This is a genomic window from Wenzhouxiangella sp. XN79A, from assembly GCF_012272825.1.
GTDB lineage: Bacteria > Pseudomonadota > Gammaproteobacteria > Xanthomonadales > Wenzhouxiangellaceae.
In genome coordinates, this window is the sequence record NZ_JAAWWS010000147.1 from 1 (window position 1) to 57,671 (window position 57,671).

Consider the following 57,671-nt stretch of genomic DNA (forward strand, 5'->3'; position numbering starts at 1 on the left):
TGACAAAAGTAGGTCGCCAGAAAGCGCGAAGCGCGTGGCGAAACGCTTGTAGCCAGAACCCCGGCACAGCCGCCGGACACGGCTCCGGCAAGACGTGAAGAAAGCAAACCACCTCTCAGCCGCTTGTGGCCGACCAGCGACACACCGGCCCGGCTCTGGCTTCGAGGATGCATCCGGGGCCAATGTAACCCGCAGCCGGAGCGAGCCAGGGCGCGGTCCGACCACCGGCCCACCGACGCAGTCCGAAAGCCACTGCGCGTTCCGCCGCCTTTGAAGAGCGCTTTTGCCTACTTTTGTCGCGATTGACAAAAGTAGGTCGCCAGAAAGCGGACGAAGTCCGCGTGGCGAAACGCTTGTAGCCAGAACCCCGGCACAGCCGCCGGACAGGGCTCCGGCAAGACGCGAAGAAAGCAAACCACCTCTCAGCCGCTTGTGGCCGACCAGCGACACACCGGCCCGGCCCTGGCTTCGAGGATGCATCCGGGGCCAATGTAACCCGCAGCCGGAGCGAGCCAGGGCGCGGTCCGACCACCGGCCCAACGCCCGCCGCAAAGCAAGCGGCATCTCCCGCCCGGCTTTAACCCGTTTTAACCTTTCCCCACACGGGATCGCGTTACAGTCGATGCATGTCACGTTCTCACAGGCTTGTGCTGCTCGCGACCGCTGCCCTCGGGCTGGCCGGTCCTGTGCACGCAGCGACGGTGACGACCGAGATCCGCGGGCTGAGCGATGAGCTGCAGGCCAACGTGCGTGCATCGCTGAGCCTGGTCCGGGCCGAGTCGCTGGAGACCGTTTCGGTCTGGCGGTTGCGCCAGTGGGCCGATGCGGCCGAGGAAGAGGCCGAGCTCGCGCTGCAGCCGTTCGGGTACTACACGCCGAGCATCGCGGTGCGGCTGAAGCCGCCGGCGTCCTCCGACAACGGCGCGCCGTGGCAGGCGGTGGTCGAGATCGAGCCCGGCGAGCCGGTGCGGATCGAGAACGCCCGGCTGGCCATCGAGGGGCCGGCCGGTGACTTGCCGGCGTTCCGCGACTGGCGGGAGAACTGGCCGCTGACCGAAGGCACGGTTCTGCACCACCCGACCTGGACGCAGCAGTTGCGCCGCCTGGACGGACTGGCCGATGCCCACGGCTTCTTCGAGGCGCGCTATGTCGATCGGCGGATCGAGGTCCGGCCGGTGCGCAACGAGGCCTCGATCGATCTGCGCTACGACGGCGGGCCGCGCTACGTCATCGGCGACATCGCGGCCGAGAACGAGACCTTCACCGAGAAGCTGATGCGCCGGCTGACCGTGCTCGAGCCGGGGGCGCCCTACGCCAGCGGCGACCTCGACCGCCAGCGCGAGGTGCTGGTGCGCAGCGGCTATTTCGAAAGCGTGATCGTCGAGACCCGACGCGACGCCGAGCGCGATGCCGTCGATGTCCGCTTGAGCACCGAGCCCCGGCCGCCCAACACCTACCGGATCCAGGCCGGCTTCGGCACCGACACCGGGGTGCGCGCGCAGCTCGGCTGGCAGCGGCACTACCTGGGCGCCGGCGGCGATCGACTGAACATGCAGCTCGGCGCCCAGCAGACCGACCAGGAGTTCGTGTTCCGGACCGACTATCAGCGACCGTTCGGCGGCCAGCCGGGCAATTTCCTGACCGCCGGCGTTCGCCTGCAGCAGGAACGCGACCGCTTCCGCTTCGAGGACGAGGACCGGATCGAGCCGGTGTTCGACCCGTTCGGCGGCACCCGGCGCCAGGCCAGCCTGACCTTCGGCCGGCTGCGCGAACGGCTGCTGTTCGACGACTTCAGCCCGCTGCAGGAGCACCTGTTCGTGACCGTGCTGCGCGAGCAGTTCGATGCCTTTTCGGCCGACTCGCTGAGCCTCGAGCAATCGGCCCTGCTCGGGGTCGCGCCGGGCCTGCGCCGGTTTCTCGACACCGACACCCAGACCCTGGCCGCCGGTGCGGAGTGGACGCTGTTCCGGCTGTCCGGCGAGGGCTTCGCCCAGCAGGGCCAGTACGCCCGGCTTCGCCTGCTCGGTGCCTCCGAAGGGCTGGGCTCGGACGTCAGTTTCGCCCAGGGCTATGCAACGGCGCGCTGGCACTGGCGCTTCCTGCCGCGTCACAAGCTGCTGCTGCGCGGTGAGCTTGGCTATACCGCGGCCGATACCACGCAGTTCGACCTGGCCCTGCCCGACGATCCGCGCCGGCTGGACCTGAACATCACCTCGCTGCCCGATCCGTTCCGCTTCCGCACCGGCGGCGACCGCACCGTGCGCGGCTACGCCTTCGAAGACCTGAGCACCAACCGCAACGGCGCCAATCACCTGGTGGTCGGCTCGGCCGAGTACGAGTTCAAGCTGTTCGGCGACGTCTCGGTGGCCGCGTTCTACGACATCGGCAATGCGTTCAACGACTGGGAGAGCCCGGAGTTGAAGGCCGGCACTGGCGTTGGCGTACGCTGGTACACGGTCATCGGGCCGGTGCAGCTGGATTTCGCCCGCGCGCTGGCCAATGACGACCTGCGCATCCATTTCACGATCGGGACCAAACTGCTGTGAAGCGCTTCCTGCTCATCCTTGCCGCCCTTCTGGTCGTGCTGCTGCTGGTCGCGGCGGTGACCTGGGGCTGGCTGACCGGAACCCGCTCCGGCGCCAGCTTCGTGCTCGGCCAGGTCCAGTCGCGGGTCGAGCGGCTGGACTGGTCGGCGCTGGACGGCAACCTCGGCGACGGCGTGGTGCTGGAGAACCCGGTGTTCGAGCAGGCCGGACTGCGCGTGGCCACCGAGCGCCTGGAACTGGCCGTGGCGATCCGCCCGCTGCCGCCGTTTCCGGTCACCGTGGACCGACTGGCGCTGCGCGAGGTCGAGATCCGGACGCCGCCGCCCGCGCCGGACGCGCCGTCGGAACCGTTCCGGCCCGGCGACTACCGGCTACCGGTGCCGATCACGGTCGGCGAGGCGCGCGTCGACGGCTTGACGATCCGGCCCGCCGGCGACGGCGAACCGATCCGGATCGACCGGATCGCACTGGCCGGGTCGGCGCACGAGGCGCTCGAACTCGACCGGTTCGAGATCGAGGCCCCGGCCGGCCGCGCCACGCTGTCGGGCCGGCTCGGACTCGACGCGCCGTGGACGATGGACCTGGCATCTCGGCTGCGCCCGGCGCTCGATGAGGTCGACCAGGCGGCCGAACTGACCCTGACCGGCCCGCTCGATGCGCTCGACCTGGGCCTGACGCTGAGCGGCGGCGTGCGCGGGACGCTCGAAGCCGAGCTTCGCGGCCTGCCGGACGTCGACGCGCTGAGCGGACGCGTCGAGGGCCGCGCTTCGATCGAGCGCTGGCCGGGCCTGGACGGCCGGATCGACCAGATCACCGTGGACGTCGAGGGCGCGCTGGCCGACTGGCAGGGCCGCATCGCGGCCGAGCCTGCGCTGCGCGGCGTGCCGGTGCAGCGTGTGACGGTCGAGGCCGAAGGCGGTGACCGGGTAATCGGCCAGGCCACGCTCCGGGCCGATGCCCTGGACGGCGAGCTCACGGCCACCGGCCGCCTCGACCTGGCCGGGCGTCCGACCGGCAGCGCGTCGGTGAACTTCAGCGGGCTGGACTTCAGCGCGTTGTACCCCGAGTGGCCCGAACAGGGCCGGGTCGCGGGCCGGCTGGACGCCGAACTGAACGACACCGAGGTGCTCGTCCGCGACCTGGCCCTGCGCGCCGAGCCGACCTCGCTGCAGGTGACCGGCGAGGGTCGCTACCGGCTCGACGACCGCCACGCCAGCGTTGCGCTGGACTGGACCGACCTGAGCTGGCCGCCGGTGACCGACGGCAGCGAGCCGCTGTTCAGAAGCGCGTCCGGACAATTCCAGGGGCGCGGCACGCTCGAGGAATGGAGCGCCGAGCTCGGCGCCTGGCTGCAGTTGCCCGAACAGCCGCGCACCCGGATCGAGCTGGACGCGACCGGCGATACCGAACAGGCCCGCATCGAGCGGGGGCTGATCCGGCCCGACGATGCCGGGCAGCTTCGCTTTACCGGCCGCGCCGGCCTCGGCGAGCCGCGATCGGCCGAACTGGACCTGGCGCTGGAGCAATTCGATCCCGGCGCGCTGGTGCCCCAGCTGCCGGGCCGCGTCGACGGTACCGCCCGGCTGCGGGTCGCCTCGGCCACGGCCGATCTCGTGATCGAATCGCTGTCGGGCCAACTGCGCGGCCAGCCGCTGAGCGGCGGCGGCGAAATCACCGTCAACGAGTTCGAGGTCACCGCGGCCGACCTGCAACTGGCGCTGGGCGAGAATCGCGCGCTGGTGGAGCGCCCGGATCCGACCGCCTGGACGATCGCGATCGAAGCACCGCGGCTGAGCCAGCTATGGCCCGGCCTGGCCGGCACGCTGAACGTCGAGGCGACGGTCCGGCCGCCCGAGCGCGCACTGGACTGGACGCTGACCGGCCGCGAAGTGATGTATGGCGGCCGCCGCGCAGCCGCGCTGAACTCGCGCGGTGCACTGAACTGGGGCGAACGGCCGGCCGCAACCGCCCGGGTCACCGCCGAGAACGTCGATCTGAACCCATGGGAGCGACTCGCCCGGCTCGAGCTGACGCTGACCGGCGACTGCGAGCAGCACCGGTTCAACGCCTTCACCACCGGCACCCGCGCCACGCTGGACCTGGCCGCCGGCGGCGGATTCGCCGACTGCGGCGCGCTGGCGGCCGGCTGGTCCGGTCAACTCGACCGCCTCGACATTCGCGATACCGTGATCGAACCATGGCAGCTCAGCCAGCCGCTGACGATCGTCCAGGAAGACGACCGCGTGCAGATCGGCGCCGGGTGCCTGTGGTCGCCGAGCCACCCCGGGCGGCTGTGCCTGAACGGCCTCGACGCCGGCACCCAGGGCGAGGCCCGGGTCGCGTTCAACGCCGTGCCGATGAACCTGCTGCTGCTGCCGCTGGATCCGGCATTCTCGGTCGGTGCCGACCTGCGCGGCCTGGCCGGCCTGAGCTGGGACGCCGAGGGCCTGCGCTCGGTGGACGGGCGGCTGCTGATGAGCCGCGGCGACATCGAACTGCTCGGCGTCGAAGGCCCGCTGCTGACCGTCGATGCGCTCGACCTGGCCGTCCGCTCGCCGGCACCGCGCACCGCCGCCGCCGACCTCGAGCTTCGGATCGAAGGCCTCAGCGAAATCACCGGCGAGGTGCGGATTCCCGACATCCACCGCCCGACCGACGCGACCGTCGACGGCCGGCTGCAGCTGGCGCTCCCGCGGCTGGCCGCGTTCAACCGACTGGTCCCGCAACTCGACGCGCTGGAAGGCCGGCTCGATGCCGAGCTGCGCGTCCAGGGCGCGCTGCTCGGCCCCGATATCGACGGCCAAGCGCGGCTGACCGACGGCCGGATCCGGCACGCCCCGCTGGGCCTCCATCTCGAAGCCATCGAACTGACGCTGGTCGGCGACGAGCGCGGCGGCAACCTCGATGGCTCGTTTCGGGCCGGCGAGGGTCGCGGGCAGATCGACGGCGAGCTGGCCCCCGGGGAAGGCGGCTGGCGCGGCCAGTTCGGCATCGACGGCCAGGACCTGGCGCTGTTCAACGCCGACTGGCTGACGCTGCAGGTCACGCCCGAACTCAGCGCCAGTTTCGACCCCGAGCGACTGATGCTGAACGGCACGATCACCGTGGACCGGGCCCGGCTCGGGCTGCCGCCCGGCACGGCCGAACGGGTCGATCCATCGCCGGACGTGGTCGTGGTCGGCGCCGAGGCCGAGCAAGTGGCCGAACCGCCGGCCGCGCCGCGACCGATCGAAGGGCGGATCGCGCTGCGGCTGGGCGACGACGTGCGGCTGGAAGCGGCCGGCATGCGCACCCGCCTGACCGGCGGCCTGGACATGCGCTGGGCCGGCGAACGGGCGATTCCGACCGCGGAGGGACAGATCAATCTCGTCGAAGGCGCCTACCGGGCCTACGGCCAGAACCTCGACGTCCAGCGCGGCGAGGTGCTGTTCACCGGCAACCCGATCGACAACCCGATGCTCAACATCGCCGCGGCCCGCGAGATCTTCGGCGACCCGATCGTCGAGCTCGCCGGCGTGGAAATCCGCGGCCCGGCGCAGAACCCGGAGATCGAGCTCTACACCACGCCGCCGACCAGTCGCGAAAAGGCCCTGGCCTACGTCCTGACCGGCGCGGAATTCGACCACGCCGCCGGCCAGGGCGCGTTCAACGTCGGCTTCTTCGTGCTACCCGAAGTGTTCGTCAGCTACGGCGTCGGCCTGTTCGACACCGGCAACGTGCTGGCCGCGCGCTGGGACTTCGCCGAGCGCTGGGGCCTGAAGGCCACGTCAGGGGAAAGCGACACCGGCGCCGACCTGAGCTTTATCATAGACCGCTGAACCCACTCATCCGGCTCACCGCCGAGGAGTCCGACCATGCGCATCGCACGGAATCTCCGCATCGCCCTGCCCGCCCTGCTGGCGCTGCTGCTCGCCGCACCGCTGATGGCTCAGGACGCATCCGACGACGGCCCGAACATCTACCCGCAGCTGGCCGCCCGGCTGGTCGAACTGGACGTGCCGACGCTCGACGTGCGGACCGACGAGGAAGTCGCCGAGACCGGCATGGCGCCGAACGCCACGCACATCCCGCACGGGCAGATCGACGCCATCGCCGAGTTTCTCGGCGACGATCCGAACCGGGCCGTGGTGGTGTACTGCCGTTCCGGCCGAAGGGCCGAACTGGTCGTCGAGGCCATGCGCGAGCGCGGCTACGGCGGGCTGGTCAACGCCGGCGGCTACAGCGACCTGACCGAAGCCCTGGACAACGCGGACTGACGCCGCCCGGGCCGGGCCGGAGCGCGTTCGACCGCGTGCTATCCTGCCCGGCTCGCACCGAACCGAACCGGAATCATGACCGAACTGAACGAAGACCAGAAGAAGCAGCTCGAGGCGCACAACCAGGCCACGGCGGCCTTCATCGACCTGGCCAACAAGCTGTCGAAGGAAAGCGGCCAGGACGTCAAGATCGTCTCGGCGGCGCTGATGGCCGCCTCGGGCATCTACGCCACCTTCATCGCCGCCGGCAACGAGGGCTACCTCGGCCCGGGCGGCGTCGACAAGGTCGCGCAGCTGTACAAGAACAACCTGGGCTACATCCAGGAACGCAAGAAGACCGAGCTGAAGATGCAGGGCAAGGAAGCACGCCAGCTGGGCGAATCCGACACCATGATCACCGCGCCGAATGCCGAAGCACTGGCCAGGGAAACCGGCGACGGCGCAAAGTCCGATTGATGACTGTTCCGCCGGGCCCGCAACGGGCGCGGCGCATTCCGACCGGGTACCGGGCCCTTAGCTCAGTTGGTTAGAGCAGCCGACTCATAATCGGTAGGTCGCAGGTTCAAGTCCTGCAGGGCCCACCATCTTTCTGAAATTGATGGGTTTTCTGTCAGGCGACTCATTGAGTGGGGGTCGGGTGGTCGTGGGGGCGCAGTGGGGCCAAGAGGGGCACGTTCGAGCTGTTGCGTGGGGCGCTCCAACATCTCTGCTTTATCCTCGCCACAGGAGAAATCGCTTTGGGCGGTTAGCCCTCGTTGCTAGACTGCAAGCATGGATGACGATCTAGAGCAACTATTTGACCCAACCACTATCCAGGCTTTCGAAGCCGCACGCCGCACACCCGAAGGTTGGTTCTTGCGTGCAGACTCCTTTTACGAGACACATTTAGCGCTCCACGATTACCGACGGAGAGTCCTTCCCGAAAAAGACACCGTTCAGGGTGTGCTTATCGAACCGACATCGCTGCAAAGGGGCGAAATGCTGGCAGTGTGTTGCGCAATTGAATGCTACATGAAGGGTCTTGCGATGAATGTCTCACGCACTGAGCAAGAGAGACTCAAAGTCATAAACTCGAAACATAACCTCTCAAAACTCGCAGATACAATGACCGCGAGAGGGCTAGACGTACTCTTGGACCGGCACAAAGAAAGGCTTGCCGAACTAACCGTTCTTCGAATTTCAGCTCTGATCTATCCCGCACCCACGAACCAGAAGTACAACGCAGAGCATGCGGAAGCGCAGTATCAGGTTACGCTTACAGGACTAGATCTAGAAATCCTGTCCGAGTTAAGGCGTAGAGTCGACAGAGTGCGCGGTCTCGAAGGACAGGAGCGTAAGGCAGATTCTTAATTGATCCAGCCCTAACACGATCAACAGCCAAGACACCCATGTGGCTCCGCTAAAGAATTCTCGGATCCACTACTGCCACGAGTTCCATTGCTTCATCGCTTATTCTGAAGAAACCTACTAAGAAACCTACTGGACACCCACGTTGTAGGAAATAGCCTACGCGATTTCGGGGTGGATTCCCGATGGCGGTGTCTGGATCGGCCGAATAGGCTGAGATCAGACTCCAAGGTCCGGACAAGCGCATGCCACTTCCTCGAACACGCCTGGTGTCACTCGAAGCCACGCCACACTATCACGTCATCAGCCGCTGCGTTCGCCGTCAGTTTGTGTGTGGATTGGACCGACTCACCGTGAAGGCTGTTTCTCATCGGCGGAACCGGTGTGTGACGAATGCACCGGCCTGGTGCTCCTTCAGGATCGAAATGATCTTCTCTTCGCTGTAGCGCTTGCGCTTCATCGTGGGTCCTCCTCTCAGGTCAAACTAGCAGAGAATTCCCACATTGGACATGGCCCGGATTACAGGGGTACGGTCAAATAGGAAAACGACTGGAAGAAATGCTATTGGCATCATTACAACGTACTTGCTCGAACAGTCTCAGACCAGTCTAGCAATCTTCCATCTGTTCTTTCAGGTCGAGTTTCAGGTTGCGCAGCAGCATGACCTGCTCTTGTTCAAGGCTCTGCACATACAGTCGATCCAAGATGTCAGAAATAGTTTCACCTAGGGAGTTAGTTCCGCACACATCGACGCCCAAAGAAAGATAATACTCAACGATGTCAAGATCTCCAAGACTAGCGGCCTCGTATATTGGTGATTGATCGTAAACTGGATACAGGGAGTCTTGAAACAGCTGAGTTAGCTTCATATCAGGGTTAGCTCCAGCTTGAACAAGAACTCTAACGTGCTCAAGACCTACAGCGCGCGCCACAAATAGTGGAGTCTTACCTTGTGGCCCTGACCTCACATTCGGCTCAGCGCCAGAGTCCAGAAGTGTTTCTAAGAAGCGAATGTCCTGTCTGATGGCCGCATGATGTATCAACGGCACACTAGCTACTCTCTGATCAGGGTCGGCTCCAAGGCTCAAGAGGCACTGCCAGCTTTTCAATCGGCCTTGCCTTAACGCTAGAAATATCGGCGTGACGCTCGCTGCTCCAATAATATCAATTGGGGTCCCTGAATTGATGACCTCGGCTATTCCACTGCAGTCGTTCCTTTCAATTGCATCAACTAGTCGTCGCCCACCAGGCCCACTGTAAATCTCGCGCTTGTCAATCATCAACGCCTCCCGGACAGTCGGGGGACGATCTGAAATTATGGGACGTTCCGATGCGCTTGCGCAGCCTTGGAGAACCAGCCCACAGAAACTTAGCAAAGCAAAAGTGCGGATAGAATTCATGATCAGCATCCTATTCCTCTGCACATATCCGGCATGGGATGCCAGCCAGCAGCGCCTACGCGGACTTGTTCGCCATAGATTCTCCCCGGAGTCAGGATGTTCACGGGTTGCAGCACATCGTAAGAGCTATAGATATGAGTGATGCTTGCTTTACTTGGATCATGGCCACGCACCGTACGAGGATTGACCCCCGCAGAATTAAAGACTGTTGCGCTTCCTCCGGCGGCGATGGCAGCCGCTTGCGCCAAGCCCCCGCCTAGACTCTGCCCGACATAGTGAACAGAATCTTTGAATCGAGACCCCAAAGCCATAGCTTGCTCATATTGCTGTGAAACCATCCCAAGTCCTTGACGGAAATTATGTAACCAGTCAATTCCCTGATTCGTTCCTGTGAATACTAGCGCCGACTCTCCTAGCTCCTCATTAATTACCAGCATCGCTTGAAAGCCGGATTCTTCATTCAAAAACCATTCGCGCATTTCCCACCCCTTAGGCAGATCTCTTCCATAAGCTGCATTGGCCAGAGCTCCGCGTGTCCGTTCAGCGTCCGTAAGGCCTCTATCAAACGTTAAAGCCTGTTTTACAGAAAATTGCATCGCAGCAGTTAACGCTCCGTTCGCAAATTTTCCTCCCGTCATTTCCGAGACTGCAACCACTTAGACACCCACCACGTAGGGAATAACCTACAACAATTCGAGCCGTTTTCCCAATTTGGCTCTTCGCGATTTTGTGTGGGTTGAGCGATTCGGATAGCCTACGGGCTTGTCCCAGCAGAACAACTCGGACACCCACCCAGAACAACTCGGACACCCACCCAGTAGCAGAACAACTCGGACACCCACCCAGAACAACTCGGACACCCACCCAGTAGGAAATAACCTACACGAATTCGAGCAATTCTTCCGATGCCAGGCCGCTGTCGCCTGACCTAGAGTGACCGTCCACTCGCTCAGGAAGGCCCCGATGCCCGAACCTCGCTGCCGCCTCGTCTCGCTCGATGCCACGCCGCACTATCACGTCGTCAGCCGCTGCGTGCGGCGGCAGTTCCTGTGCGGCTTCGATCGCGACACCGGCCGGGACTTTTCGCATCGGCGGGACTGGATCCGGGCGCGGATCTTCAAGTTGGCCGACATCTTCGCGGTCGATATCTGCGCCTACGCGGTGATGAGCAATCACGTCCACCTGGTGCTGACGATCCGGCAGGACGTGGCGATCGCCTGGGACGAGCGCGAGGTCGCCAGGCGCTGGCTGCGGCTGTTCGGCGGGCGGAAGGAGGTCAAGCACTGGCTGGCCGGGCAGCGCCAGTCCGAGGCGCAGGCGGCCGCGGCACTGGAGTGGATCAAGACTTACCGAGAGCGGCTGTTCGATCTTTCCTGGTTCATGCGCTGCCTGAACGAGCCGATCGCCCGGATGGCGAACGAGGAAGACAACGTCACCGGGCGGTTCTGGGAGGGGCGATTCAAGAGCCAGGCGCTGCTGGACGAGGCCGCGCTGTTGTCGCTGATGGCTTACGTCGACCTGAACCCCATCCGGGCCGGCATCGCCGCCACGTCGGAAGAATCCGACTACACGTCGCTCCAGCAGCGGGTGATCGAGACGCGGATCCAGGATGCCCCGGAACAGAAGAACGATCTACCGAAAGACCTGAAGGCCGCTCTCGGCAAGCTGGCCCCGTTCGCGCCGGAGTCGGGCCTGCGGGAAGACAATGCCCTGCCCGTCACCCTCGCCGACTACCTGGAACTGGTCGACTGGACGGGCCGCGCGATCGCCCACGGCACGAAGGGCATGATCGACGACCGGCTGCCGCCGATCCTCGAGCGGCTGAAGGCTCGTCCCGAGGGCGTGGTCGAGTTCCTGTCGAAGCCACAGAAGCGCCGGGCGCCGAACGTGATCGGGCCGGTGCAGGCGCTCAAGGACTGCGCGCAGGCGTTCGGGCGGACGTTTCTGAAAGGTCGAGCGACCGCTACATTGTTGTTCGGTTAAGCCGAGCCCAAAAAAACACCCTGCCCGCCTCGCCGGGCGCTTTGTCGTGCTCGGAAATCGGTGAAATCGCCATTTTTCGGCCCGGAATTGTCTGCGCGCACCCAACGTGCGGATATTTGGTCGATCCAGATCAAATTACCGCGCCAATTTTCCGTGAGCTCCAGAAGATCAACGACTCTTGTTGGGTCAGTGTCGTGTGGGTGTCCAGCCTCGAAGGGCTCTTGTTGGGTCAGTATTGTGTGGGTGTCCGGCCTCGAGAACGAGAAGATCAACGACTCTTGTTGGGTCAGTGTTGTGTGGGTGTCCGGCCTCGAAGGGCTTCGAAGTGGTGGAAGTGGTGTGGGTGTCCGAGTTCGAAGGAGCGCGAACGGCTTTGAAGTGGCAAGTGTTGTGCGGATTCGAAGTGGGGTTCGAAGCAGCGGTCCGGCCTGCGGGTCAGCGGGTACCATGGCACCTCTCCGATCGCTGGTTTCGAGACCCGCCATGAGCCCCACGCTGTTCGCCACGGCCCCGCAGGGCCTCGAAGACCTCCTCGCCTCGGAGCTCGACGCGCTCGGCGCGGTCGAGGCCCGGCCCGGACGGGGCGGCGTGGCGGTTCGCGGCGGCCTGGCCAACGCCTACCGGATCTGCCTGTGGTCGCGAGTCGCCGGCCGGGTGCTGCTGCCGATCGCCGAGTTCGACGCCGATGACGCCGACGCGCTGTATGCCGGCGCGCGGACCGTGGACTGGTCCGATCACCTGGCCGCCGACGGCTCGCTGGCGGTGGACTTCACCGGCATCAAGCCGGCGATCACCCACGCCCGGTTCGCCCAGCAGCGGGTCAAGGACGCGGTCGTGGATCGATTCCGGGAGACGGCCGGCGTTCGACCGGACGTCGACCCGAAGGCGCCCGACCTGCGCATCCACGTCCACCAGGACCGCGCACGGACCACGGTGTCGATCGACCTGTCCGGCGACAGCCTGCACAAGCGCGGCTACCGTGAGGACACGGTCGAGGCGCCATTGAAGGAACACCTGGCCGCGGCCATGCTGCTGCGCGCGGAATGGCCCCGGATCGCGGCCGAGGGCGGCGGGCTGGTCGACCCGATGTGCGGCTCCGGCACGCTTCCGATCGAGGCGGCCTGGATGGCCGGCGACGTCGCGCCCGGCCTGCTGCGCACCCGCTTCGGGTTCCAGCGCTGGCGCGGCCACGACGACGCGCTGTGGAAGGACCTGATCGACGAGGCGCTCGACCGCCAGGAGGCGGGCGTTCCGGGCATTCCGCCGATCGTCGGATACGACCGCGACGGCCGCGCGATCAAGGCCGCGATCGGCAACCTCGAGCGCGCCGGGCTGCGCGGCCGGGTGCACGTCGAGAAACGCGAACTGGGCCAGGCCACGCCGCCGAAGGGCGTGACGACCGGGCTGGTGGCCACCAACCCGCCGTACGGCGAGCGGATCGGCGACGCACACGAGTTGATGCCGCTCTATGTCCGCTTGGGCGACACCCTGAAGCGCCGCTTCGCCGGCTGGGAGGCGGTGGTGCTGAACGGCGCGGGCTGCGAGATCGGCCTGAAGCCGACCCGGACCTGGGCGATGCGCAACGGGGCGATCGAGTGCCGGCTGGAGCGCTTCGAGCTCGGTGCCGCACCCGGCGGCGACGGGCCGGCGGCCGAGGACCTGCACAACCGGCTGACGAAGAACCGCAAGAACCTCGGCAAATGGCTGCGCCGCGAGGACATCACCTGCTACCGGGTCTACGACGCCGACCTGCCGGAGTACGCGCTGGCCGTCGACGTCTACGGCAGCGACGACGGCGACTGGCTGCACGTACAGGAATACGAGGCCCCGGCCAGCGTCGATGCCGGCAAGGCGCGGTCCCGGCTGCGCGCGGCGCTGGCGACGATTCCGGAGGCGCTGGAGGTTCCCCCCGAGCGCATGGTGTTCAAGGTCCGGCGCCGGCAGAAGGGCCACGAACAGTACCAACGCCACGGCGAGCGCGGGCGCTTCCTGACCGTTCGCGAGGGCCCGGCGCGGCTTGCCGTGAACCTGACCGACTACCTCGACACGGGCCTGTTTCTCGACCATCGCCCGGTGCGCCGCTGGATCGGCGAGCAGGCTCGCGACCAGCGCTTCCTGAACCTGTTCGGCTACACCGGTGCGGCGACCGTCCACGCTGCCGTCGGCGGCGCGGCCGAGACCACCACCGTCGATCTGTCGAAGACCTACCTCGACTGGCTGCGACGCAACCTCGACCTCAACGGCCTCGATCGGCTTTCGAACCGCATCGTCCATGCCGATGTGATCGGCTGGCTTCAACGCGCAGCCGGCCCGTACGACCTGGTCTTCCTCGACCCGCCGAGCTTCTCGAACTCCAAGCGCATGGACGACACGCTGGACGTCCAGCGCGACCACCCGACCCTGATCCGCGCCGCCATGCGCCTGCTCGCACCCGGCGGAACCCTGATCTTCTCGAACAACCTGCGGTCGTTCTCGATGGATGGATCACTGACCGAGGAATTCGCCGTCGAGGACCGGACGGGGTGGTCGATTCCGAAGGACTTCGAACGGAATCGACGGATTCACGGGTGTTGGTTTGTGCGACATCGGGGGTGATGGTCTTGTTGTTGCCTCGGCATGGATGAGGGGCGCGCCTCAACAGCATCTTCAACGGCGTTTCACAGGCTGATGCGGTCGGCTGTTGCCCGAGGGATCGAATTCGACTTCCAGGGTCAACGTCAAAAGCGTTTCGCCCGCCCGCTGCGCGGGCTGATGGCGAGGTACTCTTGTGGCGACAAAAGTACCCGAACGCGCTGCGCGAACACCGCCGCCCGGCCTGCGGCCGGGTTCCCTCCGGTGCTCCCGGCCGGCGAGGTCTCCCGGATCAAGTCCGGGACAGGCTCTGAACTCGCTGCAGTCGCTTGCCCTCCTTCCGCTCAGACATTGCGACGGCCCCGATTGTCATCACAAGCGCCGCCATCCGGTCCGCGCCTCCGGCGGCGATGACGGCCGAGCAAGTCAACGGCCAACCCGCGCTCGCTCCCACCTGTTGGAGGGCGCTTGCGCGCGAACGGTTTCTTCCGGGATCACCCTTCGCCCGCAAGCGGTCTCCAACAGGCCAGCGATGGCGACTGCTCTTCCGCGGCAATGGGTTCAAGCCCCCTCAAGGGCGCCGAGAAGCGCAGGGGCGGGCGGGACGATTGTCATCACGATCCGCCGCTGCATGTCCGAGCGCAGAGAGCGCAAGCGAACGAAGCGAGTTCAGCGGACCCCGCCCGCACCGAGCATTGCAGGGAACCCGAGCGAAGCTCGGGCGCCATTGCGGGAAAAGCGCTTTTGCCTACTTTAGTCGCCACAAAAGCAGGTCGCATCGGCCCGCGCAGCGGGCGGCGAGACGCTTCTGACTTTTCGAAAACGGCGCGAGAACCCCGGGTGCGCTCCGCCTACCCGGGCTACAACGTCCAAAACAAAGACACCGGGGCGCGGGGCAGCGCCCCGAAAACCCTACCGCAACCACATCGCCCCCATCACCCCCATCCACACCGTGAACCCGACCCAGTGGTTCGACAGGAACGCATCGAAGCACGCCTTCGGGTCCCGGTTCCGGAGCCGGAACAGCTGGACCTGCAGCAGGCCGAACACGATGACGACTGCGGCGAACCAGGCCGGGTGCGGCAGGAAGCGGAGACCGAACAGGCCCAGTCCGGCGACGATCAGGCCCATCAGGCCGGCCAGGATGGGCAGGTCGTAGCGGCCGAACAGGATGGCGGTGGACTTCACACCCACCTTCAGGTCGTCCTCGCGGTCGGCCATGGCGTACTCGGTGTCGTAGACGACCACCCAGAGCAGGTTGATGAGGTACAGCCACCAGGCCGCTTCGGGCACGCGCCCGAGTTCGGCGGCGAAGGCCATCGGAATGGCCCAGCTGAAGGCCGCGCCGAGCACGATCTGCGGCAGGTGGGTAAAGCGCTTGAAGAACGGGTAGGTCCCGGCCAGCAGCGCGCCGAAGAAGGCCAGCAGCACGGTCAGCGGGGTGGTCAGCAGGACCAGGCCGAAGGCTGCGGCCATCAGCGCGAAGAACAGGTTCAGGGCCTGCCGGGCGGTCAGTTCGCCGGCCGCCAGCGGCCGCGCGCGGGTCCGTCCGACGTGCGGGTCGAGGTCGCGGTCGGCGTAGTCGTTGATCACGCAGCCGGCCGCGCGCATGACGATGACGCCGAGGGTGAACACGACCAGGTTCTTGACGCTCGGACGACCGCCGCCGGCGAGAAACAGCGCCCACCAGGTCGGCCACAGCAGCAGCGCGATGCCGATCGGGCGGTCGAAGCGCATCAGGCGCAGCCAGGGACCGGCCGGCCCTTCGAAGATTCTGGCCGTCAGGCGGAATTCCATCGGCATAGTATGCCCCGTCCCTCCGTGACGGCGGAACGACCTGATAGGATGGCGCCCGCGACCTTCTCCGCTCCCCGCGAGGCCCCGATGCACGCGATTACCGCTGTTTTCACGCTGCTGCTGGGCGTGGCCGTGATCCTGGCCGGCAGCGGGCTCCTGGGTACGCTGCTGGGCGTGCGCGGTCCGCTCGAGGGCATGAGCGCCGGCACGCTCGGCCTGATCATGTCGGGCTACTTCGTCGGCTACGTGGGCGGCACCCTGCTGGTCCCGAAGCTGATCCGCCAGGTCGGCCACATCCGCACCTTCGCCGCGCTGGCCTCGCTGGTCTCGATCGTCTCGCTGCTGCACGGCCTGTTCGTCAGTCCGGCGCTGTGGTTCCTGCTGCGTTTCGTCGCCGGGGTCTGCGTGGTCGGTCTGTACATTGCCATCGAGAGCTGGTTGAACGAGCGCACCGGCAACGAAGAGCGCGGGAACGTCTTCTCGGCCTACATGACGACCACGCTGATCGGCCTGGCCGTCGGCCAGCTGCTGCTGCTGACCGGTGATGTGAGCCAGCTCGAGCTGTTCGCACTGGCCTCGGTGCTGTTGTCGCTGGGGCTGGTGCCGGTGGCGCTGACCCAGGTCCGCGAACCGCCGGTGGTCGACGCCGATCGACTGGGCCTGCGCAAGCTGTTCGAGATCTCACCGGTCGGCGTGGTGGCCTGCGTGTTTTCCGGGCTCGGAATCAGCGCCTTCTGGGGCCTGGGGCCGGTCTTTGCCGGCGGCCTGGGCTTCGATCCGGACGGCATCTCGCTGTACATGTCGTTGACCATTCTCGGCGGCATCGTGATGATGTGGCCGGTCGGCCGCCTGTCGGACCGGATCGAACGCCGACGCGTGCTGATGATGGTCTGTGCGATGACGGCCGTCGGCGCGATCGCCACGCTGCTGCTGATTCCTTACGGGGCGTGGGCGGTGAAAGTCGGCGGCTTCGTCTACGGCTGCTTCGCGTTCAGCATCTTCTCGCTGGCCGCGGCGCACACCAACGATCACGTGGCGCCGGACCAGATCCTGGAAGTGACCTCCAGCCTGCAGCTGCTCTGGGGCAGCGGCGCGATCGTCGGGCCGATCGTGGCCGGACTGCTGATCCAGCAGTTCGGGCCCGAGGCGCTGATGGCCTGGTTCGCGGTCGCGGCGCTGATTCCGGCGGTGTTCATCCGCTACCGGATGACGGTGACCCGACCGATTCCGATGGACGAGCAGGCCGACTTCGTGCCCCAGTTCGCAACCTCGCCGGCCGCACTCGAGATGCACCCGGAGGTCGAGGAAAGCGATCAGACGGTCGAACCGACCGCACCCGCGCCCTGAGCGCTGGCGCGGTTTCGGTTCAATCGACGACCGGCCCGTTCAGCTCGATCCGGAACCGCGCCTCGTCGGCATCGACCCGGCAGCGCCCCTCGTCGCCGAAGGCCAGCGCAAGCCGCTTGCGGACGTTTTCCAGCGCCATCCGGTGCCCCTGATCGGCGCGCACCGGGCGTTCGGACGCCACCGGGTTCTCGATGATCACGCGCCAGTGCCGGCGGCGCGGTGCGTCGACGATCACGGTCAGGCGCCCGCCGTCCGGCAGCCGGGAGATGCCATGAACCACGGCGTTCTCGACCAGCGGCTGGATCAGCAGCGCCGGCAGCCGGGCCTGCAGCGGCGCATCGTCGGCAATCCGCCAGTCCACGGTCAGCCGCTCGCCGAGCCGCAGCGCTTCGATGCGCAAGTAGCCGCGGACCAGTTCCAGCTCGCGTTCCAGGCGATGCTCGGACGATTCGGTCAGCCCGGAGCGCAGCAGGTCGGACAGGTCCAGCACCGCCTCTTCGGCCTGCTGCGGCCGCGTGCCGATCAGGCTGGCGATGGTGTTCAGCGCGTTGAACAGGAAATGCGGCCGGATCCGGGCCTGCAGCGCGGCGAGCCGGGCGCTGGCCTCGGCCTGCACCTGCCGCTGCCACTGGCGATGCAGGATCAGGAAGCGAAGGAAGACCAGCGAGGCGATCGAGGCGATCAGAACATTGCGCAGAACCAGCAGGCCCGGTGACTCGTCGGAAATCACGATCATGGTGGGCGACAGCGCGATGCCGAGCAGGCTTGCGGCGACCACGATCAACTGGATGACGACGAAGATCGCCAGATAGGCGACCGCGTCGGGAAGCGTGGACAACACGCTCCGTGCGGTGCACAACAGCAGGCAGGCGAACAGGGCGACGCCCTCGATGAAGACCGCGTGGATGCCGAGTCGCAGCCAGAAGGTGGAGAATCCGGTGCCGGCCAGGGTCAGCAACAGCGCCAGCAGCAGGCCGAGCAGCACCACCAGGAGCACCGCCTGGGGCTGGCAGAAGTCGGGCAACGGCGGCGCGCGCTCGGCGCGTTCGTTCATCGGCAGGCATCCGGGAGTCAGGTCGGCCCGAGACTACGCGGACGAAGGCCCGGACTGCAAGCCACTGTCTCGTTTCCCCGTCACGCTCCAGACCGACAGAAAAGGCTCCGTGCCGCGAGACGGCACGAAGCCCGCATCGTGCGAACGCAACCCAGGGCTGCCTTCGCGGTCGCGTACGCCGGACTTACCAGCAGTCGTCGATGGTGCCGGTCGCACCCCCGTCCAGGCCACGCTGGCCGGTATGCGTCAGCGTAAGCGACTGACACTCGTCGTCATTGGCCTGGCCACCCTGCGGAGCCGCCGTCAGGGTGAAGGTGGTGGCAGTGGTGTCGACGGCGACGATGTACTTGCCCTTGTCCGAGGCAACGGACGCGCCGTCCTGGATACCGCAGGCGGCATCGTCGTAGCTGCTGTATCGAGTAAAACAGCGCTCGAGCTGCTGGGCCACCTGGAACAGCTGGGCCTTGCCGTCGGCACGCCCGGACTCGATGACCCATTGGTTGTAGCTCGGAATGGCGATGCCCATGACGATGGCCAGGATCGCCACGGCGATCATCAGCTCGATCAGGGTGAAGCCGGACTGGCGCTGGATCGGTGTACTCACGATGCTCTCCTACGGGGCGGACCAGAGGCCGCGGATCAGCGGCACATTGCGCGAGGACGGTAGCGTGCCGTCGGTCGAGACCATCACTTCCATGCCGACGCTGAGCTGCTCGGGCGTCAGCGGCGTTCCCGGACCGCGAATCACGGCTCGCTTGTCTTCCGACGCGATCCGGTAACGCTGACCGTCGAGAACCATGATGCCGGCCTTCAGGTCGATCGACTCGACAACCATCTTCTGCGGCAGGCCGAGGGCCATGTCGACGTCATCGCTCTGGGCCACCGCGACCTGAACGCCGAGCAACAGGCCCAGCAGCACCGCGTACATCATCTTGTAGTGAATCGAATTCATGGTGCGTTCTCCGAGGTGGGAATCAGCGGGCCTGGCGCCAGACCTGGCGTCCGTCGCAGATCGTACCGATCAACAACGGCTGGCCGGTGGCCGGATTCAGGGTTCCGAATTCCGAACACCAGCCGTCGCGCGAACCGACCGAGCCCGGATCCGGCATGTCGCCGTCGGGATCGAACGGGTTGTTCGGGTCGTCCGGGTCGGTGTTGCCGGTGCCCAGCGACGGCGGCTTGATGATGATCGGCGGATCGATCGGCGCACCGATCCCGACTTCGACCACGCCGCAGTTCGGGCAGATGTTGTCCAGCGCGCCGCCGCCGGTGAGCGCATCGACAACGTACAGGCGCTGGAAACCACCCGGGGCGCAGGGGTCGTCTTCCGGCTCGAAGGTCGAGAAGATGACCTGGCCGAAGATGATCCGCGGCCGCGACAGCACGCGCTCGCCGGTCGCGCTCCCGGTCGGCGTCAACTCCAGGACCCAGCCGTCTTCACCGGCCTCGCCGTCGATGATCCGATCACCGCCGGACTGCGTGATGGTCGGCTCGCCGAAGCCGGGATTGTTGCCGATTCTCGAATCCTGGTCGCGCAGCGCGTAGAGCTTCTCGATCCCGGTGCCGCCGACCAGGCGGTCGGCCGGCTCGATCAGCTTGCCGGTGCCGACATAGACGACCAGACCGCCGGCCGGGCTGGCGGCCAGACCCGGCGTTGCAGTGATCGCGCGACCGTCCGGATCGTCGAACAGCCCCTGGGAGTACTTGACCGTGGGTGCGCCGGACTCATTGAAGTCGACGCGCCACACGGTGCCGTTCAGGTCGCCGGCGTAGGCCCGGGAAATCGACTGCCGGGTCAGCGGATTGAGCAGCGGCGCCACACCGGACAGGCCGTTGCTGTCGCTGCCGGTCTCGAGCTCGATCTCGTGCAGCACGTTTCCGCTGAACAGGTCGACGACGAACAGCACGGCGTTGTTGTCGTCGCTGTTGTAGCCGTTGCCGAACAGCGCGACCCACTGGCCGTTGCCGAGACGTGTGATGACCGGGTCGCCGAAGGTATAGCCGAGGTTGGGTTCATCGTCACCGGTGATTTCCCAGAGCACGCTCGGCGAGTCGGGATCGGTGACGTCGAGCGCGAAGATGCCCCGGCCGCCGGCACCCAGGCCGCCGACCAGGACACGCTTCCAGCCGCCGGCGTAGGCGTCCCGAACGACCATCTGGCCGTCGACGAAGAACTTGTGGCCATAGTTCGGGTTGGCCAGGTCCTTCAGGTTCGGCAGCACCGCGCGCGGCACGAAGGCAAACAACTCGCGGCCGCTCTCGGCGTCGAAGGCATGCAGCATGCCGCCGTTGCCGCCGACATAGACCGCCTTGGTCTCGTCGGCCTTGTCATCGACGAAATCGGGATACGAGCTGCCGGCGGCGCCGGGCAGACGCGCCCAGCCCTCGTTGCCGGCACCGGCATAGACCGGGCGCGAATTCACGATATCGGCCAGTACGGTGCTGCGCTCACGGAACGGACCACCGTTCTGCTGTTCCTTCGATCGATCGCCGCGAACGTAGTTGATCACGTCGTTGGCCAGAGCGGCATCGGTGGAAATCGCGTTGCGCAGCTGCGGCTGCATCGAGATGTCGAAGTCCTGGCCACCGCTGCCGCTGTTGCGCGAGGTCAGGATCCTGCGACCACCCGGCGAGCGGGCGTCGAGCTGCGGCCCGGCTTCCCAGGCGGTCGACCCCGAGAACACGTCGATGGCCTTGACGTTGCCGCTCCAGTCCTCGCTGTCGAACTCGGCGGCATAGATGATCGAGCCTTCGGTCAGGCGGGTGGTCGACACCGACAGCCCGGTGGTGGCCGAAGTCCGGGCGACGATCTCGGTCAGGATGGCGGCGAGTTCATCGGCGAAGGTCTGCGGGTCGGCGGCCGAAAAGAAGCCGCCGCGACCGTTCAGACCGAAATGAAGCAGGTCGTCGATCTTGGCCGCGTTGCTGTTGTAGGGGTCACCCCAGTTGACCGGCGTCTGGGTGTCGATGGCCGCGAACGCGTCGTCCGGGTTCACGTTGCCCTCGACGCCGAGCCCGATCCCGAAGCTGGCCAGGTGCTGCCAGAATGCCGGATCTTCCGGCGTGGTGGACACGCGGTTGGTGATGTCCGGACGCAGGTCGCGCTTCCAGTAATGCATGGCCACGTCGGCCAGCGTGTTGGTGCGCGAGGCGTCGGCGAACGGCGCGACCGGCTGGTACTGGTAGCTCTGCGCGCCCTGGCCGAGGTCCGGCCCGGTGATCGTGGCGCCTGCGGTGCCGTCGGCATCGCCGACGCTCGGGTTGCCGCCGTTCCAGAAGCCATCGGACATCATGATATGGAAACTCTGGCGGCAGGCCAGGTCCTCGCCGCCGGACGAACCCGGCGACGTCGACCACGGGCCGAGCGCATCGGTGCGCTCGAAGTAGCCGCCGACGGCTTCGGCCGCCTGCCGAAGCGGGGTGCCGAAGTTGTTGATGACGCGGCCGTACAGCTCGTCGTAGAAGGCCTCGCGGCCGGCGATGCTGAACGGCCGAACCGGGCGCAGGATCGCGCGGTGGTTGACACCGTCGATCGACGACGAGCCCTGGTTGATCGCGGCGAAGCCGACCCGGGCCTGGTCCGGCATCTCGGTGAACGCGTTGCCGATCGCCCCGCGAGAAGTGAGCACCCGCGAGCGGTGGTACTGGAACCAGTTGGCGAAATTCTGGATTTCCTCGTCGCGGGTCCGAGTCACGCCGCCCGGGCTGGTGAAGGTGGCACTGGCCGGCGTGGTATCGACCCGGATCTCGACTTTGTCGTAGCTCGACAGCAGGCCGCGCGGACCGCCGAGGTAGTTGAAATAGGTGATCGGCGTGAAGGTACGGCTCGAGCCGCATGCGCCATCACAGAAGCCTTGGTCCAATGCGTTTCCGCGGAACCAGACGGCTTCCTGGGTCTGCGGCACCGTGAGGTTCAGGCCGCCGAGGCCCGGGATGTCGGGGTTGTACAGCGCGTTTTCGGGATCGGCCGGCGGCATGTCGCTGCCGTCGGGTCGCGACCAGGGCCGGTAGGTGATGTCCGGGTTGTAGAACACCCCGTTGTTGGCCGCCGAGCGAGCGTACAGGTGATGGATGTTGTCATCGCGGAACGACGGCACCTGGTTGGCGTAGTTGGTGCCGCCGTACAGCCCTGCCGGCCTCGGGAACATGAAGATCGTGAAGCGGAACTCCGGACCGTCGGGCATGTACTCCCACTGCATCGAGCCGGAATCGTCGAGCGTGAACATGACGTTCGGCTCGACGTTGGTGGCCACGAACAGCGGCGACTGCGAGATGTTCAGGTCCTGGGCCTGGGCCGCCGTCGGTGCACCGGCCAGCATGCCGGCGGTGCCGACGATCAGCGCCAGGACGATCTTGTCGAGAATCGTGCTTGATTTCATGGGGTTCTCCGCCGTGCCAACCGGCTCATTCGGGCCAGAAGAAAATGCTCTGCACCACGACCTCGCCGACGCCCTGGGGCCCGGTCGCGCGTGCTGCGACGAGGAAGTATTCCTCGATCGCCGTATCGTTCAGTTCGTTCATCGGTCGGCAGGCCGATCCGAAGATGGTGCCGCCGGCACCGGCGTCGGTCAGCGCGATGACGACATACTCGTTGCCGGTCGCCGGGGCCGTCAGCCAGGGCCAGTCATCGGGCGAAACCGTCGGGCCTTCCAGCGTGCAGGCGTTGCGCGAAAGTCCGAGATCGCTCTGCGCCTCGGACCAGATCGGGATCCCGCCCAGCGGGCAGCCGGCGGCGCCGGCCACGCAGTTGCCGAGGGTCTGCTCGATCTCGCGCAGGGTCGCTTCGGCTTCCTGGAAGGCCTCGTTGGTCTCGCGCACGTTGCCGGCCATGCGCTCCTGCAGCACACCCACATTGGCCGCCGACAGGCCGATCACGGTCAGGATGATCAGGAACATCAGCGACACGAACAGGGCCGCGCCGCGCTGGAGGCGGGGGGCCGAAGCCTGGATTGCGGTTCGATTCACGGTCATCGCCTCAGATCACGATCAGACGGTTGCGCAGCGCAACCGTGGTGGAAAAGGACTGACGCAGCCGGCCGTCGCCGGGCGTCTGGATGTTCGCGCCGGAAAGCTCGAAGGTCATCGGCGTCACGTCCCCATCGGCGTTTTCCGGCGAGCGCACGCTGACCGACAGCCGCAGCGCGATGACCTGGCCCCAGCCGTCGGCCGGCACCTGGTCGGCGCGCAGCCACTGACTGATGCTCTGGCCGTCGCCGGCCGGCGCAGCGGCACTGAATCCGTACAGGACCTGCATCGACTCCACGCCCTGGACGAGCTCCTCGGCGCCGGCGGCCGACCCTCCGGTGCCCGTGGTCAGGTTGAACCGGTACAGCCCGGGGTCGCCGGTGTCGGGGTTGAGCCCGACGTAATAGGCCATCGCGTTGATCTCGAAGACCTGCATCGAGTCGTCGTAGCAGGTCGCCCAGTCGATGCCGTTGACGTTGCCCGGACCCGGGTTCGAGCACGAACCGGAGCCGGCTGCGAAGGTCGAGGCGTTGGCGTTGCTGCGGTTCTGGAACAGGTCGGCGCCGGTTGCACAGTTGGTCACCAGCACGATCGCATCGTCCGGCAGGCCGTGCGAACCCTGCAGGCCGATCGAACTGTTGCCGGTGCAGTTCGGACTGTTCAGGTTGTTCGGATCGCCCTGGATGCCGGTGTTGACCTGCATCGTGCGGACGACCAGCACGTCCGACCCGGGCACGACCCGCCCGTCGAGAACCCCCGGCAGCGAGCCCTGGTCGGCGGTCGATGTCCATTCACTCGGCGAGGTTCCGGCCGGATCGAGATCATCGGGCAGCGTGAAAGCGTCATTGATTCCGGTGCCGTCGTACTCCCAGCCCAGCACGGCCCGATTCGGATCGAAGAAGTCCGACACCCCGCCGCCGCAGGCCGGATCCAGATGGTTGTTGATCTCGAGTCGCGCGGCGCAGAAGCCGTGCGTGCCGGCCATGCGCAGATCGCGTTTGAGCAGCTCCATCGTGAACCGGCCGTTTTCCTGCACGCGCGCCGAGGCATCGGCGGTCAGGAAGGTCAGTTTGGCGGTGCCGAACAGCTGGATCAGGCCGGCGGTGACCAGCAGGCCCAGCACCAGCGCGATCATGAGTTCCACCAGGCTGAGGCCGCGAGCGCGGCGCGGGGCCGGCGTGGACGGAGCTGGAATCGGAGTCGTGGTTCGGTTCATGGTCATTTCCGGATCAGATTCGCGTGGTGATGCTGAACGACGCATTGGTGCCGGCCTCGCGGTCGTCCAGCCAGCCGACCGTGATCGTCACGATGCCGTCGGTGGCCGCGGCCGTGACGCTGGTGTTCACCGTCCCCGCCGGCAACAACTGCGCGGCCCGCGTACTCCAGAACCCGGCGTTCGGGATGTTGCCGCTGGCCGCGACCTCGGACCGGTTGGCCCGGGCATGGTCGGCCAGCTCGTAGGCGATGTTGGTCGCCTGGGTGCGGTAGTACGACACCTGGTTGGCCTGCAGCGAAAAGCCCTGCAGCGCGGCCACGCCGAGCAGGCCGACGGACAGCACCAGCAGGGTGATCAGGACCTCGATCAGCGTGACGCCGGCCTGGCGGCGAATCGGGGCACGGAACAGTGCGGTCATGGAAACGGTCTCCATCAGCTGCAGTCGATGCGTTCGGAACCGACCCGGCCGGTCCGTTCGACGGAAACGCGCCGGGCGTTGTCGGCGCTGCAATAGTTCAGATCCAGCTCGACCGAGAGCTGGGCATCGGCGAAGCCGGTCCGCTCGAACACCACCGTGCCCCCCTGCGGGGTGAACTGGAAATCGGTGCCCGGCGAGTTCCAGACCCGCAGCAGCTCCTCGCCGCCGCCGCCGGCGTCGGCGATCACGATCCAGCCCTGGTTCCAGTTGCCGCCGCAGCTGGTGCCGTTCGAACTGGCGCAGACGGTGACCGGATCGCCGCGCTTCAACGCCTCGGACCGGGCGTACTGCATCGACGTCACGAACTCGTTGGTCTGGCCGGACAGCCGGTTGTTCTGGATGATCTGGGTAAAGCTCGGCAACGCCGCCGTGGTCACGATGGCCAGAATGGCGATCGCGAGCAGCAGTTCCATGAGCGTGAATCCACGCTGGTGGGTCATGGCACGGGCGTCCACGTTTGGTTCCAGTGCCCATCATGCACGCCGCCGCGCGCAACGCCAGCGGCGAAGGACGAGCGGTCGATCCGGCGGCCCGAGCGGTCGCTGCGCGCTTCCCGGGGCGTGAAACGCCGAGTCGACGCCCGCTCGCCCGGGATCCCGGACCGACGTGGTGGCCGGGCGACGGCGAGGCCCTGGAGCTGCGTTCGTTCTTCGACCCGGTGAAACGACCCGGATGCAGGGCCTGGTCGAGACGCGATCATCGGTGTCTTCGATGAAGCCGGCGAGGGTCGCATCCGCTATAATTGCGCGCTTTCGGCGGGCCGGCCGCGATGACCGGACCGGCCGCCCCCGACGACACCGAGCAAGAGGGTAGCGCGTGAGCGAACAGGACGATCAGATCTTTCTCAAGCGGTTCAGCCTGGTCATCGTGGCCCTGGCGATCTTCGCCGTGATCATCATCTTCGTGGCCCTGCAGTTCCATCGGCAGCTGGGACAGCACGAGAGCCCGACCCGTACGCAGCAGGTCGCCGAACGGATCGCGCCGGTGGCCGGCGTCTACGCCGGCGAAACCGGCCGCGCCGCGGCCATGGCCGCCGCCGAAGCCGCGCAGGCCGACGAGGCGCCGCAGGTGGCCTTCGACGGCAGCCTCGACGGCGAGATGATCTACAACAACGTCTGCGCGGCCTGCCACAACTCCGGCGCGGCCGGCGCGCCGATGCTGGTCGCTTCGGACTGGACCGACCGCATGCCGCAGGGCGAGGACACGCTGGTCCAGCACGCGATCGACGGCATCGGCACCATGCCCGCCAAGGGCGGCCGGATGGATCTCAGCGACGAGCAGGTGCGCGCCTCGGTCGAGTACATGCTCGCCGAGATCGAATGATCGCTCGGTAACACCGCTCGGCACCATCGATTCCGACGCGACCCGAGCAGCGGGTCGCGCCGCTCATTCCGTTTCGGCGAGGAAGGTCCGCGACTGTGCCTGCAGACGCGGAAACAGGGCCTCGAAGGTCGTCCCGATTTCCGCTTCGTACGCGTCGAGCAGCTCGAGCCCGCGGGCCAGCGGCTCACGCCGGCCATGGCGCGCGGCGATGCGGGTGAAGATCTCGGCCAGCAGCATGCGGTCGTCGAGCCGACGCCACAGGCCGACCGCGGCCGCCCAGCGCGAGAACCGGGCCAGCCGATCGGGAAATTCGTGACGGTGAGCGGCCAGCAAGGCGTCGACATCGCGTCCGAACGCCTCGCGGGATCGACCGACGTAGTCGCCCCAGCGGCGCGAGAGTTCGCGGTCGAACAGCACGTCGAGCACGATGCCGCCGTAGCGCCGCCACGGCGGCTCGAACGATCGCACCAGCTCGCGAACCGCCGGATCGGCGTCGGACCAGGCGTCGATCCGCCGGTGCAGGCGAACCCCGCGCGCCAGGCCGGGCCGAAGCGTGTCCAGCACGGCCCGCCCCTTCAGATGATCGCCGAGCAGCGCACCGAGGCGATCGTCGGGGCGCTCGCCGGCCAGCACCAGGTGGGCCAGGTGGTTCATCGGCCCTCGGTCTCGGCTGGGATGCAGGAATCGGCCACGGAGAAATCCGGTCGGGTCGCATCGGTTATTATGAACCGTCGCCAGAACGCCGGACATGCACCCGGTGCGCACGGCGGCTCCTCCGGCGGTCCGCGCGACCGCCGCCGATCCTGAAACCCGCATCCGTTTCTCGCCATGTCCGACGCCCGGCCTCTCGACCCCGATTCGTTCCCGACCGAACAGACCGAGCTCTTCGTGACCGGTCCGGCCGGCCGGATCGAGTGCATCGCGGATGTGCCCGAGCCCGACGCGGCCCGCCCGGCCACCGCCGTGCTGTGTCACCCGCACCCGCAACACGGCGGCACGCTGCGCAACAAGGTCGTCACGATCATGGAGCGCAGCCTGCGCGAATCCGGCCTGGCCACGGTGCGATTCAATTTCCGCGGCGTCGGCGAGTCGGAGGGCGAGTTCGACGACGGCGACGGCGAGCTGGGCGACCTGCTGGCGGTGGTCGACTGGGTCCGCCGCACCCGGCCGGACACCGAGCTCTGGCTGGCCGGCTTCTCGTTCGGCTCGTGGATCGCGCTGAAGGCGGCGCAGGACCTGCCGGTGCGGATGCTGATCTCGATCGCACCGCCGGTCGAGCGTTACGGCTTCGCCGACCTGATGCCGCCGAACTGCCCGTGGCTGGTGGTGCAGGGCGACGAAGACGAAGTGGTCTCGCCCGATGCGGTGATCCAGTGGGCCGAGAGCCTGGACGCCCAACCGCAGCTGGTCGTGATGGAAGGCAGCGGCCACTTCTTCCACCGCCGCCTGATGGACCTGCGCGGGTTGATCAAGAACGCAGTGGCCAACCACCTGCCCTGAGCCGCGCCGGTGACCGACCGATCCGCGCTCCCGGGCCCCGCGCCCCGCCATGCCGCGCTGGTCGAGGCCGGCCGGCTCGACCCCGACCCCGCCCAGCAGGCGCTCGCCGACCGGCTGCAGTGCTGCTTCGAAGCGCTCCTTTCCGAGCGACCCCGCTGGTTCCGCAAGCCGGCCGCAGTGCCCGGTCTCTACATCCACGGCAAGGTCGGCCGCGGCAAGACGCTGCTGATGGACCTGTTCGTCCATTCGCTGCGCGAAGCCGGCGAGCCGGTCGAGCGTGCCCACTTCCACCGTTTCATGGACGATGTGCACGCGCGATTGAAGGGCCTCGGCCAGCGCCAGCGACCGCTCGACGCGATCGCCCGCGAGCTGCGCGACCGCACCCGCGTGGTCTGCTTCGACGAGTTCCACGTCGAGGACATCGCCGATGCGATGCTGCTCGGCGAGCTGACCACGCAGTGGTTCGACCTCGGCATGACGCTGGTCGCAACCAGCAACACCGCACCCGACGAGCTGTACGCCGGCGGTCTGCAGCGCCAGCGCTTCCTGCCGGCGATCGAGAACCTGAAGGCCCACTGCGAGGTTTTCGAGCTCGACGCCGCCGAGGACTTCCGGCTGCGCGAACTGACCCGGCGTCCGACCTGGCAGGTGCCGAGCGGCGAGGCCGGCGATCGGAGCCTGGCCGAGGAGTTCCGCGCGCTGGCCCCCGACGTCGAGACCGAGCGGCACGTCGAACTTACCGTTCGCGGCCGGCCGATCACGGCGCGCGCGCGGGCCGGGTCACTGGCCTGGTTCGAGTTCGATGAACTCTGCCGCAGCGCGCGATCGTCGGGCGACTACCTGGAGTTGACCTACCGGTTTTCCACACTGCTGGTCGGCAACGTGCCGCAGCTCGACGCCGACGACGACAATGCCGCGCGTCGGTTCATCCACCTGGTCGACGCCTGTTACGACCGCAACGTCAAGCTGATCGCCTCCAGCGAAGTGCCGATCGAGGACCTCTACACCGGGCGCCGCCTGGCCGCGCCGTTCGAGCGCACCCGCTCTCGGCTGATCGAGATGCAGAGCACCGAGTACCTGGGTCGGCCGCATCGGCCCTGAGGCGGCGCTGGCGGAATCCGGGCGAAGCGGGCCGGGCGGTTGCTCGTCCTGCCCGGGTTCGGCGGGCGATTCCGTCACGAGGTCCCGGGTTCGCCTGCGGCGCCCCGGGACGACGGCGGTGTAGAAAGAAGCGCTCCGATGGGGTTCGGCGGTGGGCGGGGCGCTTGCGCGCGAAGTCGCCGGGCGGTTGCTCGTCCTGCCCGGGTTCGATGAGCGATTCCGTCACGAGGTCCCGGGTTCGCCTGCGGCGCCCCGGGACGACGGCGGTGTAGTAAGAGGCGCTCCGATGGGGTTCGGCGGTGGGCGGGGTGCGTGCCCGCGAAAAGGCCAAGCGGTTGCTCGTCCTGCCCGGGTTCGGCGGGCGATTCCGTTACGAGGTCCCGGGTTCGCCTGCGGCGCCCCGGGACGACGGCGGTGTAGAAAGAAGCGCTCCGATGGGGTTCGGCGGTGGGCGGGGTGCGTGCGCGCGAAAAGGCCAAGCGCTTGCTCGTCCTGCCCGGGTTCGGCGGGCGATTCCGTTACGAGGTCCCGGGTTCGCCTGCGGCGCCCCGGGACGACGGCGGTGGAGAAAGAAGCGCTCCGATGGGGTTCGGCGGTGGGCGGGGTGCGCGCGCGCGAAAAGGCCAAGCGGTTGCTCGTCCTGCCCGGGTTCGATGAGCGATTCCGTCACGAGGTCCCGGGTTCGCCTTCGGCGCCCCGGGACGACGGCGGTCTAGAAAGAGTCGCTCCAATGGGGTTCGGCGGTGGGCGGGGTACTTGCGCGCGAAGTCGCCGGGCGGTTGCTCGTCCTGCCCGGGTTCGATGAGCGATTCCGTCACGAGGTCCCGGGTTCGCCTGCGGCGCCCCGGGACGACGGCGGTCCAGAAAGCGGCGCTCCGATGGGTTCGGCGCCCCGGAATGACGGAGCCGTGGCGAGCGGCGAGCTGGAAAAACGCCGGACCCCCGAAGGCGTCCGGCAACGGCAGCACCGGTGGAATGACCGGTGGGCCCGGGGCTCAGTTGTCGGTGTCTTCGGCCGCACCGCCGCCGTTCCGGATCGACATCAGGTCCTCGAGGTCGAAATCGTTGAAGTCGATGCCGCCGCCGAGGGTCTGGCCGATGAACACCGGGTCCAGCGCGCCGAAGATATTGATGAACACCGCATCGCCGTTGCCGGCTTCGGTGACCATCAGCACGATGCCGTCGATGACGTCGGTCGATTCCTTCATGTAGATGTCGATCTGGTCGTCGCCGTCGCGGACCTCGACCGCCGGCGTCCAGCCGTCGCCGGCCAGCGATGCGGTGGTGCGGGCCACGAAGTCGCTGGCCCGACTTCCGTCGACATCCTCGAACACCATGACGCGCAGGCCGGACACGCTACCGACCAGGTCGGCGATCGGGCCGTTGGTTTCGCGGAAGCCCTCGGCGAAGCCGCGCATCATCGCGCTGCCGAAATTGATGTTGACCTTCGGCGATGCGCCGAACAGCGTCTTGACCGGTTCCAGGTCGACCTGGCCCGGCGCATCGGCCTGGGCGAAGGCGGTACCGGCCAGCGGAAGCCAGAACAGGATGGCCAGTGCAGTGATGATCTTCATGAGCAGTCTCCTCGAATCAGTTCTCTTCGGATGGGTAGGTGCGGGGCGTGGAAACGGCAAGCGAGCGCAGCAGGTGCCCGTAGGGCAGCTGCTCCAGCTCGATCACCGGAAACTCCAGGTGCTCGCCGACCTCGCGACCGGCCCGGCCGAGCGCGTCACGCGAGGTGGATTCGAGCGTGGCCAGGGCCAGCTCGAGCTCTGCCGCCGGCAGCGGCTCGGGCTCGCTCGGCCGCAGCACGGCGGTCAGCGCCAGCAGGCCGGCCAGTCCGGCAGCCAGTGCCACCGGCAGGCCGCGGATCGCGGTCCTGCTCGAGCGCGCAACGACCGTCCGCTCCAGCACGGCGCGCTTCAAGGCCGGCGGCAGCGGCTCGACCGGTTCGAGTGCGCACAATTCGTTGTGCAACGCGACGTCGGCGGCCAGTTCGGGGTCGGCCGGCGCGCGGCCGGACTCGATGATCCGGTCTTCCAGCAACGCCTCGCGCGGCCGGCCCTGTGGGGAATCAGGCGACCTGTTCATGCAGTTCCTCCTCCAGCAGTTCGCGCAGCTTGCGGCGGGCGCGGAAGGTATAGACCTTGACCTGGTTTTCGCTGAGTTCCAGCGTGGCGGCCGTGGCCGCCACGTCGACGTCCTGCAGATCGCGCAGGATCAGCAGGCTGCGGGCCGGCTCCGGCAGCCGAGCGATGGCGTCTCGCAGCATTCTTCGACGCCGCTCGGCGACCGCGTGTTCGGACGGATCTTCGGCCATCGCCGTGTCCGCTTCGCGCTCGCCGACCATTCGCAACAGCACGCCGCGGGCCCGGGTTCGACCGCGCAGCCGATCCAGGCAGGCGTTGCGTGTGCAGGTCAGCAACCACGGCAGCTCCGAGCCGACCTCGACCCTCGGCAGGTGGTCCCAGAGCTTGATCAGCGTGTCCTGGACGACGTCATCGGCCTCGTCGACCCGGCCCAGCAGCGCACGGGCCAGCTGGCGCAGGCGGGGGCCGTGTTCGTCGACGAGCTGTTCGAAGCGGCGTCTCATGACCGGTATACGTTCGGGATGGGGGTGGGGTTACAGGGTGGGTGATCGTCTGGCGATGGCGCCAGTGCCATTGGGCCCGGAGGTGGTGGTTGTTGGTTGTTGGTTGTTGGTTGTTGGTTGTTGGTTGAAGAGATTCGCGAATTTCGGAGTCGCGTCTTGATCGACTTCGACTTCAACTTCAACTTCAACTTCAAAAGCGTTTCGCGCGCCCGCTACGCGGGCTGATGCGACCTACTTTTGGCGCCCCAAAAGCAGGCAAAAGTGCTGCGCGAACATCGCCGCCCGGGCTGCGCCCGGGTCCCCTCCGGTGCTCCCGTCTGGCGGGAGTCGCCGAACTCGCTCCAGTCGCTGTGCTCCTTCCGCTCAGACATGCGGCGCCTCTTGATCCGCCAGCCGGTCCGCGCCTCCGGCGGCGCTGACGGCGGGGTAAAGCCAAGTCAACACCAGTTTCCTGCCCCGTATCGCATGTGGAGGGCGCTTGCGCGCGAACGGTTTCTGCCAGAACCCCCCTTCGCCCGCAAGCGGCCTCCAACAGGTCAACGATGGCGACTGCCGTTCCGTGGCGCTGGGGTGAATCTGCCTCGATGGCGCCGAGAAGCGCAGGGCCGGGCGGAATCAGGGCCGCTGCATGTCTGAGCGGAAGGAGCGAAGCGACTGCAGCGAGTTCAGCGGACCCCGCCCGGCACGAGCATCGCAGGGAACCCGAGCGCAGCTCGGGCGCCATCGCGGTACGAGCACTTTTGCCTACTTTTGTTGCCACAAAAGTAGGTCGCATCAGCTGGCGCAGCCAGCGGCGAAATGCCTTTGAAGTTCGAGCTCAATGCTATCGAATCACGACCGCATCAGCGGGCGGCCAGCGACGAAACGCCTCTGACTCTCCGAAACGACCCCGTCGTCGCCGAGTGCGCTTCACTCACCCGAGCATCAATAACGACCGTGGCTCAATGCGCCGCGTCCCAATCCTCCCCGATTCCGACTTCGACGATCAGCTCCACATCGAGCTCCGCGGCGGCTTCCATCCGCTCGGTGATGCCCTTGCCGACCTCCTGCACCGCCTCTTCGCGGACTTCGAGGACCAGTTCATCGTGGACCTGCATGATCAGCCGCGCCGGGGCCTCGTCACCGGTCAGCCAGGCGTCGACGTCGAGCATGGCGCGCTTGATGATGTCGGCGGCGGTGCCCTGCAGCGGGGCGTTGATCGCGGCGCGCTCGGCGGCCTGCTGGCGCTGGCGATTGCGCGAGCGGATCTCGGGCAGCCACAGGCGGCGGCCGGCGAGGGTCTCGACGAAACCGTCGCGCCGGGCCTGCTCGCGGGTGCGGTCCATGAAGTCGCGCACGCCGGGATAGCGGGCGAAATAGGTGTCGATGTACTCCGAGGCGGTGTCGCGGTCGGTCTCGAGCTGGCGGGCCAGGCCCCAGGCGCTCATGCCGTACATCAGGCCGAAGTTGATCGCCTTGGCGGCGCGGCGCTGGTCGGCGGTGACTTCGTCCAGGGTGCGGCCGAAGACCTCGGCGGCGGTCGCACGATGGATGTCCTCGCCGGCCGCGAAGGCCTTCTTCAGGCCGTCGTCATCGGACAGGTGGGCCATGATCCGCAGTTCGATCTGCGAGTAGTCGGCGGCCATCACCCGCCAGCCGTCGGGCGCCACGAAGGCCTTGCGGATGCGCCGGCCTTCCTCGGTCCGGATCGGGATGTTCTGCAGGTTCGGATCGGCCGAGGACAGGCGGCCGGTGGCGGTGTTGGCCTGGTGGTAGTGGGTGTGGATGCGGCCGGAGTCGGCGCGGACCTTCTCCGGCAGCCGGTCGGTGTAGGTGCTCTTGAGCTTCGACAGGCTGCGGTGCTTCAGGATCAGCGCCGGCAGCGCGTGCTCGGCGGCCAGTTCCTGGAGCACGTCCTCGGCGGTCGACGGCTGGCCCTTCGGCGTCTTGCGCACGACCGGGATTTCGAGCCGCTCGAACAGGATTTCCTGCAGCTGCTTCGGCGAGCCCAGGTTGAATTCGCCGCCGGCCGCGGCCCAGGCCTGCTGCTCGAGCTCGGACATCCGCTCGGCCAGCTCGGCGCTCTGCACGGCCAGCCGCTCGGTGTCGACCAGCACGCCGGTGCGCTCCATTCGGGCCAGCACGCGGATCAGCGGGATTTCCAGGTCGCGATAGACCTCGGCGGCGCGCCCGCTTTCGGCAAGCTCGGGCCAGAGCTTGCGGTGCAGGGCCAGGCAGACCTCGGCATCCTCGCCGGCGTAGTCGGCAGCGGCCGCCACCGGCACTTCGTCGAAGCGCAGCTGAGCCTTGCCCTTGCCGGCGACGTCCTCGTAGGAGATCGTGGTCCGGCCGAGGTAGCGACCGGCCAGCGAGTCGAGGTCGTGGCGGGTGGCGGTGGCGTTGTAGCAGTACGACTCCAGCATGGTGTCGTGGGCGATGCCGGCCAGCCGGACGCCGGCCCGCTCGAGGACGTTGAGGTCGTACTTGGTGTGGTGGGCCAGCTTGGGCCGGTCGGCGTCCTCGAGAACGGGGCGGAGCGCCGCGACGGCCTCGTCGCGGTCGAACTCGGTGTCCTGGTCGACGTGGCCGACCGGCACGTAGTACGCACGCCCGGGCTCGACGGCGAAGGAGAAGCCGACCAGGTCGGCGTCGAGCGGCTCGAGGCTGGTGGTCTCGGTGTCGAAGGCGATCAGCTCGGCCCGCTCCAGCGCCTCGACGAGCGCAGCCAGTTGCCCGCGCGTCGTGACCAGCTCGATGTCGAGGTCAGCGGCCGCGTCGCCGGCAGGCCCGTCGTCCGCGTCACCGGCATCGACCTGGCGCAGCCAGGTGGTGAAGCCGAAGCGCTTGAGCAGTTCGACCAGGCGCTCGCGATCGGCCTCGGGCGGGCCGAGCGCATCGAGGTCGAAGTCCAGCGCCACGTCGTCCTTCAGCGCGACCAGTTCGCGCGAGCGCGGCAGCTGGTCGAGCGCCGCGTTCAGGTGCTCGCCGATCCTGCCGCCGATCTCGTCGGCGTGTTCGATGACCGCCGCCAGGCTGCCGTACTTGTTCAGCCACTTCGCGGCGGTCTTCGGGCCGCACTTCTCGACGCCCGGGATGTTGTCCGAGGCGTCGCCGGTCAGCGCCAGCAGGTCGCCGACGAGGTCCGGGCCGACGCCGAACTTCTCTTCGACGGCCGCCGGGTCGTAGCGCTTGTCCTGCATCGTGTCCTCGAGCACGACGTCGTCGCCGACCAGCTGGGCCAGGTCCTTGTCGCCCGACGAGATCAGCACCGGCGCGCCGGCCTCGCGGGCCCGGCGGACCAGCGTGGCGATCACGTCGTCGGCCTCGACCCCGTCGACGATCACGCGCTGGACGCCCATCGCGTCGATCACTTCGTGCAGTGGTTCGATCTGGCGGCGCAGGTCGCCGGGCATCGGCGGGCGGTTGGCCTTGTACTCGGGATCGAGGTCGTGCCGGAAGTTCCTGCCGGGCGCATCGAAGATCACCGCCAGACGGGCCGGTGCGCGCTCGTGGATCAAGCGGCGAACCATGTTCGCCACGCCGAAGATCGCCCCGGTCGGCTGGCCGTCGGCCGCGGTCAGGCTCGGCAGCGCATGGAAGGCCCGGTAGAGATACGACGAACCGTCGACCAGGTAGAGCGTTTCGTGTTCGTTGGAAGCCATGTCAGGGGATCGAAGCCTCGTTGATCGGTGGACCAAGGGTCAGAAATGACCGCGGATGAACGCAGATCAATCCAGAATGACTTCTGATCCACGGCGTTGACGGACGCGGTTCGATCGAAGGAGCGGCTCGAAGCCTTCGTGTCGACCCCGCCAGTCTGCGGGAATCCAGGCCTCCTGTTCGTCTCCCGTCTGCGTTCATCCGCGCTCATCTGCGGTAAGGATCCCGGTTTCGTCGTTGTCCGTGGAGACACCGGGACCGAACGATTTCGCGGTTCATGATACGCGCGTGGATTCGTCGTTACGGCAGGGTCTGCTAGTATTCGGGGTGAATTCGTCATCGGCACCGAGGGGCCAACGGGAGCGCGTCATGAATCGTTCTTCGATCCGTCATTCTCGAACTCCGTCCGGCGTCCGGCCCGCCCGGGCGGTGGTCGTCCTGGCCGGCGTCATCGCGCTGTTCGCGGGTCCTGCGGCGACTGCGCAGCAGACTCCGCCGCCGGTCGATGCGCCGCCGCCTCCGCCGATCCGCGAGCCGCTGCCGCCCAAGGTCATCGAGCCGGACGACGAGCTGGCGCCGGAAGTCGTGATCCGGCAGGAAGAGGACCGCACCGTCGAGGAATACATCTCCGGCGGGCGCGTCTACATGGTCCGCATCACGCCGACCATCGGCGCGCCGTACTACCTGATCGACACCACCGGCGACGGCCTGCTCGACCTCCGCCACGAAACCTTCGAACCGGTCAAGCCGGTCTACTGGAAGCTGTTCGAATGGTGAACCGCACCCGGCCCGCCGGCCGAGGTCATCGTTCGGCGTAGCAGTCCGCGGTGTCGGGCCGCCGGCCGGTAAAGCGCTCGAACGCCTCGGCCGCCTGTTCGACCAGCATCCCCCAGCCCCCGTGGCATGGCACGCCGTGCATCGCGCACCAGTGGGCGAACGGCGCGTGGGCCGGACCGTAGTTCAGGTCGTAGGCGGTCGCGTCGCCGGTCAGCCAGTCGCGGTCCAGCGCCGGAGCGGTGCCGCCGTGGCCGAGGCTGGTGCCCTGCAGAGCCAGCTCGAACCCGCCGGCGGTCAGGCCGCCCTCGAAATCGAACACTTCGACCGGAACACCGGCCTGGCGCACCCGCGCGGCCAGCGCCTCGGCCGGGGCGGCGCTGCGGTTGACGATGCCGATCCGGGCCGGTCCCCGCTCGAGCAGCGCGTCGAGCACGCCGGCCATCGCGCCGCCGGCGCCGACCAGCAGCAGCCTGCGGCCGGCCGGGTCCAGCGCCAGCCGATCGAGATCGGCCAGCAGGCCGGCGCCGTCGGTGGTATCGGCCCACCAGCCGCCATTGCGCCGGACCAGCGTGTTGCAGGCGCCGGCCGAGCGCGCCGCGGCGCTGGCCGAGGCCGCCAGCGCAAGACCCTCGGCCTTCAGCGGCACGGTCAGGTTGCAGCCCGAGCCGCCGGCCTCGGCAAAGCGATCCAGCGCCTCGGCCAGGCCGCCGGCCGGGCAGTCGATCGCGCGGTAGTCGACGTCGAGCCCGAGCTGGGCGGCGAAGCGGCGGTGCAGCTCCGGCGAGCGCGAATGGGTGACCGGATGACCGAACAGGGCCAGCTGGAGCGTCGAGGCACTCACTCCGCCAGCCAGGCCGCCGCGTCCAGCGCGTGATAGGTCAGGATGCCGTCGGCGCCGGCGCGGCGAATGGAAAGCAATGACTCCAGCACGACCTTGCGCTCGTCCAGCCAGCCGTTGGCGGCGGCGGCCTTGAGCATCGCGTATTCACCGGAGACGTTGTAGGCGAAGGTCGGCACACCGAACTCGCCTTTCACGTCGGCGATGATGTCGAGGTACGGCAGGCCGGGCTTGACCATGACCCAGTCGGCGCCCTCGTCGAGATCCAGCGCCACCTCGCGCAGCGCTTCATCGCGATTGCCCGGATCCATCTGGTAGGTCTCCTTGCCGCCGGTACCGAGACTGGCCGCCGAGCCGACCGCGTCGCGGAACGGGCCGTAGAAGGCCGAGGCGTACTTGGCCGCGTAGCTGAGCAGGATCACGTCGCGATGCCCGTCGGCCTCGAGCCGCTCGCGGATCGCAGCGATCCGGCCGTCCATCATGTCCGAGGGCGCGACGATGTCGGCACCGGCCGCGGCGTGGCAGGCGGCCTGGTGGACCAGCGCCGCGACCGTCTCGTCGTTCAGGATCCGGCCGTCGGCATCCAGCAGGCCGTCCTGGCCGTGGGAGGTGTAGGGGTCGAGCGCCACGTCGGTCATGACGCCGAGTCCGGGAAAGCGCTGCTTGATCGCCTGCACGGTGCGCGGCACCAGCCCGTCATCGGCCCAGGCCGCCTCGGCGGTGTCGGTCTTCAGCGAGGCCTCGATGACCGGAAACAGCGCCACGGCCGGAATGCCGGCGGCCGTCACCTGCTCGCAGACGGCCAGCAGCGGATCCCGGCCCAGCCGCTCGACGCCGGGCATCGACGGCACCGGCTCGCGGGCCGTTTCGTGGTCGAGCACGAACACCGGATAGATGAAATCGTCGGGCGCCAACCGGGTCTCGCGCACCAGGCGGCGGGCGAAGTCGGTGGCGCGCGAACGGCGCATTCGGGTCATCGGATACGGCATGGAATGTTCGAGCAGGCGAAGTCAGGCGCTAGTGTACCCCGCCGCTCGTTGTGCACCGTCCAGCCCGCATTATTCATGAATCGCCGCGATGATTGCGCCGGGAATCGTTCGCACAGGGGATTTTCCGACCGAGCGGAATACCATGCTGTATTTCCGAGCGAGCACGATTCGCTGTGCGGTCAAGGACCAGGCAAGGGCGCGAGCTCATTCATGAACAATGCGGGCTAGTGGGCCATTCACTGCGGGCCGCGCCTTGCCCTGTCGATTCAGGCGCACTCCATACGTCACACTATGAGGGCGGAGTACACTCGTGTACCTCGTCAAACACTCTGTAACTTGTTCAGGGTTTGACGGCCGCGTTCGACTTTTTCGAGGATGCCTTGAGCCGATGTGGTCCAGATAAACGGAGCCGGGGCCCGGTCGTGTTTCTCGATATGGCTCATCACCGCTTCTTCCAGTTCTGCCACGCTGGAGAACACACCCCGACCTAACTGCTGCTCGGACAAGTCACGGAAGAAACGCTCGACCATGTTCAGCCACGAAGCGCTGGTCGGCGTAAAGTGCACATGGAACCTCTTGTGGCACTTCAACCAGCTCTTCACCTTGGGATGTTCATGCGTTGCATGGTTGTCGCAGATGATGTGAATTCCCTTTTCCTCTGGCGTGTTCTTGTTGATGAGCCCAAGGAAATCCAGCCACTCGATATGGCGATGCCGCTTGTCGCATCGACCAAGCACTTCTCCGGTGAGGATATTCAGCGCTGCAAACAGGGTCGAGGTGCCGTTGCGCCTGTAATCGTGGGTCATGGTGGCGTTCCGGCCAGGCTTCATGGGCAAACCGGGTTGGGTTCGATCCAGGGCCTGCATCTGACTCTTCTCGTCACAACTGAGCACAATGGCATTCTCAGGAGGAGACAGGTATAGCCCGACAACATCCTCCAGCTTTTCCTGGAAGTGCTTGTCGTTCGAGAGCTTGAACATGCTCACGCGATGCGGCTTCAGGCCATGCGCCTGCCAGATCCGTCCCACGGTGCTTTCACTGATGTTGACTTTCTCTGCCATCAACCGGCGACTCCAGTGGGTCGCGTTGGCCGGCTTCTCTTGCGTCGTCAGCCTGATGACCTCGTCCACGGTTCGTTTGGAAATAACCTTCTTGCGTCCAGGCCGATAAGCATCTTTCTCGATGCCGGCCAGCCCATGGTCGTGGTACCGATTTCGCCACCGACCAACCTTCTGGCGGGACATGCCAAGAATCCCGGAAATTTCTCCGTTCTCCTTTCCGTCCGCCGCCAGCAGCACGATCTTCAATCGCTCCGCCAGTCGGACGGAGGTGGAGCGGGAACCCGCGAGTCGCTTCAGAAGCTCACGTTCTGCCGATTCCAGGACGATCTTCGGGGCCACACGCATGAGTTATCCCCAGGTTGGAAGAGCTCTCATATTTTACGGAATTTGCGGCGAGGTCCATGAGTGTACCGGCCCGAGGTCAGAATGCCAGGTTGACCATCAGCAGCATCACGACCAGGAAGACCACGCTCATCGGCCCGCCGACGCGGACGAAGTCGCGCACCTTGTAGCCGCCCGGACCCATGATCAGGGCGTTGACCGGATGGGTCGGCAGAATGAAGGCGTTGGAGGTGCCCAGCGCGATGATCAGCGCGTAGACGGTCGGGTTGGCACCGGTGGCCAGCGCGATGTTGATCGCGATCGGCACCAGCAGCACGGTGGCCCCGACGTTCGACATGACCAGCGTGAACAGGGTGGCGAGGACCGCCAGCGCGATCTGCATGGTCAGGTCGTTGACGTCGCCGACCAGGTCCAGGGTCTGCTGGACCAGCCAGGCCGCGGTGCCGGTGCTTTCCATCGCGAAGCCGAGCGGAATCAGGCTGGCCATCAGGAATACCGTCTTCCAGCTGACCGACTGGTAGGCCTCGTCCATGCTCAGCACGCCGGTCAGCACCATCCCGATCGCGCCGGTCATCAGCGCGACCGACAGATTGAAGTCCAGCACCAGCACGAGGAACATGGCCAGCGCGAAGAAGGTCAGCGCGAAGCCGACCTTCTGCGGCCGCTGCTCTTCTTTCGGGATGTCGGTGGCGACGATGAAATCCTTGTCGCGGGCCACCGTCGACAGGTCGCGCCAGGTCGAATGGGAAACCAGGCAGTCGCCGACCCGCAGGGTTTCGGAGCGCAACCCGCTGCGCACGATGGCATCGCCGCGGTTGATCGCCAGCACCGAGATGCCGAAGCGCGAGCGCAGCCGTGCCTCGCCGATGGTCTTGCCGACCAGCCGGGAGCCCGGCGGAATGACCACTTCCGAGATGCCGGCGCGGCTGGGGTTGAACAGGCTGCCGAAGGTGCGCAGCCGCGGCTGCAGGCGCAGCTGGTTCTCGATCGCGAAGCGACCGACCTGGTCGCGCGTGCCCATGACCCCGAGCACGGTGCCGACCCAGATCATCTCGTCGGCCGGCGGTGCCAGCCGCGGCTCATCGGTCGACTGGATGGCCAGCAGCAGCGGCGCGCCGTCGAGCTGCTCGGCTTCGCTGACCCGCATTCCGACCAGCGGCGAGTCGACCGTGACCAGCAGCTCGTGGACGTCACCTGTGATGCCGTAGACGTCGGCGAAGTAGCTCTTGGTCCGGCCCGGCGAGGCCGGCTTCTTGCCGCCGGCCCTGGGCAGCAGTCGTCGTCCGACCAGCAGCGAGAACAGCAGCGCGGCAATCAGCAGCGCGATTCCGACCGGTGTGACCGAGAACATCTCGAACGGCTGCAGCGCCTCGGCCCCCGGCGGCAGCGAGCGGTTGGAGGTCTCGATCAGATCATTGAGCAGAATCAGCGGCGAGGAGCCGATCATGGTCAGCGTGCCGCCGACGATGGCGCAGAAGCCGATCGGGATCAGCAGGTTCGACAGCGGCATGTCCAGACGGCTGGAAATGCGGCTGGCCACCGGAAGGAACAGCGCGGTGGCCCCGGTGTTCTGCATGAAGCCGGACACCACTCCGACGGTGCCGCAGAGCATGCCGACGATCCGTGATTCCGACCGCCCTCCGTAGCGGACGATCCAGGCCGCGACGGTGTTCATGACGCCGGTCCGGTCCAGCCCGGCGCCGAGCACCATCACGGCGATCACCGCCATGACCGCATTGGAGGCGAAACCGTCGAACAGCTGGTCGCCGGGCACCAGGCCGAACAGGCCGATCAGGACCATGATCGAGACCGCGGCGATGTCGATCCGGACGATTTCGGTTGCGAACGCGAAGATGGTCAGGCCGAGCAGCGCGAGCACCAGCAGCATGTCGCCGGTCAGCGTCAGTTCGCTTTGCATGGCTCATCGTTCATCGCGTGCCCGTGGTCCTTCTCCCCGTGGCCGGTTCGGCCGAACTTCGCCCCGACCGATCGACGGCGCTGCAACGCGCTCGATCGCGGCCGGGAACCGGCCACCGAACTGAACGATACCCGATCGAAGTCACGCCGTCGCGCCGAATCCCGCGGCCCGGCGCCGCGCTCAGTCCCCGGCGGCCGGGCGCAGCGCGTCGGCGCGCGCCCGGATTCGCTCGAGCCCGAGCCTGCCGCAGCCACCCAGCGAAACCCGGGCGGCCAGGCTGTCGGCGGGCGAACGCGCCTCGAGCGCATCGAGCTCGTCGCCGACCCTGCGGTAGGCATCGCGGAACGACAGCCCCTCGGCAACCAGCTCATTGGCGCGGTCGGTCGCGTACTGGGCCGGGCGGATGGCCGACGCCATCCGCTCGACGTTCCAGCTCAGACCGCCGAGCAGGCCCGGCAGCAGCGCCAGGCCTTCGAGACCACGCGCGAACGCGCGCAGCACCGGGGGCTTGGTGTCCTGCAGGTCGCGCTGGTAGCCCGACGGCAGCGACAGGACCGATTCGAGTTCGGCGCGGGCGCCGACCACGGTGGCGTGCAGCGCGCGCAGCAGCTCGACGGCATCCGGGTTGTGCTTGTTCGGCATGATCGAGGAGCCGGTACAGAACGCCGCCGGCACGGTCACGAAGCCGAATTCCTGGCTGGCGAACAGGCTCAGGTCCCAGGCCAGTCGGCGCAGGTCGCCGGTGGCGGCCGACAGTGCATCGAGCGCGCGCAGCTCGGCCTTGCCGCGCTGGGCCTGGGCGTTCTGCGGGTTGACCACCAGCCGATCGAAGTCCAGCTCCTCGGCCACGCCGTCGCGGTCCAGCGCCAGGTTGACGCCGAACCCCGAAGCGGTGCCCAGGGGGCTGGCATTCAGGTGCTCGCGAATCCGCACCGCCAGGTCGGCATCGTCGACGAAGGCCTCGGCATGACCGGCCCACCACAGGCCCAGCGAGCTGGGCATGGCCTGCTGGAGATGGGTGTGACCGGGCAGCGCAACGTCGGCCTCGCGCTCGGCGCGCGCCAGCGCGACCTCGGCGATGGCCAGCGCGATGTCGCGCAGCCGGTCCAGTCGGTCGAGCAGGTACAGCCGGAGCGCCACGGCGACCTGGTCGTTGCGCGAGCGCCCGGCGTGGATCCGTTTGCCGGTCTCGCCCAGCCGCGCGGTCAGCCAGGCTTCGATCGCCGAGTGGCCGTCCTCGAAGCGATCATCGAGCACGAATTCGCCGGCGGCGAAGGCCTCGGACAACGCGTCGAGCTCGCGGCCGATCGCGCCGGCCTGCTCGTCGGACAGCAGGCCGATCCGGGCCAGACCGCGCGCGTGGGCCCGGCTGGCACGGATGTCGAAGGGAAGCAGCTCACGATCGAGCACCACGTCCTGGCCGGCCAGGAAGCGCATCACCGCCTCGGGCACGGCCACACTGGCGCTTTTCTTCCAGATCGGCTCACTCATGTCGCTGTGCTCATGCAAGGTCCTCCAGGCCGAGTCGCTCGTCGAGACCCAGCGCCACGTTCAGGTTCTGCAGCGCCTGGCCGGCCGCGCCCTTCAACAGGTTGTCGAGCACCACGACGAAGCTCGCCCGGTGGCCGTCGCGCTCGTCGACGGCGAACCCGCCGACGGCCAGGCCGGCGCGCGGCAGGTCGCGCCCGGCCACGAGGTCGCGCAGTTCCGGGATCGCGGCGGTGACCGCGACCAGCGCTTCGTCACCGTACACGGCTTCGAAGTCCTGCTGCAGCGCTTCGGCGGTGACCGGCTCGGTCAGGGTCGCCGCGATCGTCAGCGAGATGCCGCGGAAGAACGAAGCGACGTGCGGGCAGAAGCGCACCGGCCGGCCGAGATGGGCGCTGATCTCGCGCTCGTGCACGTGCCCGGTCAGGGCGTAGGGAATCAGGTTGTCGGCCAGTCGTTCCGGATCGTTGCGCGGCGACGGCGTGCGCCCGGCCCCGCTGTAGCCGGACACTCCGAACACCACCGGCGGCGCGGCCAGTCGTTCGCGCAGCGGCAGCAGGCCGAACTGCGCGCCGGTCGCGTAGCAGCCCGGATTGCTGATCCGCCTCGCGCCGGCCAGCGCGGAGCGGTTGAACTCGGTCAGGCCGTAGACCCAGTCCGGGTCGAAGCGGTAGTCGGCGCCGAAATCGATGATGATCGCGTCCGGATGGGCCGCTTCGATCGCCGCGACCCACGGCCCGCTGGCACCGTTCGGCACCGCCAGCGCCCACAGATCGGCCTCGACGCCGGCGACCTCGTCGGGCGCCAGCGCCACGAAGACCTGCTCGGCGTCGGGCCAGTCGGGCACCTCGTCGCGGATCGGCCGCCCGGCCTGCGCGCCGCTGGCAGCCAGGGCAAGCTCGATCGCAGGATGGCGCATCACCCGCTCGAGCAGCTCCCGCCCGGTGTAGCCGCGCGCGCCGATCAGCGCCAGGCGATGGTGGTGTTCTTTGCTCATGTCCATTGATGTCTGTTTGATTTACCGCAGATGGACGCGGATGAACGCAGATCACAATCAAGGCGTGACGAATCCCGGATCCACATCACCGCTTTCGCTCTCGCCTTCGGGTCACGATCTCGAACCCGCCTGGGGTCACCGAATCGCCCCTTCGAAAGCCCTTTTCGGCCCGGTTCGACTGTTGGAGGCCGCTTGCGGGCGAAGGCTTCGGTTGGCCAGGAGTTCGCGCGCAAGCGCCCTCCAACAGGCGGCCTTTCTGTCCGTCCGGTGTTGGGCTGGAATCTCGCTCGTGATGGAAATCCATCCTTCGAATCCGATACCGGGACCTTACGCAATCGTGGCTGAGATTCCTGCGTAATGAGGATTCCGTTTACCTTTATCTGCGTCCATCGGCATTCATCCACGGTAGAAAAGTTCTTTTCAAGCACCGCTCGCTCCTTCGACCCATCCCGAATCGCGCGCGGAGGCGTCATCGACGAGGCGGGCGCGTTGGTCCGGGGACTCGATGCCGATGGTGTAGACCACCCAGCCGGCCCGGCGGTCGCAGGTGTCGGCCTGCTGGAAGTACCACGGCGCGATCGGGTTGTTGGCCCGGGCCCGCCAGTACATGGTCGGACATTTCGCACGCAGCGCCTGCCACAGGGCCGCGCCCAGGCCTTCGCCGCGGGCCTCGGGGGTGACCACGATCTTGTCGAGGTAGGGTACGCCGTCGCAGCCGGTCAGGATCAGTGCCGCAGCGCGGCCGCTTTCGGCCAGGAACATGCCGAGCGGGTCGCGGCCGTCCAGCCAGTCCGGCCGGAGCCGACGATCGAAGCTGGTCTCCAGCAACGTTTCGAAGGCTTCGCGCCGATCGTCGGGAATCGCGTCGAACCACTCGATGCGCTCGCCCTTGCGAACCAGCGTGCCGGCCCCGGTATGGGTGAACAGCTCGCGGGTGAGCTTGGCCGCCGAGGTGATCGACACCGAGGCCGACGGCGACAGCGGCTCGAGCATGTCGCGGATCTGCTCCAGCTTCAGCTGCATGCCCGAATGCAACCAGTCCTGGGCGATCAGGGTCTGGAAATCATGGGTCAGGCTGATCGCCGAGATCACCCGGCCGTCTTCGTCGAGCAGCCCGCCGGTCGGGGTCAGGAAGATGATCTTGTACGGCCGGATCGCCCAGACCAGTTCGCGGGTGGCGATGTCGGCATTGATGTTCATGACCTGGCCGGCCCGCGATTCGCCCAGGCAGGCGACCACCGGCAGCGCGCCGGCCGAGACCGCCCCGCGGATGGCGTCGAGATCGACCGACTGGACGCGGCCGACCAGGCCGAGCGTCTCGCGGTCGGCGAAATCGCACTCGAACACGCCGTGCAGCAACCCGCGGGCGCGCACACCGTGGCGCTCCAGCGCGTCGACCAGCCTGGCGTTCTCGCGGTAGATCACCGGCCGGGCCACCGCCATGACGTCCTCGGTGGTCACCCGCAGGCCGTCGTGCTTGCGGGTCTCGATGCCGGCATCGGCCAGCGCATCGTCGAGCTGGCGGCCGGCACCGTGCAGCACGATCGGATAGAGCCCCAGGCGGTGCAGGAAGGCCAGCGCGGCAACCAGTTCGTCGAGCTGGTCGGCCAGGATGCCGCCGCCGACCTTGATCACCGCGAAGCGGCTTTCGTTGACCCGCGAGAACTGCTCGAGGTACTGGCGTGCCTCGCGCGAGGAGCCGAGCTGGCCGAGCAGCTCGACGACCGTGGACTGGACCAGCGGGCGGACGTCGTTCATGCGCCCCGCTCCACCAGCGCCCGGTACTGGGCGTAGGCGGCCAGCAGCTGGTCCAGCGCCACCCATTCATCGACGATGTGCGCCTGCTCGATGTGGCCCGGGCCGCAGACCAGTGCATCGAGACCGGCATCGGAGAACAGCGCGGCTTCGGTCCAGAAATCCACCGACTCGGTGATCGCCAGGCCGTGGGCGTTCGCGAACGCTCGTGCGCCGGACGGGTCGCGCCCGGCCGCCGGCAGCGGCGGGCCGGAAAACGGAACGTGCCAGTCGGCGCGCTGATCGGCGCCGGCCAGACCGGCCACGGCCGCGAACAGCGCGCCGTTGTCGCCGCCCGGGGCCAGCCGCGCCGACCAGTGGAGATCGCAGCGGTCGGCGATCACGTTGCTCTTGATGCCGCCGTCGACGGTGCCGATGTTGAAGCAGGTCGGCCGGCCGGCATCGGCCTCGGTCCGGCAGTGGGCCAGCGCGGCGGCCATCCAGCGGCCGGCGGCGTGCACGGCCGAATCGTCCAGCGCCCGGAACTCCGAGGAGTGTCCGGCGGTGCCCCGGAACCGACCCTTGACCGACAGGTAGCCGCGGTGCGACAGCACGGCCCGGTTGCCGGTCGGTTCGCAGACCACCACGGTCGAGTACCCGGCCGCGCCGCCGCCGTCGAGAAAATTCTTCACGCAACAGCCGCCGGCACCTTCTTCGTCGGTCGTCAACAGCAGCGCCATCGGCGCATCGGTGGTCGTGGCCACGTGCAGCAGCGCCGCCGCCGCGCCCTTGATGTCGCAGCTGCCGCGACCCCAGGCCCGGCCGTCCTTGACGGTCAGCGCAAGCGGCGGCACCGACCAGCCCTCGCCGACCGGCACGGTGTCGAGGTGGCAGTTGAACAGCAGCTCCGGCGCCCCGCGCCGGGCGTGCAGCGAGACGTGACCGTCGCCGTGGTCGACGGTCTCGATGTCGAAACCGACGGGCAGCACGTCGCGAACGTGCACGAACATCGGCGAATCGGCGCTGATCGCGCGTGGCGGATTCTGACTGTCGTCGGCGATCAGGACCCGCAGATGGGCCAGGATCGCGTCGAGTTCAGCGACGTTCGGAGTCGCATTCGCGATCACGATCGGCGCACCTTCGCCGCGAGCGTCGACGACTGACCGATCAGCTTGACGAAGCCCTCGGCCTCTTCCGGCGTCCAGCTGGCCGACTGGGCATAGACCGCGTCGGGGTCGGAGAGCGTGTAGGGCGAATCCACCGCCACGGCCAGCAGTGCACCGCCCTCGGTGGCCAATCGAACCGTTCCGGTGATGAAGCGATTGGCCGATTCCAGGTAGGCCTCGAGATCCGCCTTGTGCGGCTCGAAGAAGAAACCGGTGTAGACCAGCTCGGCCCAGCGCGCCGCGATGGTGTGCGCGAACTGGTTCTGCAGACGGGTCTGGACGCATTCGGTCAGTGCCTTGTGCGCGGCCATCAGCGCATCGACACCGGGGCACTCGAACACGATCCGGCCTTTCAGCCCGATCGACACATCGCCGGTGTACAGGTGCCGACCGACGCCCCAGGCGCCGACCTCGCGATTCAACCGATCGAGCATGACCGGACCGTCGAGCGCCTCGCCGTTCAGCGTGACGGCGCGGCCGGCCTCGAAACCGATCGTCCACTCGGCCGCGCCGTCGGGCCACTCGGCGCGCGGCCGGCACCATACGCGGGTGTCGTCGGCCGGCGCTTCGAAGCGGTCGATCTCCTGGCCCGACAGCGTCACGCCGAGCAGGTTCTCGTTGATCGAGTACTTCGAGGAGGAGGCCGGCACCTCGACCCCGGCCTCGGCCATCAGCTCCAGTTCGTGCGCGCGGACGTTCGAGGTCTCGCGCTGCAGCTCGCGGATCGGCGCGTGGATCACGTAATCGCCGAGGCTGCGCACCGACTGGTCGAAACGCAGTTGGTCGTTGCCCATGCCGGTGCAGCCGTGGGCGAAGCGCTTCGTGCCGAGCCGATCGGCCAGCTCCAGGCAGCGCTGGACGATGACGTAGCGGTCCGAACACAGCATCGGGTACTGCTCCAGCATCCGCGCGCCGGACCACAGCAGCGGCACGACGAACTGCTCCCACAACGCCGGCCCGGCATCCAGCTCGTGATGCTCGGCCGCGCCCAGCGCGCGGGCGCGATCGGCGATCCACTGCTTGTGCTCGGGCGTGACCCCGCCGGTATCGACGAAGGCGGTGTGAACCTCGAAGCCCTGGTCCTTGAGGGCCAGCACGCAGTAGCTGGTGTCGAGGCCTCCGGAGAAGGCGAGGATGATTCGTTCGGTGGTCATGTGTTCCTGGTCTCGGTTTCCGGTCATTCAGCCGTTACCGCTGGCTGGTCGTTTTTCAAGGTAAGCGTCAAAAGCGTTTCGCCCGCCTGCGGCGCTCCGCTCAGACACCTTTTGGCCTTCGTCCGCTCGCCCCTGCGCTTCTCGGCGGCGCTGACGGCGGGGCAAGTCAAAGGCCACCCCGCGCGCCGTTCCGCCTGTTGGAGGGCGCTTGCGCGCGAACGGCTTCTGCAAGCACCACCCTTCGCCCGCAAGCGGCCTCCAACAGGCCAGAGATGGCGACTGCCGTTCCGTGGCGTGGGGGTGAATCTGCCTCGATGGCGCCGAGAAGCGCAGCGTCGGGCGGAAGGAGGGCCGTCGCAATGTCTGAGCGGAGCGCAGCTCGGGCGCCATTGCGGCACGAGCATTTTTGCCTGCTTTTGGTGCTACGAAAGTAGGTCGCATCAGCTCGCGCAGCGAGCGGCGAAACGCCTTTGACGTTACATTTCGAACCATCATTGCAAACCCGAGTAACGCATAGACGACGGACAGATCGCCAACTCGACCACCCCTCACTCCCCCATCAGCTTCAACAACAGCGCCTTCTGCACATGAAGCCGATTCTCGGCCTCATCGATGGCCACGCAGTAGTCGGCATCCATCACCCCGTCGGTGGCCTTGACGTTGCGCCGCAGCGGCAGGCAGTGGCTGAACCGCGCATCGGCCGTTTTCGCCATCTTTTCCTCGTCGACGATGAAGTGCTTGTACTTCGCGTTCAGGGCGGACTGTTCCTCGGGCCGCCCGTACAGCGGCAGGCAACCCCAGCTCTTGGCGTAGACGAACTCCGCATCGCGATAGGCCTCGTCGATGTCGGTGGTTACGCGGAACGCGCCGCCGGCGGCGGTGGACTGCGACTCGGCGGCGCGCATGTAGCGCTCGTCGAGGCGATAGGCCTCTTCGGGGATCAGCAGCGTGACGTCCATGCCGAACTTCGTCGCGATCAGCAGCGCGGAGTTGGCCACGGCGGTGTTCAGCGGTTTCGGGTGATAGGTCCAGGTCAGCACGAACTTCTTTCCGTCCGGCCGGCCGAGCTGGTCCTGCACCGCGCGCATCAGGGCCAGTTCCTGGCAGGGATGGACGATGGTTTCCATGTTGATCACCGGCACCGTGGCGTGCCGGGCCAGCGCGCGGATCACCCGATCCTCGCGGTCGACCGACCAGTCCTTGAACAGCGGAAAGGCGCGGATGGCCAGCGCGTCGCAGTAGCGCGACAGCACGCCGGCGACTTCGGCGATGTGCTCTTCGGCATCGCCGTCCATGACCACGCCGGGCTCGAATTCGATGCCCCATGCGGCCTTGCCCGGCTCGAGCACCACGGCGTGCGCGCCGAGCTGGAAGGCGCCGATCTCGAACGACGAGCGGGTCCGCAGCGACGGGTTCAGGAACAACAGCGCGATGGTCCTGCCGGCCAGGTCGGCGCGCACGGGATCGCGGCGGAGTTCGTCGGCAACGTCCAGCAACGACTGCAGCTCGTCGCGCGAATGGTCCTCGGTGGTCAGGAAATGCTTCATCGGATGTCTCGGTGGTCCTCGAAACGAAAGAACCCAGCCGCGCGGGGCTGGGTTCGGAAACGTTGCTTCGTTGACGTATGCCGTCGAGGCGTCAGGTTTCCGTCCAGCCCGGTTGTGCGCAGCGACGGCGTCGCGGCAATTCGCGACGCAGGACTCGGACAACCGTACGGCGGGCGGAAACGTTCATGCGGCTAGAGTGCCACAGGCGCCCCGCCGAGGCAAGACGGCAACCTGGCTTCGCGCCACGCGTTCAGGATGCGGTCGCCGGCTCGGCCCGTTTCACCCAGGACCGTCGCCCGGCCAGGACGTCGCGGATCACGTCGGGCCCGGACGGCTCGAGGAACAGGAACCCCTGCCCGTAGGGACAACCGAAGCGGCGCAGCATCGTCAGCTGGGCCGGGTGCTCGATGCCCTCGGCGACGGTGTCGAGCCGGAGCATCCGGGACAGGTCGCAGATCGTGCGGGTGATGGCCTGGTCGTCGGGGTCGGATTCCAGGTCCCGGATGAAGCCCTGGTCGATCTTGATCGCCGAGACCGGGAAGTTCTTGATGTAGGCCATCGAGGAATAGCCGACGCCGAAGTCGTCGACGACCAGCGACATGCCCAACCGGTCGAGCCGGTCGAGCACGGCGCGATTCTGCGCGAGGTTCTCGATCAGCACGTCCTCGGTGATCTCCAGGTGGATCCGCTCCGGCGGCACGTTCCGGGCTTGCAGCTGGGCGGCGAGGGCGTCGACGAAGTCCGGCTCGCGGAACTGAGCGCCGGAAATGTTGACCGCCAGCCATGGGCCGCTGCCGAACTGCCGCCACCAGTCCTGCAGATCGTCGAGTGCACGCTCGACCGCGTACTGGCCGAGTCGGTGGACCAGGCCGGTTTCCTCGGCCACCCGGATGAATTCGCGCGGCGGGATGCCCGGGCCATCGTCCTGGGGCCAGCGCAGCAGGGCTTCGACCCCGCGCATCTCGAGCGTTTCGAGATCGACGATCGGCTGATAGACGACGGTGAACCGTTCGCTGTCGAGCGCCTCGCGGATCGCCCGACTCATCGTCAGCCGCCGCTGCACCTCGGCAACCAGCTCGGGATCGAACCAGGCGAACTGGTTGCGGCCCAGGTGCTTGGCCCGGAACAGGGCCGCGTCGGCATTCTGGACCAGTTCGGCCGGCGACTGGTCGGCGTCGAGCGTGGTGACGCCGATGCTGACGGTGACGAACAGGGCGTGTTCGTCGATCGCGAACGGGCGATCGAAGGCCGCCAGCAGCGCCCGGGCCAGCTCGGTGATGCGCTCGCGCGAGCGGCGCTCGGCGAGGACCAGGAACTCGTCGCCGCCGAGCCGACCGATCCGGTCGGCCGGATCGAGCGCGCTTCCGAGCCGCACCGGCAGCTGGCGGAGCAATTCGTCACCGACATGGTGGCCCAGGGTCTCGTTGATGTCCTTGAACTGGTCGAGGTCGAGGTACAGCACGGCGAGGCTGCGGCCCGGCGCGCGCCGCGCCACGGCCCGATCCAGCGCCTGCATCATGCCGGCCCGGTTGGGCAGGTCGGTCAGGGTGTCGTGGGTCAACAGGAAGGCCAGTTCCCGCTCGGCCAGCTCGCGGTCGTGGATCTCGTCGTTGAGCGAACGATTGGCCTGGGCCAGGAACCGCGCCTGGCGGGCCGAAGCCATCGCCAGCAGGGCGGCGACCGAGGTCAGCAGGGCCAGCACGCTGCCCAGCCCCAGCACCGTCTCGGGCAGCCCGCTGGCCATCGCCGCTCGGGCCTCGGGCCGCAGGGCCAGCTCGAACCGCAAGCGGCTCTGCCCGTCGTCGAGCGTGATCTCCAGCGGCCGCGTGTCGCCATCGGCGAAGGCCGCGGCCGGAACGTCGGCCGGAAGACGGAAACGCGCGCCGGGCATCTGCGACCGGAGCGCGATGTCGCCGAACTCGTAGTCCTCGAGCTCGGCGGCGATCGCGGCCGGCAACTCGACAACGACGGCCAGCCAGCCGGGCTCGTCCCCGGCCGGCACCGAGGTCATGAACAGGAGCCCGTGCGGTCGGCCGGCCAGCGGCATCGGTTCCAGCGCCATGGCACCTTCCTCGAACGGCTGCTCTTCGAGCCGCCGACGGGCGGCCGGTCCGATCGGGAACGGATCGCCGGGCGCCAGCCCGACCCCGGCCGGCCCTTCGTAGGCCAGCACGTTCATGTCCCGGTCGAGCACGGCCAGGCGGTCGTAATAGGCGAAGTCGTTCAGGATGGTCCGTGCATCGGCGCGCCAGAAGCCCGGATCGAAGTCGTCGCCGTAGCCGATCCGGGCGGCCATTCGGCGGTGGATCGATGCGTGATCGTCGGCCGCATCCATCAGTTCGGCCTGGACCTGGACAACGCGGGTATCGAGATAGGCCTGGATCGCCCGAGCCTCGCGCGCGGCGAGCTCGCGATTGAGAAGCGCCGTCAAGGCCAGCAGCACCGCAAACAGGGCCGCACCGATCACCCACGACACGCTGTTCAGCGCGCTCAGCAGGCGCGTGCGGTCACGATTCCGCATCGATCAGAAGGCCGGGCTCGGCGAGATCGTCGGCACAGGAAGCATCCGGGGCAGGCCGTTCGACAGGAGGTCGAAGTATAGCCGACCGGCTCCTGCAGACCGGTACACTCTGAGCCATGAGTCCCTGGCTACGCAATTCACCGGCCGCCCTGCTCAGCGGCCTGGTCCTGGGCGTCGCACTCCAGGAAGCGCTGCGCAAGGCGTTCGATGCCTTCGTGCTGCTGGGCACGCTGAACGAGCGCCTGGCGCACGGCGAGACCGGCCCGGGCCTGGCCGCGCTGTTGCTGGTCAGCGGATTGATCGGCGGCGGCGTGGCCGGGCTGGTCACGGCGCTGCTCGGTCGGCGGCTGGCGCTGGCCCTGCTGGCCGGCGTGCTGCTGGCGATTCCGGCCGTGATCCTGGCGGCCGCGCTGCGCGAAGGCGCGGCGCTGGCGGCGCTGCACGCCGTTCCGCCGGTCTGCGGGGCGGCCTTCGGCGCGCGGCTGGCGATTCCGGCCCGCCAACGCCCGCCCCGCGCGGACCGTTGATAGACTTCCGCGCCCATGGACTGGATCGATATCGGCCTGAACCTCGGCCACGAAAGCTTCGACCACGACTGGCCCGAGGTGCTGGACAACGCGCATCGGGCCGGCGTGGTGCAGATGGTGCTGACCGGCGCCTCGGTCGCCGGCAGCGACCGGGCCGTTGCGCTGGCCCGGGAACGACCCGGCGTGCTGTTCGCGACCGCAGGCGTACACCCGCACCTGGCGTCGGAACTGAGCGACGAGGCCGTCGGGCACCTGGCCGCACTGCATGAGCTCGACGAGGTCGTAGCGGTCGGCGAATGCGGGCTGGATTACTTCCGCGACTTCTCACCGCGGCCCGTCCAGCGCAGCGCCTTCGAGCGCCAGCTCGCGCTGGCCGTGGACTGCGGCAAGCCGGTCTTCCTGCATCAGCGCGAGGCCCACGACGATTTCCTGGCCATCCTGCGCGAGTTCCGCGATCGGATCGGCCCGGCGGTGGTCCACTGCTTCACCGACTCCAAGCGCGCACTGTACGACTACCTGGACCTGGACTGCCATATCGGCATCACCGGCTGGGTCTGCGACGAACGCCGCGGCCGGGGCCTCAAGGCGCTGGTCCCGGACATTCCGGAGGACCGGCTGATGCTGGAAACCGACGCGCCCTATCTGAAACCGCGCAACCTCCGACCCAAGCAGCGCACCCACCGCAACGAACCCCAGTGGCTGCCCTGGATCGGCGGCACCGTCGCCGCCCTGCGCGACGTTTCACCGGTGACACTGGCCGAACAGACCACGGCAAACGCAAGAGCGTTCTTCAGAATGGCCGCGCAGGCTTCAGAAAGGCGTCGTGGTCCACAGATGAACGCAGATCGACACGGATAAGAGCGCAAGCGATCAAGCAGAAAAAAAAGCTGGCCGGGAACTGAATCCGAACAGGGCTCGAGCGCTGACCGGGGGCGCGCGTTCGATCGGCAACCCTCGGTCTGTCAACCCGGCGCATTTCGGAGCGGTCCAGCACGTCCGACCACGGCGAATCGACCCGAATGCCAGAGCAGGTTCGGATCCCGTCCATCCGTGTTCATCTGCTCTCTTCCGTGGACAAACAGCCCAACCGGAAGAAACAGCAATGATCAGGCGGCCTGCGGCTCCAGGCTTTGCGTCAGCGCCCGCAGGCGCTTCTGCTGCATCTTGAGGCGGTACTCGAGTTCCTTGATCCGGGTGCGCATTTCGGTGCGGGCCCAGCGGTCCTTCAGCGCATCGGCACCGGCCTCGACGCGGCGGCGCTGGACGACCTGCCACTGGCCGATGGTGTCGCGGAACTGGCCGAGTTCCTGGTCCAGCCGCTCGCGCCAGGTCGCCGGGGCGCCCTGTTCGATGCGTCGCTGCAGGCGGGTGAATTCCAGCATCAGCCGGGCCCGGCGGATGCGGAAGTTCGGTACGCGTTTGCGGTCCCGGACCAGGCCGCACCAGGCCAGCACATTGATCAGCCATTTCGACGGATCGTACTGCCACCAGCGGATGCCGTTGCGGTAGTCGGCCTGGAAGGCGTGGTGATAGTTGTGATACCCCTCGCCCCAGGTCAGCAGTGCGATCGCGCCGTTGTCGACCGCAGTGTTGTCTTCGCTGTATGGCCGCCGGCCCCAGGTGTGGGCCAGCGAGTTGATGAAGAAGGTGAAATGGTGGCTGGCGACCAGGCGCAGGACGCCGGCCAGCAGCAGCATGCCGATCCAGTCGCCGGTGATCCAGCCCAGCAGCAGCGGGATGCCGAGGTTGGTGGTCCAGACCAGCGGCCAGTAGTACCGGTGCTGCCACATCACGATCGGGTCCTTTTCCAGGTCGCGGACCTGGCTGAAATCGACCTCGCTGGTCGGCCAGTGGCGCAGCATCCAGCCGATGTGGGCATGCCAGAAGGAGGTCTTGATCGAATGCGGGTCGCGCTCGACGTCGTCGACGTGGCGGTGGTGGATGCGGTGGCGCGCGGCCCACACATAGATGCTGTTCTGCAGGGCCATGCCGCCGAACAGGGCCAGCACCAGCCGGACCGGCCAGGCGGCCTTGAACGTGCGGTGCGACCAGAGGCGGTGATAGCCGGTGGTGATGCTCATGCCGCCGAGGGTGAGCAGCACGGCTGCCGCGATCCAGGCCGCGGCCGAGTAGCCGTGGACGATGCCCCAATACGGGACGATCGTGACCGCGGCCAGGTTGGTCAGGCCGAAGAAGATCGCGCTGGATTTCACCAGCGGCGGCTTTCGGCTTGCGGCGTTCGGAGTTCGGTTCGATGAAGCGCTCATGCGGTACCTGCAAAGCGGGCCGGAGAACCGGCCGTGGGGACTCCGCGCCGGGTCCGGCGCGCTGCTGTCCGATGGTCTCGCGCGGCGCCTGCCGCGTCGATGCCTGAGATCTCCATATCGGGGCGCAGGCGGTTCATTTCCACCAGGGCGCCGGGTCGGACTCCGGGCGCCCGGCTTCGAGTCAGGTGTTCTTGCCGAAGAACTCGATCGACAGCGGGTACTTCCAGACCTCGCCATCGTTGGCCTTGATCGCGCCGATGATCGGGAAGACCAGGCACAGCAGGCCCAGCGCCCAGAGCATGAAGATCCCGATCAGCACGATCATCAGGATGAACGAGATCGCGGCATAGATCAGGGCGCTGATGATCCAGTTGATGACCACGTGCCAGTGCGGTTCCAGCCCGGGCAGCTCGTCCTTCTTCAGGATGTAGATCACGATCGGCACGATCAGACCGCCCAGCGGGATGATCAGGCCGGCCAGCAGTGACAGGTGCAGCAGCGTCGACCAGAGCTTCAGCTCCTTCTCATCGCCGCCGGGCGTCGGGGTTTCGGTTTCGAGTTCGGTCATCGGGTCCTCCTCGTAGGACGCAGGCTCCGGGCCTGCGCGCTACTTGGTCGTTGCAACGCTGATGTTGTCGATGCCGACGATATTGGCGGCGTCGAGCACCAGCACCAGCGAGTTGGTATCGGCGTCCGGATGCGAGGCGACGATCAGCGGCGCCTTCGGCTTCGAGGCGCGCTCGCGCTCGAGATTGGCGCGCACGGCGCGGTCGTCGACCGGCCGGTCGTTGACGGTGATCTGGCTGAGCTGATCGATCCGGACCACGATCTGGCCGGTGTCTTCCTGCTGCGGCGGCGGATTGTCGGCCTGCTGCGGGCGGGAAATGTCCAGGCCCTGCTCGCGGACGAAGGACGTGGTGACGATGAAGAAGATCAGCATGATGAACACGATGTCGAGCATCGGCGTGATGTTGATCTCGGCTTCGTCCTCGGGGCGTTGGCGTCTGCGCATGAAGCTCGCTCTCGAATTTCTCGGGTAGGGTCCAGAAGCTCTGCAGAATAACGCAGGGCCGCGTTCACTGCCAGTGTCGGTTCAGGATTCGCCGGTTTTCTTCGTCGGGCGGCGCCAGCCGGGAAGGCTCCGGGCACGGGCCCGGGCCACGGTCAGCGCGTCGGCCGGCACATCCCCGGAAACCACGCTGCCGGCCCCGATCGTAGCCCGTTCGCCGACCGTCACCGGCGCGACCAGCGCGCTGTTGGAGCCGACGAAGGCCCCGGCTCCGATCACCGTGCGGTGCTTGTTCGCCCCGTCGTAATTGCAGGTGATGGTGCCGGCGCCCAGATTGGCGCCCTCGCCGACCTCGGCGTCGCCGACGTAGCTCAGGTGGCTGGCTTTCGCGGCCTCGGCAAAACGGGCGTTCTTGGTTTCGACGAAATTGCCGATCTTCACCCCGGCGGCCAGCACCGTGCCCGGTCGCAGCCGTGCGAACGGCCCGATCGTGCAGGCGCCGGTGGTTTCCGCGCCCTCGAGCACCGAGTAGGGCGCCACCCGGGTGCCAGCGGCCAGGCGGCAGTCCCGGAGCACGCAGCCGGGGCCGATCTCGACCCCGTCACCGAGCCGGTTGTCGCCTTCCAGCACCACCCCGGCGTCGATTCGAACATCGCGTCCGCACTCGACCGGACCCCGCAGCTGGACTGCTTCGGGCACCGGCAGCGAGACCCCGGCGGCCATCAGCGCGTCGCGCCGGCGCTGCTGCAGCACCCGCTCCAGATCGGCCAGCTGGGCCCGGTCGTTGGCCCCGCGCACGTCATCGGAGTCGGCGCAGACGATCGCATCGACAGCGCTGCCGTCGGCCGCGGCCAGCGCGATGCAGTCGGTCAGGTAGTACTCGCCCTGGGCGTTGTCGCAGCCGACCCGGCCCAGCCAGTCCGCCAGCCGATCCCGGTCGGCGATCAGCACGCCGCTGTTGACCTCGCCGATGACCCGCTCGGCGTCGCTGGCGTCGCGTTCTTCGCGAATGCCGACCACGCGGCCGGTGTCGTCGCGAAGGATGCGGCCGTAGCCGGTCGGATCGTCGACCCGGAAACCGAGCAGCGCGAGCGGCGCCGTCGCATCGATCAGCGGGCGCAGCGTCTCGGTGCGGACCAGCGGCATGTCGCCGGGCAGCACCAGCACGCGCGCGCCGGCGGGAATGCCCGGCAGCGCCTGCTCCACGGCGTGCCCGGTGCCGAGACGCTGGTGTTGTTCGACCCACCGCCGCTCGGGCATGCCGGTCTCGAGCGCGGCGCGGACCTGGTCGCCGCCGGCACCGATGACCACGTGCACGGCGGCCGGATCCAGGCCATCGACCGCAACCAGCACATGCTCGAGCATCGGCGCGCCGCCCAGCGGCTGCAGCACCTTCGGCCGGTCGGAATTCATCCGCCGCCCTTCCCCGGCGGCCAGCACCACGATATGCAACTCGGCGGTCATGGGCGGATTCTAACGCCTGCCCGGCGTGGCGACGAGTCGGGTGCTCGGTGTTGGTCCGGTGGGTGCCGGACCGGTCGGCGTCCTTGCTTGCGGCTTCGGTCCGTGGAAGGCCCTTCGTTCGGGCGGGCAACGTGTTATCGGTCTCTTGCTCGTCTTGCGGTGGTTGCTTCCCTTGGCTACAAGCGTTTCGCCACGCGGACTTCGTCCGCTTTCCGGCGAGGTGCTTTTGTCGATCGCCACGAACGTACCCGAGAGGGCTTTTTGACAAGCGCGCGTACCGGGTGGGGTTTGCCCTCCGGCATGGAGTCGTGGCGCGAAGAATCGCGCAGTGCCGCGGAGTGGGAAGGGCTTGCCGGGTACAGAGGGGTCAGAGCCCGAAGCGAAGCCGGATCGTTGGTTCCGGCTTGGTTCGGTGAACGGCCCTTCGGTGGGCGGATGTCTTGCGTTCGGCGGTTTGCTTGCCTCTGGGTTGTTGCTTCCCTTGGCTACAAGCGTTTCGCCACGCGGACTTCGTCCGCTTTCTGGCGAGGTACTTTTGTCAAACGCCACAAAAGTACCCAAAAGGGCTTTTTAAAAGCGCGCGTACCGGTGGGGGTTTGCCCTCCGGTGAGGGTCGTGGCGCGGAAAATCGCGCAGTGCCACGGAGATGGAAGGGCTTGCCGGGGTACAGAGGGGTCAGAGCCCGAAGCGAAGCCGGATCATTGCCGGTGGCTCGGTTCGAACACAGGCCGCTTCGGTGGACGGTCGTGGCCGACC

44 protein-coding genes and 1 tRNA gene are annotated in these 57,671 nt (G+C 67.5%); 14 read left to right on the forward strand and 31 right to left on the reverse strand.

The genetic code is table 11. From position 1 onward, the window contains the following. Nucleotides 1–626: 626 nt before the first annotated feature. The 5 genes from HFP89_RS08580 to HFP89_RS08600 all read left to right on the forward strand — a co-directional run bounded on the left by HFP89_RS08580 (nucleotide 627) and on the right by HFP89_RS08600 (nucleotide 7,386). A complete protein-coding gene (locus HFP89_RS08580) occupies nucleotides 627–2,546 on the forward strand; it encodes a BamA/TamA family outer membrane protein (protein ID WP_168717248.1) in 1,920 nt (639 codons plus the stop codon). Continuing rightward, on the forward strand, nucleotides 2,543–6,364 hold the full coding sequence (locus tag HFP89_RS16310; protein WP_168717249.1) for a translocation/assembly module TamB domain-containing protein: 3,822 nt from the start codon (nucleotides 2,543–2,545) through the stop codon (nucleotides 6,362–6,364). Before HFP89_RS08580 ends, HFP89_RS16310 begins: the two co-directional genes overlap by 4 nt. Nucleotides 6,365–6,400: 36 nt before the next feature. Further along, the gene (locus tag HFP89_RS08590) at nucleotides 6,401–6,802 is read left to right on the forward strand and encodes a rhodanese-like domain-containing protein (protein ID WP_168717250.1); all 402 of its coding nucleotides are present in this window, start codon (nucleotides 6,401–6,403) and stop codon (nucleotides 6,800–6,802) included. A gap of 75 nt (nucleotides 6,803–6,877) precedes the next feature. Continuing rightward, nucleotides 6,878–7,258 carry a DUF3144 domain-containing protein gene (locus HFP89_RS08595; RefSeq protein WP_168717251.1) on the forward strand — a complete coding sequence of 127 codons (381 nt, stop codon included), beginning with the start codon at nucleotides 6,878–6,880 and terminating at the stop codon, nucleotides 7,256–7,258. A gap of 51 nt (nucleotides 7,259–7,309) precedes the next feature. Continuing rightward, nucleotides 7,310–7,386, forward strand: a tRNA-Ile gene (locus HFP89_RS08600). 1,371 nt (nucleotides 7,387–8,757) lie between these two features. Here the strand turns inward: HFP89_RS08600 and HFP89_RS08605 are convergent. Both HFP89_RS08605 and HFP89_RS08610 read right to left on the reverse strand, forming a co-directional pair. Continuing rightward, complete coding sequence (locus HFP89_RS08605; RefSeq protein ID WP_168717252.1) at nucleotides 8,758–9,429, reverse strand: ankyrin repeat domain-containing protein; 672 nt, start codon at nucleotides 9,427–9,429, stop codon at nucleotides 8,758–8,760. 122 nt (nucleotides 9,430–9,551) lie between these two features. Then, a complete protein-coding gene (locus HFP89_RS08610; RefSeq protein ID WP_168717253.1) occupies nucleotides 9,552–10,205 on the reverse strand; it encodes a hypothetical protein in 654 nt (217 codons plus the stop codon). Between the two features lie 307 nt (nucleotides 10,206–10,512). On the opposite strand from HFP89_RS08610, the gene HFP89_RS08615 reads away from it, so the two are divergent. After that, complete coding sequence (locus HFP89_RS08615) at nucleotides 10,513–11,532, forward strand: transposase (RefSeq protein ID WP_168717254.1); 1,020 nt, start codon at nucleotides 10,513–10,515, stop codon at nucleotides 11,530–11,532. 483 nt (nucleotides 11,533–12,015) lie between these two features. After that, nucleotides 12,016–14,127 carry a bifunctional 23S rRNA (guanine(2069)-N(7))-methyltransferase RlmK/23S rRNA (guanine(2445)-N(2))-methyltransferase RlmL gene (gene rlmKL / locus HFP89_RS08620; protein WP_168717255.1) on the forward strand — a complete coding sequence of 704 codons (2,112 nt, stop codon included), beginning with the start codon at nucleotides 12,016–12,018 and terminating at the stop codon, nucleotides 14,125–14,127. An 888-nt stretch (nucleotides 14,128–15,015) separates the two neighbouring features. Here the strand turns inward: rlmKL and ubiA are convergent. Next, on the reverse strand, nucleotides 15,016–15,900 hold the full coding sequence (gene ubiA, locus HFP89_RS08625; protein WP_206212281.1) for a 4-hydroxybenzoate octaprenyltransferase: 885 nt from the start codon (nucleotides 15,898–15,900) through the stop codon (nucleotides 15,016–15,018). A gap of 87 nt (nucleotides 15,901–15,987) precedes the next feature. On the opposite strand from ubiA, the gene HFP89_RS08630 reads away from it, so the two are divergent. Continuing rightward, nucleotides 15,988–17,247, forward strand: a complete 1,260-nt coding sequence (locus HFP89_RS08630; RefSeq protein ID WP_168717257.1) for an MFS transporter — start codon at nucleotides 15,988–15,990, stop codon at nucleotides 17,245–17,247. A 19-nt stretch (nucleotides 17,248–17,266) separates the two neighbouring features. On the opposite strand, the gene HFP89_RS08635 is transcribed toward HFP89_RS08630, so the two are convergent. The 8 genes from HFP89_RS08635 to HFP89_RS08670 form a co-directional block, all read right to left on the reverse strand. Next, nucleotides 17,267–18,301: a histidine kinase gene (locus tag HFP89_RS08635; protein ID WP_168717258.1), complete on the reverse strand. Its 1,035-nt coding sequence runs from the start codon at nucleotides 18,299–18,301 to the stop codon at nucleotides 17,267–17,269. 184 nt (nucleotides 18,302–18,485) lie between these two features. Then, nucleotides 18,486–18,905, reverse strand: a complete 420-nt coding sequence (locus HFP89_RS08640; protein ID WP_346775218.1) for a type IV pilin protein — start codon at nucleotides 18,903–18,905, stop codon at nucleotides 18,486–18,488. A 9-nt stretch (nucleotides 18,906–18,914) separates the two neighbouring features. Further along, complete coding sequence (locus HFP89_RS08645; protein WP_168717259.1) at nucleotides 18,915–19,253, reverse strand: hypothetical protein; 339 nt, start codon at nucleotides 19,251–19,253, stop codon at nucleotides 18,915–18,917. Between the two features lie 22 nt (nucleotides 19,254–19,275). Continuing rightward, a complete protein-coding gene (locus HFP89_RS08650) occupies nucleotides 19,276–22,680 on the reverse strand; it encodes a PilC/PilY family type IV pilus protein (protein WP_168717260.1) in 3,405 nt (1,134 codons plus the stop codon). Between the two features lie 25 nt (nucleotides 22,681–22,705). Next, the gene (locus HFP89_RS08655; RefSeq protein ID WP_206212282.1) at nucleotides 22,706–23,266 is read right to left on the reverse strand and encodes a PilX N-terminal domain-containing pilus assembly protein; all 561 of its coding nucleotides are present in this window, start codon (nucleotides 23,264–23,266) and stop codon (nucleotides 22,706–22,708) included. A gap of 10 nt (nucleotides 23,267–23,276) precedes the next feature. Further along, entirely contained in the window at nucleotides 23,277–24,482 is a 1,206-nt protein-coding gene (locus HFP89_RS08660; protein WP_168717262.1) for a PilW family protein, read from the reverse strand. Nucleotides 24,483–24,495: 13 nt separating this feature from the next. Next, nucleotides 24,496–24,900 carry a type IV pilus modification protein PilV gene (gene pilV, locus HFP89_RS08665; protein ID WP_168717263.1) on the reverse strand — a complete coding sequence of 135 codons (405 nt, stop codon included), beginning with the start codon at nucleotides 24,898–24,900 and terminating at the stop codon, nucleotides 24,496–24,498. Nucleotides 24,901–24,914: 14 nt separating this feature from the next. After that, complete coding sequence (locus HFP89_RS08670; RefSeq protein ID WP_168717264.1) at nucleotides 24,915–25,415, reverse strand: GspH/FimT family pseudopilin; 501 nt, start codon at nucleotides 25,413–25,415, stop codon at nucleotides 24,915–24,917. Nucleotides 25,416–25,776: 361 nt separating this feature from the next. Between HFP89_RS08670 and HFP89_RS16315 the strand changes: the two genes are divergently transcribed. Continuing rightward, entirely contained in the window at nucleotides 25,777–26,283 is a 507-nt protein-coding gene (locus tag HFP89_RS16315) for a c-type cytochrome (RefSeq protein WP_168717265.1), read from the forward strand. Between the two features lie 63 nt (nucleotides 26,284–26,346). Here HFP89_RS16315 and HFP89_RS08680 read toward each other — a convergent pair whose 3' ends face one another. Continuing rightward, the gene (locus HFP89_RS08680; RefSeq protein WP_168717266.1) at nucleotides 26,347–26,937 is read right to left on the reverse strand and encodes an ACP phosphodiesterase; all 591 of its coding nucleotides are present in this window, start codon (nucleotides 26,935–26,937) and stop codon (nucleotides 26,347–26,349) included. A gap of 174 nt (nucleotides 26,938–27,111) precedes the next feature. Between HFP89_RS08680 and HFP89_RS08685 the strand changes: the two genes are divergently transcribed. Both HFP89_RS08685 and zapE read left to right on the forward strand, forming a co-directional pair. Further along, nucleotides 27,112–27,783 carry an alpha/beta fold hydrolase gene (locus HFP89_RS08685; RefSeq protein ID WP_168717267.1) on the forward strand — a complete coding sequence of 224 codons (672 nt, stop codon included), beginning with the start codon at nucleotides 27,112–27,114 and terminating at the stop codon, nucleotides 27,781–27,783. A 9-nt stretch (nucleotides 27,784–27,792) separates the two neighbouring features. Next, nucleotides 27,793–28,884 (forward strand): cell division protein ZapE, encoded by a 1,092-nt coding sequence (zapE, locus tag HFP89_RS08690; RefSeq protein ID WP_206212283.1) that lies wholly within the window; start codon nucleotides 27,793–27,795, stop codon nucleotides 28,882–28,884. Nucleotides 28,885–29,879: 995 nt separating this feature from the next. Here the strand turns inward: zapE and HFP89_RS08695 are convergent. From HFP89_RS08695 to polA, 4 genes are all read right to left on the reverse strand, one after another. Next, nucleotides 29,880–30,458 (reverse strand): DUF4252 domain-containing protein, encoded by a 579-nt coding sequence (locus HFP89_RS08695; RefSeq protein WP_168717268.1) that lies wholly within the window; start codon nucleotides 30,456–30,458, stop codon nucleotides 29,880–29,882. 16 nt (nucleotides 30,459–30,474) lie between these two features. Then, entirely contained in the window at nucleotides 30,475–30,975 is a 501-nt protein-coding gene (locus HFP89_RS08700; protein ID WP_168717269.1) for a hypothetical protein, read from the reverse strand. Beyond that, the gene (locus HFP89_RS08705) at nucleotides 30,959–31,477 is read right to left on the reverse strand and encodes an RNA polymerase sigma factor (RefSeq protein ID WP_168717270.1); all 519 of its coding nucleotides are present in this window, start codon (nucleotides 31,475–31,477) and stop codon (nucleotides 30,959–30,961) included. Before HFP89_RS08705 ends, HFP89_RS08700 begins: the two co-directional genes overlap by 17 nt. A 941-nt stretch (nucleotides 31,478–32,418) precedes the next feature. Continuing rightward, nucleotides 32,419–35,118 (reverse strand): DNA polymerase I, encoded by a 2,700-nt coding sequence (polA, locus tag HFP89_RS08710; protein WP_168717271.1) that lies wholly within the window; start codon nucleotides 35,116–35,118, stop codon nucleotides 32,419–32,421. A 367-nt stretch (nucleotides 35,119–35,485) separates the two neighbouring features. On the opposite strand from polA, the gene HFP89_RS08715 reads away from it, so the two are divergent. Beyond that, nucleotides 35,486–35,893 carry a DUF2782 domain-containing protein gene (locus HFP89_RS08715; RefSeq protein ID WP_168717272.1) on the forward strand — a complete coding sequence of 136 codons (408 nt, stop codon included), beginning with the start codon at nucleotides 35,486–35,488 and terminating at the stop codon, nucleotides 35,891–35,893. Between the two features lie 25 nt (nucleotides 35,894–35,918). Here the strand turns inward: HFP89_RS08715 and aroE are convergent, their stop codons facing one another. From aroE to HFP89_RS08770, 11 genes are all read right to left on the reverse strand, one after another. Beyond that, nucleotides 35,919–36,734: a shikimate dehydrogenase gene (gene aroE / locus HFP89_RS08720; protein ID WP_168717273.1), complete on the reverse strand. Its 816-nt coding sequence runs from the start codon at nucleotides 36,732–36,734 to the stop codon at nucleotides 35,919–35,921. Continuing rightward, nucleotides 36,731–37,720, reverse strand: coding sequence for a porphobilinogen synthase (gene hemB, locus HFP89_RS08725; RefSeq protein WP_206212284.1), 990 nt, complete (start codon nucleotides 37,718–37,720; stop codon nucleotides 36,731–36,733). Before hemB ends, aroE begins: the two co-directional genes overlap by 4 nt. Nucleotides 37,721–38,040: 320 nt before the next feature. After that, on the reverse strand, nucleotides 38,041–39,126 hold the full coding sequence (locus HFP89_RS08730; RefSeq protein ID WP_168717275.1) for an IS630 family transposase: 1,086 nt from the start codon (nucleotides 39,124–39,126) through the stop codon (nucleotides 38,041–38,043). 76 nt (nucleotides 39,127–39,202) lie between these two features. Beyond that, nucleotides 39,203–41,041 (reverse strand): SLC13 family permease, encoded by a 1,839-nt coding sequence (locus HFP89_RS08735; RefSeq protein ID WP_206212285.1) that lies wholly within the window; start codon nucleotides 41,039–41,041, stop codon nucleotides 39,203–39,205. A gap of 180 nt (nucleotides 41,042–41,221) precedes the next feature. Next, nucleotides 41,222–42,532, reverse strand: coding sequence for an argininosuccinate lyase (gene argH / locus HFP89_RS08740; protein WP_168717276.1), 1,311 nt, complete (start codon nucleotides 42,530–42,532; stop codon nucleotides 41,222–41,224). 10 nt (nucleotides 42,533–42,542) lie between these two features. Beyond that, nucleotides 42,543–43,526: an N-acetyl-gamma-glutamyl-phosphate reductase gene (gene argC, locus HFP89_RS08745; RefSeq protein ID WP_168717277.1), complete on the reverse strand. Its 984-nt coding sequence runs from the start codon at nucleotides 43,524–43,526 to the stop codon at nucleotides 42,543–42,545. Between the two features lie 420 nt (nucleotides 43,527–43,946). Next, nucleotides 43,947–45,284 (reverse strand): acetylglutamate kinase, encoded by a 1,338-nt coding sequence (locus tag HFP89_RS08750; RefSeq protein WP_168717278.1) that lies wholly within the window; start codon nucleotides 45,282–45,284, stop codon nucleotides 43,947–43,949. Further along, nucleotides 45,281–46,387: an acetylornithine deacetylase gene (locus tag HFP89_RS08755; RefSeq protein WP_168717279.1), complete on the reverse strand. Its 1,107-nt coding sequence runs from the start codon at nucleotides 46,385–46,387 to the stop codon at nucleotides 45,281–45,283. Before HFP89_RS08755 ends, HFP89_RS08750 begins: the two co-directional genes overlap by 4 nt. Then, nucleotides 46,384–47,580 carry an argininosuccinate synthase domain-containing protein gene (locus HFP89_RS08760; protein ID WP_168717280.1) on the reverse strand — a complete coding sequence of 399 codons (1,197 nt, stop codon included), beginning with the start codon at nucleotides 47,578–47,580 and terminating at the stop codon, nucleotides 46,384–46,386. The genes HFP89_RS08755 and HFP89_RS08760 overlap by 4 nt, the downstream gene beginning before the upstream one ends. Nucleotides 47,581–48,128: 548 nt before the next feature. Then, the gene (locus HFP89_RS08765; protein WP_168717281.1) at nucleotides 48,129–49,127 is read right to left on the reverse strand and encodes an N-acetylornithine carbamoyltransferase; all 999 of its coding nucleotides are present in this window, start codon (nucleotides 49,125–49,127) and stop codon (nucleotides 48,129–48,131) included. Nucleotides 49,128–49,377: 250 nt separating this feature from the next. Beyond that, nucleotides 49,378–51,648: a GGDEF domain-containing phosphodiesterase gene (locus tag HFP89_RS08770; RefSeq protein WP_168717282.1), complete on the reverse strand. Its 2,271-nt coding sequence runs from the start codon at nucleotides 51,646–51,648 to the stop codon at nucleotides 49,378–49,380. Nucleotides 51,649–51,764: 116 nt separating this feature from the next. Between HFP89_RS08770 and HFP89_RS08775 the strand changes: the two genes are divergently transcribed. Next, complete coding sequence (locus HFP89_RS08775; RefSeq protein WP_168717283.1) at nucleotides 51,765–52,175, forward strand: hypothetical protein; 411 nt, start codon at nucleotides 51,765–51,767, stop codon at nucleotides 52,173–52,175. Nucleotides 52,176–52,190: 15 nt separating this feature from the next. After that, entirely contained in the window at nucleotides 52,191–53,033 is an 843-nt protein-coding gene (locus HFP89_RS08780; RefSeq protein ID WP_168717284.1) for a TatD family hydrolase, read from the forward strand. 248 nt (nucleotides 53,034–53,281) lie between these two features. Here HFP89_RS08780 and HFP89_RS08785 read toward each other — a convergent pair whose 3' ends face one another. The 4 genes from HFP89_RS08785 to glmU all read right to left on the reverse strand — a co-directional run bounded on the left by HFP89_RS08785 (nucleotide 53,282) and on the right by glmU (nucleotide 56,915). After that, nucleotides 53,282–54,442 carry a fatty acid desaturase gene (locus HFP89_RS08785; protein ID WP_168717285.1) on the reverse strand — a complete coding sequence of 387 codons (1,161 nt, stop codon included), beginning with the start codon at nucleotides 54,440–54,442 and terminating at the stop codon, nucleotides 53,282–53,284. Nucleotides 54,443–54,623: 181 nt separating this feature from the next. Next, nucleotides 54,624–55,010, reverse strand: coding sequence for a DUF4870 domain-containing protein (locus tag HFP89_RS08790; RefSeq protein WP_168717286.1), 387 nt, complete (start codon nucleotides 55,008–55,010; stop codon nucleotides 54,624–54,626). A gap of 39 nt (nucleotides 55,011–55,049) precedes the next feature. Continuing rightward, complete coding sequence (locus tag HFP89_RS08795; RefSeq protein ID WP_168717287.1) at nucleotides 55,050–55,454, reverse strand: biopolymer transporter ExbD; 405 nt, start codon at nucleotides 55,452–55,454, stop codon at nucleotides 55,050–55,052. A gap of 81 nt (nucleotides 55,455–55,535) precedes the next feature. Next, nucleotides 55,536–56,915: a bifunctional UDP-N-acetylglucosamine diphosphorylase/glucosamine-1-phosphate N-acetyltransferase GlmU gene (gene glmU, locus HFP89_RS08800; protein WP_168717288.1), complete on the reverse strand. Its 1,380-nt coding sequence runs from the start codon at nucleotides 56,913–56,915 to the stop codon at nucleotides 55,536–55,538. Nucleotides 56,916–57,671: the final 756 nt, after the last annotated feature.

Excerpts from the sequence above, each read along its gene's own strand:
- HFP89_RS08580 (WP_168717248.1), top strand. The coding sequence starts at position 627 with ATGTCACGTTCTCACAGGCTTGTGCTGCTCGCGACCGCTGCCCTCGGG.
- HFP89_RS08590 (WP_168717250.1), top strand. The coding sequence starts at position 6,401 with ATGCGCATCGCACGGAATCTCCGCATCGCCCTGCCCGCCCTGCTGGCG.
- HFP89_RS08595 (WP_168717251.1), top strand. The coding sequence starts at position 6,878 with ATGACCGAACTGAACGAAGACCAGAAGAAGCAGCTCGAGGCGCACAAC.
- HFP89_RS08605 (WP_168717252.1), bottom strand. The coding sequence starts at position 9,429 with ATGATTGACAAGCGCGAGATTTACAGTGGGCCTGGTGGGCGACGACTA.
- HFP89_RS08615 (WP_168717254.1), top strand. The coding sequence starts at position 10,513 with ATGCCCGAACCTCGCTGCCGCCTCGTCTCGCTCGATGCCACGCCGCAC.
- rlmKL (WP_168717255.1), top strand. The coding sequence starts at position 12,016 with ATGAGCCCCACGCTGTTCGCCACGGCCCCGCAGGGCCTCGAAGACCTC.
- ubiA (WP_206212281.1), bottom strand. The coding sequence starts at position 15,900 with ATGGAATTCCGCCTGACGGCCAGAATCTTCGAAGGGCCGGCCGGTCCC.
- HFP89_RS08630 (WP_168717257.1), top strand. The coding sequence starts at position 15,988 with ATGCACGCGATTACCGCTGTTTTCACGCTGCTGCTGGGCGTGGCCGTG.
- HFP89_RS08635 (WP_168717258.1), bottom strand. The coding sequence starts at position 18,301 with ATGAACGAACGCGCCGAGCGCGCGCCGCCGTTGCCCGACTTCTGCCAG.
- HFP89_RS08645 (WP_168717259.1), bottom strand. The coding sequence starts at position 19,253 with ATGAATTCGATTCACTACAAGATGATGTACGCGGTGCTGCTGGGCCTG.
- HFP89_RS08650 (WP_168717260.1), bottom strand. The coding sequence starts at position 22,680 with ATGAAATCAAGCACGATTCTCGACAAGATCGTCCTGGCGCTGATCGTC.
- HFP89_RS08660 (WP_168717262.1), bottom strand. The coding sequence starts at position 24,482 with ATGAACCGAACCACGACTCCGATTCCAGCTCCGTCCACGCCGGCCCCG.
- pilV (WP_168717263.1), bottom strand. The coding sequence starts at position 24,900 with ATGACCGCACTGTTCCGTGCCCCGATTCGCCGCCAGGCCGGCGTCACG.
- HFP89_RS08680 (WP_168717266.1), bottom strand. The coding sequence starts at position 26,937 with ATGAACCACCTGGCCCACCTGGTGCTGGCCGGCGAGCGCCCCGACGAT.
- HFP89_RS08685 (WP_168717267.1), top strand. The coding sequence starts at position 27,112 with ATGTCCGACGCCCGGCCTCTCGACCCCGATTCGTTCCCGACCGAACAG.
- HFP89_RS08695 (WP_168717268.1), bottom strand. The coding sequence starts at position 30,458 with ATGAAGATCATCACTGCACTGGCCATCCTGTTCTGGCTTCCGCTGGCC.
- HFP89_RS08700 (WP_168717269.1), bottom strand. The coding sequence starts at position 30,975 with ATGAACAGGTCGCCTGATTCCCCACAGGGCCGGCCGCGCGAGGCGTTG.
- HFP89_RS08705 (WP_168717270.1), bottom strand. The coding sequence starts at position 31,477 with ATGAGACGCCGCTTCGAACAGCTCGTCGACGAACACGGCCCCCGCCTG.
- polA (WP_168717271.1), bottom strand. The coding sequence starts at position 35,118 with ATGGCTTCCAACGAACACGAAACGCTCTACCTGGTCGACGGTTCGTCG.
- HFP89_RS08715 (WP_168717272.1), top strand. The coding sequence starts at position 35,486 with ATGAATCGTTCTTCGATCCGTCATTCTCGAACTCCGTCCGGCGTCCGG.
- hemB (WP_206212284.1), bottom strand. The coding sequence starts at position 37,720 with ATGCCGTATCCGATGACCCGAATGCGCCGTTCGCGCGCCACCGACTTC.
- HFP89_RS08730 (WP_168717275.1), bottom strand. The coding sequence starts at position 39,126 with ATGCGTGTGGCCCCGAAGATCGTCCTGGAATCGGCAGAACGTGAGCTT.
- HFP89_RS08735 (WP_206212285.1), bottom strand. The coding sequence starts at position 41,041 with ATGCAAAGCGAACTGACGCTGACCGGCGACATGCTGCTGGTGCTCGCG.
- argH (WP_168717276.1), bottom strand. The coding sequence starts at position 42,532 with ATGAGTGAGCCGATCTGGAAGAAAAGCGCCAGTGTGGCCGTGCCCGAG.
- argC (WP_168717277.1), bottom strand. The coding sequence starts at position 43,526 with ATGAGCAAAGAACACCACCATCGCCTGGCGCTGATCGGCGCGCGCGGC.
- HFP89_RS08750 (WP_168717278.1), bottom strand. The coding sequence starts at position 45,284 with ATGAACGACGTCCGCCCGCTGGTCCAGTCCACGGTCGTCGAGCTGCTC.
- HFP89_RS08760 (WP_168717280.1), bottom strand. The coding sequence starts at position 47,580 with ATGACCACCGAACGAATCATCCTCGCCTTCTCCGGAGGCCTCGACACC.
- HFP89_RS08765 (WP_168717281.1), bottom strand. The coding sequence starts at position 49,127 with ATGAAGCATTTCCTGACCACCGAGGACCATTCGCGCGACGAGCTGCAG.
- HFP89_RS08770 (WP_168717282.1), bottom strand. The coding sequence starts at position 51,648 with ATGCGGAATCGTGACCGCACGCGCCTGCTGAGCGCGCTGAACAGCGTG.
- HFP89_RS08775 (WP_168717283.1), top strand. The coding sequence starts at position 51,765 with ATGAGTCCCTGGCTACGCAATTCACCGGCCGCCCTGCTCAGCGGCCTG.
- HFP89_RS08780 (WP_168717284.1), top strand. The coding sequence starts at position 52,191 with ATGGACTGGATCGATATCGGCCTGAACCTCGGCCACGAAAGCTTCGAC.
- HFP89_RS08785 (WP_168717285.1), bottom strand. The coding sequence starts at position 54,442 with ATGAGCGCTTCATCGAACCGAACTCCGAACGCCGCAAGCCGAAAGCCG.
- HFP89_RS08790 (WP_168717286.1), bottom strand. The coding sequence starts at position 55,010 with ATGACCGAACTCGAAACCGAAACCCCGACGCCCGGCGGCGATGAGAAG.
- HFP89_RS08795 (WP_168717287.1), bottom strand. The coding sequence starts at position 55,454 with ATGCGCAGACGCCAACGCCCCGAGGACGAAGCCGAGATCAACATCACG.
- glmU (WP_168717288.1), bottom strand. The coding sequence starts at position 56,915 with ATGACCGCCGAGTTGCATATCGTGGTGCTGGCCGCCGGGGAAGGGCGG.